Source organism: Aeromonas sp. S41-2, from assembly GCF_027705845.1.
GTDB lineage: Bacteria > Pseudomonadota > Gammaproteobacteria > Enterobacterales > Aeromonadaceae > Aeromonas > Aeromonas hydrophila.
Genome location: NZ_JAPDCG010000012.1, coordinates 1 through 56,252, shown reverse-complemented (window position 1 = coordinate 56,252; position 56,252 = coordinate 1). Strand labels below are relative to the sequence as shown.

The 56,252-nt window shown below is 61.4% G+C and carries 51 protein-coding genes, 4 tRNA genes and 1 riboswitch (1 of these 56 running past the window's edge); of the genes, 26 read left to right on the top strand and 29 right to left on the bottom strand.

The genetic code is table 11. The annotated features are described in order from the left end of the window. Window positions 1–322, bottom strand: partial view of an efflux RND transporter periplasmic adaptor subunit gene (locus OKC44_RS19975; protein WP_011704066.1) — the beginning only. It extends 785 nt beyond the left edge of the window; only the first 322 of its 1,107 coding nucleotides appear in the window; the start codon lies at window positions 320–322; its stop codon lies beyond the left edge, outside the window. A gap of 32 nt (window positions 323–354) precedes the next feature. Further along, window positions 355–918 carry a TetR/AcrR family transcriptional regulator gene (locus OKC44_RS19970; protein ID WP_016348886.1) on the bottom strand — a complete coding sequence of 188 codons (564 nt, stop codon included), beginning with the start codon at window positions 916–918 and terminating at the stop codon, window positions 355–357. A 260-nt stretch (window positions 919–1,178) separates the two neighbouring features. Here OKC44_RS19970 and OKC44_RS19965 point away from each other — a divergent pair. The 5 genes from OKC44_RS19965 to OKC44_RS19945 all read left to right on the top strand — a co-directional run bounded on the left by OKC44_RS19965 (window position 1,179) and on the right by OKC44_RS19945 (window position 2,330). Further along, window positions 1,179–1,255: transfer RNA gene (locus OKC44_RS19965), tRNA-Arg, on the top strand. 50 nt (window positions 1,256–1,305) lie between these two features. Then, window positions 1,306–1,381: transfer RNA gene (locus OKC44_RS19960), tRNA-His, on the top strand. A gap of 20 nt (window positions 1,382–1,401) precedes the next feature. Continuing rightward, a tRNA-Leu gene (locus tag OKC44_RS19955) sits at window positions 1,402–1,487 on the top strand. 71 nt (window positions 1,488–1,558) lie between these two features. Beyond that, window positions 1,559–1,635 (top strand) — tRNA-Pro (locus OKC44_RS19950). Window positions 1,636–1,820: 185 nt separating this feature from the next. Then, on the top strand, window positions 1,821–2,330 hold the full coding sequence (locus tag OKC44_RS19945) for an RICIN domain-containing protein (RefSeq protein ID WP_139391343.1): 510 nt from the start codon (window positions 1,821–1,823) through the stop codon (window positions 2,328–2,330). Between the two features lie 4 nt (window positions 2,331–2,334). Here OKC44_RS19945 and pyk read toward each other — a convergent pair whose 3' ends face one another. Further along, window positions 2,335–3,414, bottom strand: coding sequence for a pyruvate kinase (gene pyk, locus OKC44_RS19940; protein ID WP_254197078.1), 1,080 nt, complete (start codon window positions 3,412–3,414; stop codon window positions 2,335–2,337). Window positions 3,415–3,481: 67 nt separating this feature from the next. After that, a complete protein-coding gene (locus OKC44_RS19935) occupies window positions 3,482–4,819 on the bottom strand; it encodes an MFS transporter (protein WP_024945907.1) in 1,338 nt (445 codons plus the stop codon). 313 nt (window positions 4,820–5,132) lie between these two features. On the opposite strand from OKC44_RS19935, the gene OKC44_RS22165 reads away from it, so the two are divergent. Genes OKC44_RS22165 through OKC44_RS19915 form a run of 5 tightly spaced genes read left to right on the top strand, consistent with a single transcriptional unit; the run spans window position 5,133 to window position 10,448 of the window. Beyond that, window positions 5,133–5,456 (top strand): hypothetical protein, encoded by a 324-nt coding sequence (locus OKC44_RS22165; RefSeq protein ID WP_333563252.1) that lies wholly within the window; start codon window positions 5,133–5,135, stop codon window positions 5,454–5,456. A 21-nt stretch (window positions 5,457–5,477) separates the two neighbouring features. Continuing rightward, window positions 5,478–6,392, top strand: coding sequence for an ABC transporter substrate-binding protein (locus OKC44_RS19930; RefSeq protein WP_333563253.1), 915 nt, complete (start codon window positions 5,478–5,480; stop codon window positions 6,390–6,392). Further along, the gene (locus OKC44_RS19925) at window positions 6,389–8,821 is read left to right on the top strand and encodes an ATP-binding protein (protein ID WP_270814741.1); all 2,433 of its coding nucleotides are present in this window, start codon (window positions 6,389–6,391) and stop codon (window positions 8,819–8,821) included. The genes OKC44_RS19930 and OKC44_RS19925 overlap by 4 nt, the downstream gene beginning before the upstream one ends. Continuing rightward, window positions 8,805–10,082, top strand: coding sequence for a sigma-54-dependent transcriptional regulator (locus OKC44_RS19920; protein ID WP_270814740.1), 1,278 nt, complete (start codon window positions 8,805–8,807; stop codon window positions 10,080–10,082). The genes OKC44_RS19925 and OKC44_RS19920 overlap by 17 nt, the downstream gene beginning before the upstream one ends. Window positions 10,083–10,133: 51 nt before the next feature. Next, a complete protein-coding gene (locus OKC44_RS19915) occupies window positions 10,134–10,448 on the top strand; it encodes a hypothetical protein (RefSeq protein WP_270814738.1) in 315 nt (104 codons plus the stop codon). 47 nt (window positions 10,449–10,495) lie between these two features. Here the strand turns inward: OKC44_RS19915 and OKC44_RS19910 are convergent, their stop codons facing one another. The 7 genes from OKC44_RS19910 to OKC44_RS19880 form a co-directional block, all read right to left on the bottom strand. Beyond that, window positions 10,496–11,308: a Cof-type HAD-IIB family hydrolase gene (locus tag OKC44_RS19910; protein ID WP_029305093.1), complete on the bottom strand. Its 813-nt coding sequence runs from the start codon at window positions 11,306–11,308 to the stop codon at window positions 10,496–10,498. A 93-nt stretch (window positions 11,309–11,401) separates the two neighbouring features. Further along, complete coding sequence (locus OKC44_RS19905; protein ID WP_270814737.1) at window positions 11,402–12,442, bottom strand: alpha/beta fold hydrolase; 1,041 nt, start codon at window positions 12,440–12,442, stop codon at window positions 11,402–11,404. Then, a complete protein-coding gene (gene trmH / locus OKC44_RS19900; protein ID WP_270814736.1) occupies window positions 12,432–13,175 on the bottom strand; it encodes a tRNA (guanosine(18)-2'-O)-methyltransferase TrmH in 744 nt (247 codons plus the stop codon). The genes OKC44_RS19905 and trmH overlap by 11 nt, the downstream gene beginning before the upstream one ends. A 223-nt stretch (window positions 13,176–13,398) precedes the next feature. Continuing rightward, on the bottom strand, window positions 13,399–15,516 hold the full coding sequence (gene spoT / locus OKC44_RS19895; RefSeq protein ID WP_011704079.1) for a bifunctional GTP diphosphokinase/guanosine-3',5'-bis pyrophosphate 3'-pyrophosphohydrolase: 2,118 nt from the start codon (window positions 15,514–15,516) through the stop codon (window positions 13,399–13,401). A 137-nt stretch (window positions 15,517–15,653) separates the two neighbouring features. Next, window positions 15,654–15,929: a DNA-directed RNA polymerase subunit omega gene (rpoZ, locus tag OKC44_RS19890; RefSeq protein WP_005307060.1), complete on the bottom strand. Its 276-nt coding sequence runs from the start codon at window positions 15,927–15,929 to the stop codon at window positions 15,654–15,656. A 79-nt stretch (window positions 15,930–16,008) separates the two neighbouring features. After that, complete coding sequence (gmk, locus tag OKC44_RS19885) at window positions 16,009–16,635, bottom strand: guanylate kinase (protein ID WP_270814734.1); 627 nt, start codon at window positions 16,633–16,635, stop codon at window positions 16,009–16,011. A gap of 271 nt (window positions 16,636–16,906) precedes the next feature. Beyond that, on the bottom strand, window positions 16,907–17,989 hold the full coding sequence (locus OKC44_RS19880) for a glycosyltransferase family 9 protein (protein WP_270814732.1): 1,083 nt from the start codon (window positions 17,987–17,989) through the stop codon (window positions 16,907–16,909). A gap of 164 nt (window positions 17,990–18,153) precedes the next feature. Here OKC44_RS19880 and OKC44_RS19875 point away from each other — a divergent pair, with 164 nt between their 5' ends. Both OKC44_RS19875 and OKC44_RS19870 read left to right on the top strand, forming a co-directional pair. Then, the gene (locus OKC44_RS19875) at window positions 18,154–18,867 is read left to right on the top strand and encodes a 3-deoxy-D-manno-octulosonic acid kinase (RefSeq protein ID WP_011704082.1); all 714 of its coding nucleotides are present in this window, start codon (window positions 18,154–18,156) and stop codon (window positions 18,865–18,867) included. Between the two features lie 70 nt (window positions 18,868–18,937). Then, window positions 18,938–19,801: a GGDEF domain-containing protein gene (locus tag OKC44_RS19870; protein ID WP_039214097.1), complete on the top strand. Its 864-nt coding sequence runs from the start codon at window positions 18,938–18,940 to the stop codon at window positions 19,799–19,801. Between the two features lie 7 nt (window positions 19,802–19,808). Here OKC44_RS19870 and OKC44_RS19865 read toward each other — a convergent pair whose 3' ends face one another. Continuing rightward, on the bottom strand, window positions 19,809–20,663 hold the full coding sequence (locus OKC44_RS19865) for a carboxylate/amino acid/amine transporter (RefSeq protein ID WP_073352238.1): 855 nt from the start codon (window positions 20,661–20,663) through the stop codon (window positions 19,809–19,811). A gap of 43 nt (window positions 20,664–20,706) precedes the next feature. Here OKC44_RS19865 and OKC44_RS19860 point away from each other — a divergent pair, with 43 nt between their 5' ends. Beyond that, window positions 20,707–21,165, top strand: coding sequence for a DUF6314 family protein (locus tag OKC44_RS19860; RefSeq protein ID WP_270814730.1), 459 nt, complete (start codon window positions 20,707–20,709; stop codon window positions 21,163–21,165). 122 nt (window positions 21,166–21,287) lie between these two features. On the opposite strand, the gene OKC44_RS19855 is transcribed toward OKC44_RS19860, so the two are convergent. Next, window positions 21,288–21,449, bottom strand: coding sequence for a hypothetical protein (locus tag OKC44_RS19855; protein WP_016348904.1), 162 nt, complete (start codon window positions 21,447–21,449; stop codon window positions 21,288–21,290). Further along, entirely contained in the window at window positions 21,434–22,333 is a 900-nt protein-coding gene (locus tag OKC44_RS19850; RefSeq protein ID WP_016348905.1) for a DMT family transporter, read from the bottom strand. Before OKC44_RS19850 ends, OKC44_RS19855 begins: the two co-directional genes overlap by 16 nt. Before the next feature lie 91 nt (window positions 22,334–22,424). Here OKC44_RS19850 and OKC44_RS19845 point away from each other — a divergent pair, with 91 nt between their 5' ends. Continuing rightward, window positions 22,425–23,399, top strand: a complete 975-nt coding sequence (locus tag OKC44_RS19845) for a LysR family transcriptional regulator (protein WP_011704088.1) — start codon at window positions 22,425–22,427, stop codon at window positions 23,397–23,399. Here the strand turns inward: OKC44_RS19845 and trpS are convergent. Beyond that, the gene (trpS, locus tag OKC44_RS19840) at window positions 23,378–24,391 is read right to left on the bottom strand and encodes a tryptophan--tRNA ligase (RefSeq protein WP_270814727.1); all 1,014 of its coding nucleotides are present in this window, start codon (window positions 24,389–24,391) and stop codon (window positions 23,378–23,380) included. The genes OKC44_RS19845 and trpS overlap by 22 nt on opposite strands. Window positions 24,392–24,582: 191 nt before the next feature. Continuing rightward, on the bottom strand, window positions 24,583–25,017 hold the full coding sequence (locus OKC44_RS19835; protein WP_010635648.1) for a universal stress protein: 435 nt from the start codon (window positions 25,015–25,017) through the stop codon (window positions 24,583–24,585). Window positions 25,018–25,482: 465 nt separating this feature from the next. Here OKC44_RS19835 and fabV point away from each other — a divergent pair, with 465 nt between their 5' ends. Then, window positions 25,483–26,670: an enoyl-ACP reductase FabV gene (gene fabV / locus OKC44_RS19830; protein WP_270814726.1), complete on the top strand. Its 1,188-nt coding sequence runs from the start codon at window positions 25,483–25,485 to the stop codon at window positions 26,668–26,670. Between the two features lie 16 nt (window positions 26,671–26,686). Here the strand turns inward: fabV and OKC44_RS19825 are convergent, their stop codons facing one another. Then, complete coding sequence (locus OKC44_RS19825) at window positions 26,687–28,477, bottom strand: GGDEF domain-containing protein (protein WP_270814781.1); 1,791 nt, start codon at window positions 28,475–28,477, stop codon at window positions 26,687–26,689. Window positions 28,478–28,686: 209 nt separating this feature from the next. On the opposite strand from OKC44_RS19825, the gene ftnA reads away from it, so the two are divergent. Together ftnA and OKC44_RS19815 are read left to right on the top strand one after the other, a co-directional pair. Continuing rightward, window positions 28,687–29,211, top strand: coding sequence for a non-heme ferritin (gene ftnA, locus OKC44_RS19820; RefSeq protein WP_016348910.1), 525 nt, complete (start codon window positions 28,687–28,689; stop codon window positions 29,209–29,211). A 161-nt stretch (window positions 29,212–29,372) separates the two neighbouring features. Then, window positions 29,373–30,557: an NAD(P)/FAD-dependent oxidoreductase gene (locus OKC44_RS19815; RefSeq protein WP_270814779.1), complete on the top strand. Its 1,185-nt coding sequence runs from the start codon at window positions 29,373–29,375 to the stop codon at window positions 30,555–30,557. 187 nt (window positions 30,558–30,744) lie between these two features. On the opposite strand, the gene OKC44_RS19810 is transcribed toward OKC44_RS19815, so the two are convergent. Beyond that, on the bottom strand, window positions 30,745–31,965 hold the full coding sequence (locus tag OKC44_RS19810; RefSeq protein WP_270814724.1) for an MFS transporter: 1,221 nt from the start codon (window positions 31,963–31,965) through the stop codon (window positions 30,745–30,747). Window positions 31,966–32,304: 339 nt separating this feature from the next. Between OKC44_RS19810 and leuE the strand changes: the two genes are divergently transcribed. Beyond that, a complete protein-coding gene (gene leuE / locus OKC44_RS19805; RefSeq protein WP_270814722.1) occupies window positions 32,305–32,943 on the top strand; it encodes a leucine efflux protein LeuE in 639 nt (212 codons plus the stop codon). Window positions 32,944–32,986: 43 nt separating this feature from the next. Here the strand turns inward: leuE and OKC44_RS19800 are convergent, their stop codons facing one another. The 5 genes from OKC44_RS19800 to ecpA all read right to left on the bottom strand — a co-directional run bounded on the left by OKC44_RS19800 (window position 32,987) and on the right by ecpA (window position 39,127). After that, window positions 32,987–33,661, bottom strand: coding sequence for a fimbria/pilus periplasmic chaperone (locus OKC44_RS19800; protein ID WP_270814720.1), 675 nt, complete (start codon window positions 33,659–33,661; stop codon window positions 32,987–32,989). Window positions 33,662–33,675: 14 nt separating this feature from the next. Then, complete coding sequence (locus OKC44_RS19795; RefSeq protein WP_270814718.1) at window positions 33,676–35,301, bottom strand: hypothetical protein; 1,626 nt, start codon at window positions 35,299–35,301, stop codon at window positions 33,676–33,678. After that, window positions 35,301–37,748, bottom strand: coding sequence for a fimbrial biogenesis outer membrane usher protein (locus OKC44_RS19790; RefSeq protein WP_270814716.1), 2,448 nt, complete (start codon window positions 37,746–37,748; stop codon window positions 35,301–35,303). The genes OKC44_RS19795 and OKC44_RS19790 overlap by 1 nt, the downstream gene beginning before the upstream one ends. Window positions 37,749–37,829: 81 nt before the next feature. Then, window positions 37,830–38,495, bottom strand: coding sequence for a hypothetical protein (locus OKC44_RS19785; RefSeq protein WP_073352221.1), 666 nt, complete (start codon window positions 38,493–38,495; stop codon window positions 37,830–37,832). A 59-nt stretch (window positions 38,496–38,554) separates the two neighbouring features. Further along, the gene (gene ecpA, locus OKC44_RS19780) at window positions 38,555–39,127 is read right to left on the bottom strand and encodes a common pilus major fimbrillin subunit EcpA (RefSeq protein WP_049046449.1); all 573 of its coding nucleotides are present in this window, start codon (window positions 39,125–39,127) and stop codon (window positions 38,555–38,557) included. 599 nt (window positions 39,128–39,726) lie between these two features. On the opposite strand from ecpA, the gene OKC44_RS19775 reads away from it, so the two are divergent. Together OKC44_RS19775 and OKC44_RS19770 are read left to right on the top strand one after the other, a co-directional pair. After that, window positions 39,727–40,350, top strand: coding sequence for a response regulator transcription factor (locus OKC44_RS19775; RefSeq protein WP_024945884.1), 624 nt, complete (start codon window positions 39,727–39,729; stop codon window positions 40,348–40,350). 2 nt (window positions 40,351–40,352) lie between these two features. Beyond that, on the top strand, window positions 40,353–43,940 hold the full coding sequence (locus OKC44_RS19770) for an ATP-binding protein (RefSeq protein ID WP_270814714.1): 3,588 nt from the start codon (window positions 40,353–40,355) through the stop codon (window positions 43,938–43,940). Window positions 43,941–43,975: 35 nt separating this feature from the next. Here OKC44_RS19770 and OKC44_RS19765 read toward each other — a convergent pair whose 3' ends face one another. Beyond that, window positions 43,976–44,416, bottom strand: a complete 441-nt coding sequence (locus tag OKC44_RS19765; RefSeq protein WP_270814712.1) for a hypothetical protein — start codon at window positions 44,414–44,416, stop codon at window positions 43,976–43,978. A 172-nt stretch (window positions 44,417–44,588) separates the two neighbouring features. On the opposite strand from OKC44_RS19765, the gene OKC44_RS19760 reads away from it, so the two are divergent. From OKC44_RS19760 to OKC44_RS19750, 3 genes are all read left to right on the top strand, one after another. After that, window positions 44,589–46,262, top strand: coding sequence for a sensor histidine kinase (locus OKC44_RS19760; protein WP_270814710.1), 1,674 nt, complete (start codon window positions 44,589–44,591; stop codon window positions 46,260–46,262). A 46-nt stretch (window positions 46,263–46,308) separates the two neighbouring features. Beyond that, window positions 46,309–47,040, top strand: coding sequence for a LytR/AlgR family response regulator transcription factor (locus OKC44_RS19755; protein ID WP_270814708.1), 732 nt, complete (start codon window positions 46,309–46,311; stop codon window positions 47,038–47,040). A gap of 109 nt (window positions 47,041–47,149) precedes the next feature. After that, entirely contained in the window at window positions 47,150–48,340 is a 1,191-nt protein-coding gene (locus OKC44_RS19750) for an L-lactate MFS transporter (protein WP_162516428.1), read from the top strand. A 68-nt stretch (window positions 48,341–48,408) separates the two neighbouring features. On the opposite strand, the gene OKC44_RS19745 is transcribed toward OKC44_RS19750, so the two are convergent. The 4 genes from OKC44_RS19745 to OKC44_RS19730 form a co-directional block, all read right to left on the bottom strand. Further along, a complete protein-coding gene (locus OKC44_RS19745) occupies window positions 48,409–49,533 on the bottom strand; it encodes a 5-(carboxyamino)imidazole ribonucleotide synthase (protein WP_139387688.1) in 1,125 nt (374 codons plus the stop codon). Next, window positions 49,530–50,039, bottom strand: a complete 510-nt coding sequence (gene purE, locus OKC44_RS19740) for a 5-(carboxyamino)imidazole ribonucleotide mutase (protein WP_103828770.1) — start codon at window positions 50,037–50,039, stop codon at window positions 49,530–49,532. The genes OKC44_RS19745 and purE overlap by 4 nt, the downstream gene beginning before the upstream one ends. 62 nt (window positions 50,040–50,101) lie before the next feature. Further along, window positions 50,102–50,404 carry a P-II family nitrogen regulator gene (locus OKC44_RS19735; RefSeq protein ID WP_005306985.1) on the bottom strand — a complete coding sequence of 101 codons (303 nt, stop codon included), beginning with the start codon at window positions 50,402–50,404 and terminating at the stop codon, window positions 50,102–50,104. Window positions 50,405–50,408: 4 nt separating this feature from the next. Further along, window positions 50,409–51,335 carry a sodium-dependent bicarbonate transport family permease gene (locus OKC44_RS19730; protein WP_044798732.1) on the bottom strand — a complete coding sequence of 309 codons (927 nt, stop codon included), beginning with the start codon at window positions 51,333–51,335 and terminating at the stop codon, window positions 50,409–50,411. A 111-nt stretch (window positions 51,336–51,446) separates the two neighbouring features. Between OKC44_RS19730 and OKC44_RS19725 the strand changes: the two genes are divergently transcribed. The 3 genes from OKC44_RS19725 to murI all read left to right on the top strand — a co-directional run bounded on the left by OKC44_RS19725 (window position 51,447) and on the right by murI (window position 55,379). After that, the gene (locus OKC44_RS19725) at window positions 51,447–52,349 is read left to right on the top strand and encodes a LysR family transcriptional regulator (protein WP_029305069.1); all 903 of its coding nucleotides are present in this window, start codon (window positions 51,447–51,449) and stop codon (window positions 52,347–52,349) included. 35 nt (window positions 52,350–52,384) lie between these two features. Beyond that, a riboswitch (cobalamin riboswitch) is annotated at window positions 52,385–52,561 on the top strand. 52 nt (window positions 52,562–52,613) lie between these two features. After that, window positions 52,614–54,479 (top strand): TonB-dependent receptor domain-containing protein, encoded by a 1,866-nt coding sequence (locus OKC44_RS19720; protein WP_270814697.1) that lies wholly within the window; start codon window positions 52,614–52,616, stop codon window positions 54,477–54,479. 105 nt (window positions 54,480–54,584) lie between these two features. Next, window positions 54,585–55,379: a glutamate racemase gene (gene murI / locus OKC44_RS19715; RefSeq protein ID WP_065474996.1), complete on the top strand. Its 795-nt coding sequence runs from the start codon at window positions 54,585–54,587 to the stop codon at window positions 55,377–55,379. 18 nt (window positions 55,380–55,397) lie between these two features. Here the strand turns inward: murI and OKC44_RS19710 are convergent, their stop codons facing one another. After that, window positions 55,398–55,889 (bottom strand): RNA recognition motif domain-containing protein, encoded by a 492-nt coding sequence (locus tag OKC44_RS19710; protein ID WP_011704113.1) that lies wholly within the window; start codon window positions 55,887–55,889, stop codon window positions 55,398–55,400. Between the last annotated feature and the right edge of the window lie 363 nt (window positions 55,890–56,252).

Below are 56,252 nucleotides of genomic sequence, written 5' to 3'. Positions count from 1 at the left end.
TGGCCTTCTCGACGCTGGCATCCAGGCTCAGCAGCAGCTGATCCGGCTTGACGGTATCACCCGACTCGAAGGAGATGCTGTCGATGGTGCCGGATTGCTCGGTTGACAGGGTTACCCCCTGGTTGGGTTCGATGAAACCGATAGCCTCGATGGTCGGCACCCAGTCGCGGGTCTCCACCTTGTGGGTGGTGACCGGAAACTCGGGCTCCGGCATGTTGGCCATGTAGTTGGCTATCATTTTTTGCTTGAACAGGTTGAAGCCAATCACGCTGCCGAACAGGGCCAGCGCGATGAGCAACATGATGCTCATCCACTTTTTCATGAACTCTCGCTCCTGAGATATGAGTGCAATGTTTAAGGGGTCAAAATAGCTCGCCAGCAGGCCCGGATCACGGCTTCCAGCTGGTCTTGCGTCAGTTCGAATTGGTGCACCTGGCTTTGCAGCGCCATATTTGCCACGCAATCCAGGCTCAGCACCTGCAGTACCCGGACGGGCAGGTCGATAAACAGACCCTGTTCCAGACCCCGTTCGAAGAAGCGATCCAGCGGGGCCCAGGCAGCCTTGATGACCGGGTCCTGCTCCAGCTCTGCTCCCAGCGGGGATGTTTCATACTGCAATTTGCATTTGAGCGCGTTCGGTTCGTCGACAAAGATGGCGTGGATGTTGAGCCACAAACGCCGAAATTGTTCGAACGATACCTCCTCTGTCTGCACGCCTTCCATGACCAGGGGATGACACTGGAGGATGGTGTGCCGATAGAGTTGGCGGATCAGGTCATCCTTGTCGCTGAAATAGCGATAGATGGTGCCTGCCGCCACCCTGGCTTTCTTGGCCACCACGGCAATGGAGAGACCGTGGAAACCCTGTTCGCCGAGTACTTCATGAGCCGCATCGAAAATGCGTTCTTTCTTGTTCATGACGGGATGATCACAACGGCTGAATGAACGTTCATTCATTCTAGGGGGGCTTTGAGGCAAGTCAAGTTTTGCCCATCATCGGATTGCTATGTGGGGGGAGCCAAAAGTAGCGGAGCTGGGCTGGATCCAGCCTGAATGAAACAAAAACGCTTAAAAAAAGCCAGAAACGATGGAAAAACAAGCGGTTGATTCTGTGGGATAAAAAAATAGTAGACAAGGTGGGTCCCCATCATTAATATTGCGCCCCGTTCGACAGCGTAGCGCCCGTAGCTCAGCTGGATAGAGCGCTGCCCTCCGGAGGCAGAGGTCACAGGTTCGAATCCTGTCGGGCGCACCATCAAAAGTGCGCCGGTTAAGCGGGCGAGTTGAAGAACGAAAACAGCTGTGGTGGCTGTAGCTCAGTTGGTAGAGTCCCGGATTGTGATTCCGGTTGTCGTGGGTTCGAGCCCCATCAGCCACCCCATTTTACAGCTTGTCAGGTATGCGAAGGTGGCGGAATTGGTAGACGCGCTAGCTTCAGGTGTTAGTGCCCCCCGGGTGTGAGGGTTCGAGTCCCTCTCTTCGCACCATACTTGCTGTATGACGAGGATGACCGTTCATGGTCGTCTTTGTGTTTTGAAAAGAAAGCTTTTTAAAGCCTCGGTGATTAGCGCAGCCCGGTAGCGCATCTGGTTTGGGACCAGAGGGTCAAAGGTTCGAATCCTTTATCACCGACCACATTCTGAAAAACCCCGCTCAGGCGGGGTTTTTTGCTTTCTGTCGTCTGCCAGCCTGCTGATGCAGGTTTCTGTCACGTCTGTTTACATTTCTGTTGGCACTTTCTCGCTGTCGCTTCGGGTATGCTGGGACGCAGACCCACGGCAAGTGGGCGTTATTGAACACAATTCAGGCCAACATGTCATATGCACCCAAATTCTTTTCGCGTCAGTACACTGGCGCTGGTTGTCGTGGCCCTCAGCGGCTGCTCATACAAACCCAAACCCGACGAGATCCTGATGGGGGCTGCCCCCATGCAGAGTATTGCCACCTCTGCGCTGGTAACCGATGCCGGATTCTGCGTGGCTCTCAATGACCACAATCAGCTGATCACCCAGCCTTGCGACCAGACTGTTCGCCAGCAGTTCAGCTGGGATGCCGGTGCCTTGCAGCTTGACCAGCGTTGCCTGGTGGCCAAAGGGGTGAGCGAGCTGACCATGGCCGAGTGCCAGGATGAGAGCCGGCAATGGCAGTGGCAGGAAGATCGGCTGTTCAACAGCAAGGCTGACCGCTGTCTGGATGTGGCCGGCCGTCGTCACAAGCCGGGCACCCCGCTGCGGCTGGCCGACTGCTTCGGCGGGGCCAACCAGAGCTTCGCATGGCAGAACAAGGGCAGCATGTTCGACAAGCTGAACCTGAAAAACCTCATCTGGTAGGGCGTCAGGCCAACCTGGCCAGCTCCCCGTGGCTGGCCGCGAGGCCATGCCCTGCCGGTTCCATCTCCTGTTCGGCGGCCAGCGCGATGCGGGCCATGGCGGCGACCGCTTCCACCGGATAGCGGCCGGTTGCCGACTCGGCCGACAGCATCACCGCATCGCTGCCATCCATGACGGCATTGGCCACATCCATGACCTCGGCCCGGGTGGGCATGGGGCTGGCAATCATGGATTCCATCATCTGGGTAGCGGTGATGACCGGGCGGTCGAGCGCCCGGCAGCGCCGGATCAACCTCTTCTGCACGCCGGGCAGTCTGGCATCGCCAATCTCTACCCCCAGATCCCCACGCGCCACCATGATGAGGTCGGCTGCGTGAATCAGCTCATCCATGGCGGCCACTGACGCCACCACCTCCGCCCGTTCCACCTTGGCCACGATGGCCGCCCGGCTACCGCTGGCACGAATGAGGGTTCTGGCCTCTTCGAGATCGGCGGCGCTGCGCGGAAACGAGACGGCGATATAGTCGGCCTCGAGCAGGCGGGCCGTCAGGATGTCGGCCTTGTCCTTGTCGGTCAGGGCCGGAGCGCTCAGACCGCCGCCCAGCACGTTGATGCCCTTGCGGCTGGACAGGGTGCCGCCGACCAGTACCCGGGTCTCGATGCGCTCGCCGATCACCTGTTCCACGCAGAGCTGGATGCGGCCGTCATCCAGCAGCACGACGTTGCCCGTCTGCAGTTCGCCAGCCAGCGCCGGATAGTCGGTACCGACCCGCGATTGATCGCCCAGGTGGCTGTCCAGGCCGGCATCGATGGTGAAGGGATCGCCCGGTTGCAGCCGGATGCTGCCGTCGGCAAAGCTGGCGATGCGGATCTTGGGGCCCTGCAGGTCGGCGAGTATGCCTATCTCGCGGTCGAGGCGGGCGGCGCAGGCCCGGATCTTGGCCGCCAGGGCCAGGTGTTGCTCCGGACTGCCGTGGGAGAAGTTCAGCCTGAATACATTGGCTCCCGCCTGGATCAGCTGCTCCACCATAGTGGCGGATGAGCTGGCCGGGCCCAGGGTGGCGATGATTTTGGTCTTGCGCATGGGATGCTCCTGTTGCGAGGAAAATGCACAAGGGTGGCCGACGGGCCACCCTTGTGCTGAACGGGGATCAGTGGTTGACGACTTTCTTGGCGTTCCACACCGTCATGGCGAGCAGCATGGAGACCACGGAGGCACCGAGCCAGAAGTACTGGGCGCTGCTGAAGTCGTAGTGGGTGACGCCGTCGATCTCGCTGGTCTTGATCAGGGCGGCAGAAACCAGCTCCTGGATGGAGGCGGCGATGTAGGAGCAGAGGCCGATGAAGCCCTTCACGGCGCCCACTGCGGTCTTGGGCATCAGGTCGCAGGCGGTCAGACCGGCCAGGAAGACCACCAGCCCGCCGATGGCATAACCGATCAGGGCGAGGGCAACGGCATCCATCATGCGGCTCTGCGGGCCCCAGAACATCAGGCACATACCGGCCACGTTGGCCAAGCCGTAGAGCAGGGTCGGGATGTGGCGGTTGGCGTTGAACAGCTTGTCGGAGATGATCCCGGCCAGAATGGCGCCGAGGAAACCGGCGATGGGATAGGCCGACATGGCAAAGCCGGCGTCGATCAGGCTGTAGCCCTTCTGCTCCTGCAGGTAGAGCACGGCCCAGGAGCTCATGGCGTAGCGGGACATGTACATGCAGGCGCAGGCGGCGGCGATGAGCCAGACGGCGGGCTGCTTGAGCACGAACAGCTGGGCGCGGCGGATTTCGGCCGGGTCCACCTTCTTGGCAATCTCGGGTGCTTCACCAAAGGCGACGGCCGGCTCCGGCAGGGCGTAGGTCTGCGGGCGATCTTTCAGCACCAGATACATGCACAGGGCGGCGATCAGGGAGGCGATGCCGGCGCCGATGAAACCGGCCTTCCAGCCGAAGTAGCTGACGATGGTGGCGGTCAGGATCCAGGAGATGCCTTCCCCTATGTTGCGCGAGCCGCCCCAGATGGAGTAGACCGAGCCCCGCTGCTTGGGGGAGAACCACTGGAAGATGGAGACGCAGGACGGGGCGGACCCGACGGACTGGAACCAGCCGTTCAGACCCCACATCAGCACCAGAAAGAAGGTGGCGGTGTTCATGCCCATCAGGATGGTGCAGATGGACGAGAGCCCCAGCGAGACCGACATGAAGCGGCCTATGTTGGCGTAGTCGGAGAGGAAACCGTTGGAGAACTTGCCGACGGCGTAGGTGAACAGGAAGGCGGAACCGATGACCCCCAGCTCTTCCAGGGTCACCACGCCGGAGTCCAGCATGGGCTTCTTGACCACGTTGAGGCTCATGCGCACGACATAGAACATGGCGTAACCGAGTACCAGACCCAGGAAGACCTGCCACTGGTACTTGCGGTAAATGGAGCGGATTTTATCGGGCGAGGCTTCCATGACCGGCAGGTCGGCTCGCGTCTTGAAAAAGTTGAACATGGGGTTCTCCGTTTATATTTGGCAGCTTGGTTTCAGAGGGAGCTCTGATAACGGCTGCCATCATATGAAGGGAGAAATTCAGCCGGCAAAAAGCCGGATATGGGTCAACTCTGACTCAATCATGGGAAAACCATGAGTCAAAAATGACATATTTGAACTGTCCTATTGATATTCGATGAATAACAATAGCGGCATGCCGAGGCATAATGAGTCAGAACTGGCTCATCCTCGTGGAAATAAAAATAACGGCATGTGCCAAATATTAGATGTACTGCACATAATCCTGAATTAAAGCGCGAGTCGACCGATACTCATGCACCTCTTTTTCCGCCGGCTGGCCCTGTTCATGGGCTGTGTTTTGTTGCCATTCAGCACCCTTCAGGCCGCCTCGCTGACGGTGCTTACTTCCTTTTCTGAGGCGCCGGTCAAGGCGGTGATCGAGGGCTTTGCCGAACAATATCCCGGGATCCGGATCGAGGTTATTTATCGGCGCACGATTCCCTCCCTGCGTTTATTAACGGAAGCCGGTGCACCGAAAGTCGATATTATCATGTCGTCATCGCCGACTTTTTTTAACACGCTGGACAAAGCCGGTTTGCTGGCCGCTTTGCCAAATGAAACTATGCCGCCCAAATAGCTCGCTCCTCATACTCTCGGGCTGGGCAATAAAGTGGCCGTGGTCGGTTATTCCAGCAGTGGCATCATGTATAACCGCCATTATCTGGCCAAATATCAGCTGCCGCTGCCCACCACCTGGCAGCAGCTGGCGTCCCCGCTCTTCATGGGGCACGTGATGATGAGCTCGCCCTCCCAGTCCGGCACCACCCACATGATGGTAGAGAGCGTGCTGCAGCAATATGGCTGGCAGCAGGGTTGGGCCCTGCTGATGCGGCTGGGCGGCAACCTGTCGGCCATCACGGCGCGCAGCTTCGGGGTGAGCGACGGCATCAGCCGGGGTCTGGCGGGGGCCGGCCTGGTGATCGACAGCTACGCCCTCAACAGCCAGGCCCGTTTCGATCATGTCGGCTTCAACATCATGCCCGACTCGGTGATCCTGCCGACCTACCTGGGGGTGGCACGCCACAGCACCCAGCCGGCCAGCGCGGCTCTGTTCATCCAGTACCTGCTCTCCGATAGCGGCCAAGCCATCATCGCTACCCCCGGCATGGCCAAGGCCACCTTGAGCCAACCCCGGCTGGCCCGGCAGACCCGCTATGTCACCGACAAGGCGCTGCTCTATCGGCGGGCCGGTCTGCTCAAGGCCTTGTTCGAGCAGACCATCACCCAGCAGTTACCCAGGCTGAAGATGACCTGGCAGGGGATCAACGGTCTGAATACCCATGGCGAGCCCTGGCGGGTCGCGCTGCTGGAGCAGGCCGTCGCCAAGGCGAGCACGCCGCCGCTGAGCGAGCAGGAGGCGCAGGATCCGGCGTTGCTGGCGCTGTTTGACGGCCTCTATGACCGGGAGCAGGGCAATCCGCAGGCGGAGCGGGTGATGCATCAGTGGCGCCAGGCGACCGAGGCGCGCCTGCACGAGGCGCAGCGCCTGGTCGAACAGGCAGCCAGACCATGAGCCGGCTGGGGCGCATGCTGGCCATGCCGCGCACTCTGGGACGGCGGCTCATCCTCGCCTTCGTGACCATCACGGCCCTGACCGGTGCCATGGGCATGGCCGCCTATGTGATGTGGGATCGGCTGGGCCGGCAGATCCACCTCATCGTGGAGGAGAGCCTGCCCGCCATCGACGGCGCCTACCAGCTGGAGCGGGCCAGTTCCCGCCTGTTGTTGTTGCTGGCCCAGCTGCGCGATACCCGGGACCCGGTGCAGTACCAGCGCCTCTCCAACGCGGTGTCCACCACCCTGCGGGATATCCAGCGCGCCTATCTGCTGGGCACCCCGGGGGATCAGACTCCCTCGCAGCGCCAGGCGTTCGAGGAGTTGAGCGCGCTGGTGGCGGATCACGGGCGCTATCTCAAGCAGCAGATCGAACATGCCGAAACACTGCAGCAGCTGCAGAAGCGCAGCAACTGGCTGCACCAGGATCTGGTTGACGATGCCGCCCCTCTGCTGCAGGAGGTGGAGTGGCACCTGACCAGCATGGTGGCCAGCCCGGACGACATGAGTGAATTTGGCAACGTCATCAAGGAGTTCTCCGCTCTGCAGGATCTCACCTTCAAGGAGAATGAGCTGCAGTCGCTGGTGGGCGAGGTGATCGCCCAGCGCTATCAGCAGGATCTGGAGAGCGCCTTCCTGTTCATCGGCTACAAGATTGACGAGATAGACGCACTGACCTCGCGGCTGGCGGAGTACCCCTCGACCGTGAGCTATCGCCAGATCCTGCAGGACATCATCACCCTGGTGAAGCCGGACGGTCCGCTGCACCGGCTGCTGCTGGCGGATGTGCTGACCCACCAGCAGCTGACGGCCCTGCGACCGCGGCTGGACGATTCCGTATCGCGTTATCATCAGCGGGTCAGCCTGATGGTGAGTGATGCCAACCGCTCCCTCAGTGCGCTGGGGGAGGACAGCAGCCAGCTGGTGGCGACCGGCAAGCTGGTGATCCTGGTGGTGCTGGCACTCACCCTGTTGCTCAGCATCTTCGTGTTGGTGGTGTTGATCGGCCGCCGGCTGATCAAGCGGCTCGACCTGTTGGGACAGGAGCTGGACAGGGTGGCGGCAGGCCGGCTGGACGTGCCGGTCAGCACCTGCGGCCGGGACGAGATCGGCCGGCTGGGCGACAGCCTGCGCCACTTCAGCCTGCAGTTGCAGCAGATGGAGCGGGCCAATGCCCTCAATCTCATCAACAACACCCAGGCCTGCCTCATCACCTGCCATCCAGATGGCACCATAGAGTCGGTCAACCCGAGCGCGCTCACCCTGTTCCAGCAGACCGGTGTCGAACCAGGTCAGCCGTTGTGGCAGGCCTTTCCGCCAGAGGCGGGGGCGGTGCTGGCCGATCAGTTCAGGGCGGGCCAGCCGCTGCACCGGTTCGGCCACAGCGAGTGCACCCTGGCCTGTGGGCTGGGTGAGACGCCCCGCTTTTTGCACCTCAATCTGCGCCGCTTCGAGCAGGGGCGCGGGTACAGGTTCATCATCACCATCACGGATGTCACCCGCCAGGAGCTGACGGCCAGGGAGCTCAGCCTGCGGGTGGCGGAGCGGACCCGCGAGCTGACCGAGAACAACCGGCTGCTGGCGGAGGAGGTGGTGCAGCGCCAGCAGGCGGAGCGCACTCTGCTGCAGACCCAGGATGAGCTGATCCAGGCGGCCAAGATGGCGGTGGTGGGGCAGGCGATGACCAGCCTGGCCCACGAGCTGAACCAGCCGCTGTCGGCGATGATGACCTACCTCTACACCAGCCGGACGGCGCTCGCCGCCGGTCAGCTGCAGGCGCTGGACCAGGATCTGGGCAAGCTCGACAAGCTGGGGCGGCGCATGAGCCGGATCATCAATGCCCTGCGCCACTTCGCCCGCAAGTCGCCGGCCGAGGAGGTGAGGGTCCGGCTCGAGCTGGGGGTGCTGGCCGAACAGGCACTGCTGCTGCTGGAGACGCGGGCGAAGCGCGATGGCTGCATCTTCCACAACGAACTGCCGTACGGGCTCTGGCTTGAGACCGACCCCGTGCTGCTGGAGCAGGTGCTGGTGAACTTGCTGGTGAACGGACTGGATGCGGTGGCCGGGCTGGCGCGGCGTGAGATCAGGCTGCAGTTGCTGGAACGAAGCGAGGCGCGGCTGCGGCTGGCGGTGGTCGACAGCGGCGCCGGCTTCAGCGAGGCCATTCTGCCGAGGTTGTTTACCCCCTTCACCACCTCCAAGGAGGTTGGACTGGGGTTGGGGCTGACCATCTGTCGCTCCCTGCTGGCCCGTTGCGGCGGCGAAATCATGCTGGGATCGGCACTGAGCGGCGGCGCCATGGTAATCATGGAATTTGCGTTGGCCGACCCTGCCGGGTCGGTCGCCCATCAGAACGAGGAGAACGCCATCGATGCTGTTGCCCGCTAACCGTCCTGCCAACGTGCTGCTGGTGGACGATGACGAGGACGTGCTGGAATCCTATTGCCACCTGCTGCGCCTCTCCGGCTACCACCCCAGGGCGACGACTTCGCCCCACGAGGCGCTGGCGCTGCTGGCCGATCAGTGGCCAGGGGTGCTGGTCTCTGACATCTACATGCCGGCCATGAACGGCATGGACCTGCTGGCCAGCGTGCAGGCGTTGGACGCCGAGATCCCGGTCATCATGATCACCGGCCACGGGGATATCCCGCTGGCGGTGCGGGCGGTCAAGCAGGGGGCGTTCGACTTTCTGGAGAAACCGCTCAATCCGCAGGATCTGTTGGGCCTGCTGGAGCGGGCCTGCCGACAGCGCAGCGCCGTGCTGGCGCGCTGCAGCGAGATCCAGGCGACGGTGGATGACGAGCTGATCGGCACCAGTCCGCAGATAGTGGCGCTTCGCAGCCAGCTCAACCAGCTGGCACAGACCGACAAGGACTTGTTGCTGGAGGGACCGGCCGGCTCGGGTCGTCACACCCTGGCCCGGCTGCTGCACCGGATCAGCGCGCGCCGGGAGCAAGCCTTCCAACTGCACGACTGTGTCTCGGCCCCCAGCCTGGCGGAAGTGCAGGCCAGCCTGGCACAGGCGGGGCAGGGTACCCTGGTGCTGCAATCCCCGGCCCGCCTGAGTGCCGACTGCCAGCGCTGGCTCGGCAACCACCTGCTGGATCAGGAGCGCAAGGGGAGCAAGTCGCTGCGTACCATAGGGTTGTTTGACGAGTCGCCGGAGGCGCTGGTGGAGCGCCAGCAACTGATGCCGGAGCTCTACTATTTCCTCTCCCAGGTGCGGCTCAAGCTGCCCCGGCTGGTGGAGCGCAGCTGTGACATCATCCCCCTGTTCCGGGCCTTTCTGCGACAGGGCTGCAAGCGCATCGGCCGGCCGGTGCCGGCGGTGGATCGCGCCTATCTGGAGACGCTCAAGCGGCATCAGTGGCCCGGCAACCTGCGCGAGCTGCGCAACGTGGCCGAGCTCTATGCGGTGGGCATCGTCAAGCTGGCCGGCGCGGAGCAGGTCATCCCCCTGGCCAGCGGCAAGGAGCCGCTGGACGACCTGGTGGAGGAGTTCGAGCGGCGGGTGATCGAGGATACCCTGTTCCTCTTTTCCGGCCGGGTGACCGATGCCGCCCAGTACCTTGGCATTCCGCGCAAGAAGCTCTATCTGCGCATGAAGAAGCACCAGCTCGACAAGGATCGGTTTAAGCCGGCCACCTGAGCCCGGCCGCCGGTCGAGTCGTTCAGACGGTTATCCGCATAGGAGCACACCATGAGATGCCCGCACTGCATGAGTGAAGGGGTAGCACGGATCGAGGATGAACGGGTGAAGCGAGCCTGCGCCCTGGGTTTGGGGGCCGCGGGCGGCTATGCCTGCGCCGCCACGCTCGCCAGAATGGGGGTTGCAACGGGCTCGGCGCTGGGCGGTGTCGGCACTGTTGTCGGTGCCCTGGCGGGAGCGTTGGGTGGTGCCGTATTGGGTGGATTGATAGGTGGAGGGCTGGGCTGGTGGCTGGGGCGTACTCTGGATCGACGCCTGTCCCGCCACTATCGCTGCGGGGTCTGCGGCCATCGTTTCAGCCGCTGAATGGGGTTGTGCGCCATGAGCCGCAGAGCTGCTCATGGCGCCTTGTCTCAGGCGACGTTGACGCCCTGCAGGGCGAACAACTGCTCCAGATAGACGGCGACGCCGTCCTCGTCGGAGCTCAGGGTCTGTTCGTGGTTGGCCAGCGCCAGCTTGAGCCGGTCGTGGGCATTGCCCATCACCACGCCGCGGCCGACCATGCTCAGCATCTCGAAGTCGTTCATGCCGTCGCCAAAGGCCACCGCCTGGGACATCTCCAGCCCATGCTGCTCCAGCACGGCGCGCACGGCATTGCCCTTGTGGACCCCTGCGTGCATCACCTCGAGGCAGTCCGGCAGGGAGAAGGTGACGTTGAGCCGATCACCATAACGCTGGTTCAGCTCTGCCTCGATCTGCAGCAGCTTCTCGTGCTCGCCGATGTAAAACACCTTGTTGACCTTGTCCAGCGGGTGGCTGGCGAGATCGGTCAGGCGATAGCTGAAGCCGGATTCATGATGGAACTGCAGCAGCCAGGGCATCTCCTCTTCCACCAGCCACTCGTCGCCGTAGTAGAGATTGATGTGGATGGAGGGGTCGCGCTCCAGCGCGATCAGCTCGGCCGCCACGCTGTCCGGCAGGGCCTGGTTGAAGATCAGCTGATCCTGCTTGTCGTGCACCACGGCGCCATTGGAGGTGATGAGATAGATGTCGAGCCCGAGCGTGTCGCGGATGCTGCGCACATCCACATGGTGACGGCCGGTGGCCACCACGAACTTGATCCCCTGATCCACCAGACGGTGCAGGGTATCGCGGGTGCGGGGGGAGATCTGGTGCTGCCCGTTGAGCAGGGTGCCATCGAGATCGGATACAACGACCTTATACATCATCACCTCGGGGTTACGAATGAAAGCGGGAGCAGTGTACAGCAACCGCTCCCGCGACCCCATTTATTTAGGGATACAAAAAATAACCAGCCGCTAGTAGCGTGCGAAGAAGGCCAGAGTCGCGTTGAGCGCGGCCTGGCGCTGGGGATCGGCCTCCATGAACAGCTCGTGCCAGGCCCCTTCTATGCGCAGCGGTTTGCCTCCCTCGCAGCGAGCGAGCGCGCAGAAGGCATCCTGCGCGGCGTTGTCCACCACGCCGTCGTCACCGGCCTGCAGCACCAGCAGCGGCGTCTTGATGACGCCGGCCTCGGCCACGGCGGCGTCCGCCCCCGTCAGCCCCTGATAGATCCAGTGGGCGGTGGCACCCCCCAACTTGATCTGCGGGCGCTGCTCATAGAGCTCGCGGAAGGCTTGATAGCGGGCTTCGCTGTGGCTCAGACCATTGTCGGCAAAGTCGTGGCTCTCGTACGGGCCCTGACCCGGGCCGTAGGGAGGCTCGCCCAGCCAGCCGCCGACCGTGCCGATGGTGGCTGCCAGCCCCTTGGCCAGCCACTTGGGCAGGCCGCCGAGATTGATGCCCATCATGGGGGAGGAGAGCACGGCCGCCTCGATATCATCGGGCCAGCGTTCCAGATAGCGGGCGGAGATGGCGCCGCCCATGGAGTGGGCCAGCAGGAACAGCTTGGCGGGCTGATCCTGGGCGATCACCTCGTCATGAAACTGCTTGAGATCGAGCACATAATCGTCGAACTGGTCGACATATCCCTTCTCCTGGTCGGCCAGCAGCCGATCGGACAAGCCCTGGCCGCGGTGGTCGATGAGGTAGAGGCTGTAGCCTTGGCGCCACAGATCCCAGGCCAGCTCCTGATACTTGAGGTAGCTTTCGACCCGGCCGTTGACGATGAGGATGGCGCGATCGACCTTGGCCTGGCGCAGGGCGGCATAGCGGAGGGTGACCCCGTCCTTGCCCTTGAAGGCGCTCTCAACGGCGTGCTGGCGCCAGAAGTCGGGCAGGGTCTGCTGATGAAGGGTGGCGGCGTCGGCTTCCGGCGTCAGCTGATAGGGATTGTTCACGGCGAGGGCTCCGGCAGAAAACAGGGTCAGGGCCAGCAGGGGCAGGTGGTTAAGCTTCATCAGTGTACTCTTCCGAAGGATCATCCGATTGCTGGGCGGCCCAGCCCTTGCGGGTCAGCTGCATCTGCTGCCACCACTGCTCGTCCGCCAGGATTTCGCCAGCCGGGCCGAGCTGGGGATAGGGCATCTCTTTCTCTTTGCAGAGCTGGGCATAGATGGGGTAGCCCCCCTCGAACAGTATGCTGTTCTGCTCCTCCAGGTCGAGCGGGCAGCCGCGCTGGTAGCAGCCGGCCAGTTCGCGCTGGCGCTGGGCCTCATAGAGGATGGCGGCGGCGGCCACCGAGACGTTGAGGGACTGCACCATGCCCACCATGGGGATGACGATATGGTGATCGGCCAGGGCCAGCGCCTCTTCGCCGATGCCGTGCTTCTCCTGACCCACCAGGATGGCGGTGGGCTTGGTGTAGTCGATGGTGCGAAAATCCACCGAGCTGTCGGAGAGGTGGGTCGCCAGGATCTGCATGCCGGAGGCTTTCAGCTCGGCCACCGCACTGCCGATGTCCGGGTGCAGCTTCACGTCCACCCAGTTCTGGCTGCCGCGGGCGGTACCCTTGCGCTTGTGGATCCAGGTTTTGGGCCAGACCGCGTGCACCCGATGGATGCCGATGGCATCGGCGGTGCGCACGATGGCGGCCAGGTTGTGCGGCTTGTGGACCTCTTCCATGCAGACGGTCAGATCGAGCTGGCGCTGGGCCAGCATGTCGGTGATGCGCTTGAAGCGTTCAGGAGTCATGTCGGTTTCTATGTCGTGAGGTGTGTGCACGCATCGCTTGCATGCACAGGATCAAATCGGGCTGGCGCGGGCCAGCCTGTCGTAAATTCGTTTGACGCGTTCCGCGGTCATGTCAGCTCTGCCGGCGCCGGATTTGTCCACGCGCCAAGTTGAACGGGTGTGCCTGCGGCGGTGGGCCGAGCTTGTCTCTGGAAAAGCAGCAGGCGGCTTACGCCGCCTGTGGTCAGTTTTTCTGTCGGCTCACCTTGAGCACGTTCGGCATCACCCGGATCTTGCGCATGATGTTGGCAAGGTGGATCCGGCTCTTGGTGGTGATGAGCAGGGTGACCAGATAGACCCGGCCATCCTTCTCCTCGGTGCTGATGGCGTGAATGTTGGCGCCGGTGGCGGCAATCACGTTGGCCAGCTCCGCCAAGGCGCCCTGGTGGTTGACGATCTCGATGCTGATGCCGGTGCGGAACTCCTGTTCCTGCTCCTTGTCCACTTCCCACTGTACCGGCAGGTACTTGTCCGGCTCCTTGCTGTAGCCCTTGATGTTGCGGCAGGCTTCCTGGTGGATCACCAGGCCCTTGCCCGGGCTGATGTGGGCGATGATGGCGTCCCCCGGGATCGGGCGGCAGCAGTTGGCGAAGGTGACCAGCATGCCGTCGGCCCCCTTGATCGGCATCTTCTTGCTGCTGGACTTGGGTTGCTCTTCCGGTGGCAGTTCATCCCCCAGCATGCGGCGCGCCACCATCACACTCATGGCGTTGCCAAGGCCCACGTCAGCCAGCAGGCCCTGCAGGTTTTCATGCTTGGTGTCGGCCAGCACCTGCTTGATGCGCGGTTCCGGGATGTCTTCGATGTTCTTGGCGCCGAGCGCATGGTTGAGCAGGCGGCGACCCAGCACCACCGACTCTTCGGTGCGCAGGTTCTTGAGGAACTGGCGGATCTTGGAGCGGGCCTTGGTGGTCACCACGAAGTTGAGCCAGGCCGCGTTGGGGCGAGCCCCCGGCGCCGTGATGATCTCCACCGTCTGGCCCGAGTGCAGCGGGCTGCTCAGCGGATAGGGGTGGCGATCGACCCGCGAGCCGACGCAGGCGTGGCCGATGTCGGTGTGTACCGTGTAGGCGAAGTCCACCGGGGTAGCCCCGGCGGGCAGCTCCATGATGCGGCCTTCGGGGGTGAACACATAGATCTCGTCGGGGAAGAGGTCGGTCTTGACCCCCTCGATGAATTCAAAGGAGCTGCCGGCACTTTGCTGCAGCTCGAGCAGGCTCTGCATCCAGCGCTGGGCGCGGATCTGGGCGGTGGTACCCGAGCTGTCGCCATCCTGCTTGTAGGCCCAGTGGGCGGCGACGCCCTTGTCGGCCATCTGATCCATGAATTCGGTGCGGATCTGCACCTCCACCGGCACCCCGTGCGGCCCCACCAGGGAGGTGTGCAGCGACTGGTAGCCGTTGGTCTTGGGAATGGCGATGTAATCCTTGAAGCGGCCGGGGCGGGGCTTGTAGAGACTGTGCATCTGGCCCAGCACCCGATAACAGGTATCTATGTCCTTCACCCTCACACGAAAGGCGTAGATATCCATTACCTCATGAAATTGCAGCTCTTTTTTCTCCATCTTGTTGTAGATGGAGAACAGGTTCTTCTCGCGGCCGCTAACCTGGGATTCAATGCCTGCCTCGCGCAGCCGGCCCTCAATCTCGCTCTGGATGGAGTCGATGATTTCGCGGCGATTGCCGCGGGCGCGGCGCACCGATTCGCGCAACACACGCGAGCGCATGGGGTAGAGCGCCTCGAAGCCCAGCTCTTCCAGCTCGTTCTTCATGGTGTGAATACCGAGGCGGTTGGCGATGGGGGCGAAGATTTCGAGGGTTTCCCGGGCGATGCGGCGGCGTTTGTCCGGTCGCAGGGAGCCCAGGGTGCGCATGTTGTGGGTGCGGTCGGCCAGCTTGATCAGGATGACCCGGATATCCTGGGTCATGGCCATCACCATCTTGCGGAAGTTCTCGGCCTGGGCCTCCTTGCGATCGCGAAACTTCAGCTTGTCGAGCTTGGAGACGCCCGCTACCAGCTCGGCGACGGCATCGCCAAACAGTTCGGCCAGATCGGCCTTGGTGACAGGGGTGTCTTCGATGACGTCGTGCAGCACGGCGGCCATCAGGGTTTCATGATCGAGGCGCATGTCGCCGAGAATGCGGGCAACGGCAACCGGGTGGGTGATATAGGGCTCGCCGCTGGAACGCATCTGTCCCTGGTGAGCATCACGGGCCACCACATAGGCTTGCCTGAGCTTCTCCACCTGCTCGGGTGGCAGGTAGGAACTGGCTATTTCTTTAAGATTTTCAAATAAATACAAGACAGTCCCCGCAGCGGTGAAACGGCAATCCGTGGATATAGAGGGTATAGTCCTGAGTTTGCGAGGTTTTCGAGCGGTTGTAAATGGGGGAGAACAGTCGGCACCCGGGCGGGCGCCGACTATAAGAAATAACTGACTTAACCGCGGCCTTCGGCGATGGCAGCAACGGCAGCCAGCTCGGCGGCTTCCTGCTCTTGCTGCTCGTAACGGTCCTGGGTGTCCATCACCTGGTTGTTCACCAGACCCAGTTCGATCTCGCGCAGGGCGATTACGGTCGGCTTGTCGTTCTCTTCATCAACCAGGGGATCTTTGCCTTGAACCGCGATTTGGCGGGCGCGGCGGGCGGCGACCAGCACCAGGTCAAAACGGTTACCTACCTGTTTTACAGCATCTTCTACAGTAACGCGTGCCATGCAGGACTCCAGTGTTTGGGCTTTCTCGGTTTAAAAAAGCGGTGTTTAAAAATGACGCAAAAGTTTACTTGTTTTTGGCCTATTCTGCCAGTAGCTGTTGCAGCAAGTTTTGTTGGGCCTGCTGCTGCTGGCGCAATTCCAGCCGTTGGCACTCGATGACAGCCCTCAGCTGGAACAGTGCCTGCTCAAAGTCTTCGTTGATGATGACATAGTCATACTCGTCATAGTGCACCATTTCGGCAATGGCTTTCTCCATCCGGCCCTTGATCACCTCGGCACTGTCCTGGCCGCGGCCGATCAGGCGGCGCTCCAGCTCTTCGCGGCTGGGCGGCAGGATGAAGATGGACTTGGTCGGCATCTGCTCGCGGATCTGGCGGGCGCCCTGCCAGTCGATGTCGAGGAACACGTCGATCCCCTGCGCCAGGCAGGCTTCGATGGCCGCGCGGGAGGTGCCGTAGTAGTTGCCGAACACCTCGGCCCACTCCAGAAAGTCGCCGCGCTCGATCAACTCCTTGAACTCTTCCACCTGCACGAAGTGGTAGTGCACCCCGTTCTCTTCCCCAGGGCGCATGGCGCGGGTGGTGTGGGAAACCGACAGCTGCATCTTGCCTGCGCTGTTGTGCTGGGTCAGCAAGGCGTTGAGCAGGCTGGATTTACCCGCTCCGCTCGGGGAGGAGATGATATAGAGAGTGCCTTGTTGCGCCATGTCTGTACCTTTAAGCGAGACCGTGTTTTGGTTGTAGCAGAGGCCGCCGTCTTGTGCCCGAAAGGGAGACAGCCAAATCCGAAACGCGGAAAATTCTTGGATTAAGAGGGATGTAAAGGCGGCGAATTTTAACAGAAGGTGGCGGATAAAAAAACGGCCGGAATCATATTCCAGCCGATCAAAGTATTCGTAGCTTGCTGCGGGAGCGTCACCCACATCAGCCGCCATTCTGCCTGCCGCCGTGCGGGGGGGCCAGCAGATTATCCCTGCTTCACTGCTCGGAAATTCCGAGTTGCTGCCCGGCGGGCAACTGGCGATCGGCGCAGAGCCGGTCGAAGGCGGCGATGACCCGCTCGCGGGTTATCTTGCTCATGGCGTCCGGATCCTTGAGGCGGGTGCGCCAGCCGAGTTCGGCCAGCGGTTTACCGGTCTCCTGCTCGACCAGCTCCTGATAGACGCTGACCGCGTAGTCACGGCACAGATAGGGGCCGGTCCGATCCGGGTTGTGGTGGGCATAGAGACCGAGCACCGGGGTGCCCACCAGGGTGGCCATGTGGGTGGGGCCGGTATCGGGGGCCAGCACCAGGCTGGCCTCCTTGATCAGCGCCAGCAACTGCTTGAGGTTGGTCTGCCCCACCAGATCCACCGGCTTGCTGTGGCTCAGCCGCGCAATGTCGGCGGCCAGTTCCCGCTCCAGTTTGGCCGGCCCGCCACACAGATAGACCTGAAAACCCTTGTCTGCGGCGTGATCCGCCAGCGCGGCATAGCCGGCGGCAGTCCAGTTCTTGAATGCCTTGCTGGCGGCGGCGCAGATGAGCAGGGTCGGCTTGCCGTCAATCTTCTCTTTCGCCCAGGCCTGGTGCTCGGCGCTGATGGGTAGTTGCCAGTCCGGGGTCAGATCCTGGATGCCGAGCTCTTTGGCGAAGGCGAGAAAGCCGTCCAGCACGTGGGGTGAGGCGGGAGATGGCACCTTGTGGTTGGTGAACAGCCACTGGCCGTCGCTGGCCCGTTCCCGATCAAACCCGAGCTTGACCTTGGCCCGGATGCCGAGGGTGGCGATGCTGGCTCGCATGGCCGCCTGCAGGTGCAGCAGGGCATCGAATTGGCGCCCCTTGAGGGTCTGCCAAAGCTCGCGATAGCCGTGCCAGCCCTTGCTCTTGTCGAAGGCGATGACTTCGACCCCGGGCAGATCGGCAAAAAGCGTCGCTTCAATCTTGCCGGTGATCCAGGTGATGCGGGTCGTCGGCCAGGCCCGCTGGATGACGCGCACCAGCGCCAGCGCGTGGCAGCAGTCGCCGATGGCGGAGAGCCGCAGGATGCAGATGGAGGAGGGCGGCGTTTGGAACAGCGGCATGATGTGGCGCAATGGTGGCAAAATGGATGGATGGCATTATGCAAACTCCCCCGTGGATTGTAAAATTGCGCACGACCGGCAGCCGGTGCCCCTGACAGGACCTGTGTTGCCGTTGCCTGCCCTTGCCTTGTGTAGCCATGACTGACCGACCGGAATCGCCAAAAATGCAAATTCAGACCGAACACAACCAGATCTGCTGGTACGCCGAAGGGGCGTTTCGCGACCCTTCTCCCGAGCTGTTTGATCCGGCCTGGTGGCAGACACATCGCCAGGTGGTGGGGTCTTCCATCGGCCGCGGAGTGACCTGGTTCGTCAAGGATGAATCCCGCCATCTGGTGCTGCGTCACTACTATCGCGGTGGCATGGTGGGCAAGGTGGTGCGGGATCGCTTCTGGTTCGAAGGGGTCGAGTCGAGCCGGGCCATGGCCGAATACACGCTGCTGGCCAAGTTGAGCGCCCAGGGGTTGCCGGTGCCGCGCCCGTTTGCCGCCCGGATGGCCAAGCAGGGCCCCTTCTATCGGGCCGACATCCTGATCGAGCGCATTCGCGGCGCCAAGGATCTGGTGGCCCTGCTCAAGCAGGGGCCGATCGCCGGCGAAGTGTGGCACAAGGTGGGCCAGACGGTGCGCCGGTTGCACGACGCCGGGGTCTATCACGCCGATCTCAACAGCCACAACCTGTTGCTCGACAAGGAGGGCAAGGTGTGGGTGATCGACTTCGACAAGGGGGCCATCCGCTCCCCCGGCAACTGGCAGCAGGCCAACCTGGAACGGCTACTGCGCTCCTTCAACAAGGAGTCCCAGTTGCATACCAGTTTTCACTTCGTACCGGAGAACTGGCAGGCCCTGATGAACGGCTATCAAGGAAAAGCGAGCTGACCCTGTTGCTCGGCGCGAGAGCCAATGTTACTTATTGAGAAGGTCTTCAGATTCGGTGTCGAGGCGCTCGATGGACATGCTCAAGGCTCCCCTCAGGGAGGCAATTACCCGATTTGATCTGGCGCTGATGGCGGATGCCATCGCCTTGCTGGAGGCAGGGCTCTGGAGCTGGAGCCCGCAGCAGGGCGTGCAGCGGGATCTCTCCTGTCTGCGGCTGCTGGGATTGAACGAAGCCGGTCTGGACGATCTTGGCTGGCTGGAGCGGGTGCACCCCGACGACGTGGGGAGCCTGCAGGAGGCGCTGACCGCCTGCCAGAGCGGGCGAGTGGCCCAGATCCGGCTCGAATACCGCATCCTGCATCACGACGGCCACTATGTCCGGCTGGAAGAGCGAGCCAGGCGCGATGTTCACGGCCAGGTGCTGGGGGTGGTGCGTCTGCTCGACTCACAGACACTGTTGGTGGAAGAGCGGCACGGCACCGATCCCCTCACCGGGCTGGAGAGCCGCAGCCACTTTGAGCTGTTGCTCGATGAGCGGCTGGCCAGCGAGAGCGGCAGCTTCAGCCTGCTGCAATTCAGCGTCGACCACAGGGCCAAGATCCAGCAGCTGTTCGGCGAGGTGGCCTGCGATGCCATGCTGGCCAAGCTGGCCCGCATCGTGCGTCACGAGCTGCGGCGGGAAGACCCCTTCGCCCGCTGGGACGAAGACGGCTTCATCCTGATGCTCTCCCAGACCGATCGGCTGAGCGGCCTCGAGATTGCCGAGCGGCTGCGGCTCGAGATCGCCGATGCCAGCCTGCTGCCGCAGCGACCGGTGACCGTCAGCATCGGCCTGGTGCAGAGCCAGGCCGGCGAGCAGATCGATCATCTGCTCGCCCGGCTGGCTACCTGCCACGGTCAGGCCAGACGGGAGCACAACACCGTCGTTGGCTGATTTTTAGTCAGCGCTCACTTACCCCATGACGCTGGCATACCCAGAGGGAGGCCAGCATCAGCAGGCCGCCCAGGGTGAGCCTGAGCAGGTCGGTATCCTTGCCCCACAGCAGCAGATTGACCAGCAGACCCGCCGGGATCAGGGCGTTGTTCATGATGGCCAGCACACCGCTGCTGACCTGGGTCGCCCCCTTGTTCCACAGGAAGTAACCGAGCCCGGAAGCGCCTATCCCCAGCCACAACAGAATGCCCCACTGCAGGGTACTGGTGGGGTATTGCGGCGTGCCCAGCAGCCACCAGGCGGGCAGGGCCACAACCAGGGCGCCCAGATAGAAGCAACCGAACACGGCGAGCTGGGGGGGCTGTTCCTTCTCCCGTGCCAGCAATACCTTGTAGCCGACCTGGCCGATGGCGAAGCAAATGTTGGCACCCTGCACCACCAGGAAGCCCAGCACGTAGCTTTCGGTCAGCCCGTCGAAGCGGATGACGGCCGCCCCCAGCACCGCCAGCAGGGCTCCCCACAGATAGGTGGGCTTGAAGCGCCGCTCCAGCAGGTCATGGATCAGGGTGACGTAGATGGGGGTGAAGATGGTGAACACCAGCACTTCCGGCACCGTCAGCAGCAGGAAGGAGTGGTAATAGAACAGATACATGATGCCGAGCTGGGTAGCGCCGAGGGCCATCAGCTTGGCCACCAGGTCGGGGCGCAACCAGCGGCGTCTGAGAAAGGGCAGAAACACCAGGCTGGCGAGCACGATGCGGGTCAGTACCGAGAAGTAGGCATCCACCTGACCGGCGAGGTAGACCCCGATCAGGCTGAAGGAGAATGACCAGAGCAGGGTAACCCCTATCAAGTAGTTCATGTGGTTGATTTGTCGTCAGTTGTCAATTTTGAAGGGGGCTATGATGGCCGAGATGGAAGCCTTGATCCAGCGTTTATGGCGCCAGTTGCCACAGATCGGAGCATTTGCCTTTACCGCGAGCAACGGGGCAGGCTCCGCCACCGACTGGTGCGGCAGCGGCGAGGGGGAGGTGACGGTGACCGATCATCAGGGGGGTTGGCTGTTTGCCGAGCAGGGCCGCTACACCACGCCCCATGGCCGGGTGCTGACCATGCACAACCGTTTCTGGTGGCAGCGTGGCGAGCGGGGGATCCGGCTCTCACATCTGCGCTACGAGCAGCCGGTGGTGCTGTTCGAGCTGCTCCCTCAGGCGGATGGTCGCTGGCTCACCGCCGAGCCCCACCTGTGCGGCCAGGATCACTACAGCGCCGAGCTGACGCCGACCGGGGACGGCTTTCTGCTCGGCTGGCAGATCACCGGCCCGCGCAAGAACGAGCGGCTCGGTTATCGCTATCGGGTGTGACGGGCGGCAGGCATAAAAAAACCGGCGCAGAGCGCCGGTAGAAGGGACAAATCGGAGGTTTTTTGAAAAACGGTCCCAAAAACAGGAGAGATACACTCTCGTCACACATTCAGAGACGGATGTCAGGCACTCAGCGCATAGCTCAGCATGGCTTGCAGCTTGCTGTCGAAGAACCAGGGCAGCAGCACCATCAATAGCCCGAGCAGACCCATCAGCCGCTGGCGATACTGCCAGCCGGCGATCACTACCAGGCCGCCGCAGAGCGTGGTCAGGATGCCTGACATAGGGCAGCCTCCCGCTGGACGCGGCGCTGCTGAGCCCACTGGTTGAGGGCGACCGAGCCCAGGATCAGGGCCAGTGCCACGCCGGTGGTGGACTGGATCTGTTCGCCGAGGAACAGGGCACCCAGCATGACGCCGAACAGCGGCACCAGGTAGTTGCTGAAGGAGGCGAAGGTCGGGCCCGCCTTCTGGATCAGCGCCATGTAGAGGAAGTAGACCAGACCGGTACAGAACACCCCGAGCACCGCGACGGCGCCGATGGCATGCTGGCTCGGCATGGTGAGCGCGCTCAGATCGGTGACGAACGGCGCGGCCAGCAGCAGCTGGATGGCCGAAGAGATCAGGATGTTGCGGGCCACGACCACCGGGTGGTCCTTGGCGAAGCGCTTGATCATCAGCAGGCCGATGGCGAAGCAGCTGGCACCGAACAGGATGGCCATGGCGCCGAGCAGGCCGGCATTCATGCCGCTGGCCAGTTTCGGCCAGAACAGCACCAGCACGCCGACGAAGCCGATGACCACGGAGACGAGACCGCCCTTGGTGATTTTTTCACCGGAAACCAACAAGGGTGCCATCAGGATGGTGACAAACGGGATACAACCCATTACCACGGCGGCGATGGCGCTATCCACATACTGTTGACCCCAGGCCACCATGATGAAGGGCAGGGTGGCATCGAGCAGGGCGATCAGCATATAGGTACGCCACGGGGTGTGTTCGCTCTTGAGACGCATGAACAGGCAGAGCAGACCTAGGGTCAGGCTGCCACACAAGGCGCGACCCGCTGCCACCATGATGGGGGGCAATTCGGTCACGGCCTGATGCATGAAAATGAACTGGGAGCCCCACAACAGGCCAATCGCCAGCAACAACAGATAGCTACGCATTTTAATCTCCGATGTAATTCGCCTGCGCATTCTATGCAATCTGCTACTATGCCAAAAATGAATTGTCGTCATTCAACCATGGCCAATATCGATGGAACTGCCCCTTTCCCGCCTCGACCTCAACCTGCTCACCGTGTTCGACATGCTGATGCAGGAGCGCAACGTCACCCGTGCCGCCGAGCGGCTGCACCTCTCCCAGTCCACCGTCAGCCATGCGCTGGGGCGGCTGCGAACGGCGCTGGATGACCCCCTGTTCGTGATGAGCCGGCGCGAGATGATGCCGACCGAGCGCGCCAAGGCGCTGGCCGGCCCGGTGCGTCAGGCGCTGGCCATGCTGGAGCAGGGGTTGCGGCAGGCCAAGGGGTTCGACCCCGCCAGTGCGCGGCGGATCTTTCGTATCGCCACTCCGGGCTCGGTGGAACACGGTCTGGTGCCGGCGCTGGTGGAGCGGCTGCACCGGCATGCCCCGCACTGCCGGCTGGAGGTGTGCGAGCTGGCGGACAGCGACTACGAGCGGGAGCTGGAGAAGGGGGAGCTGGATCTGGTGATCGGCTTCGCCGATGCCAACCACCTCTCGCCCCGGCTGTGGCGCGAGCCCTGGTTCAACAACCCGCTGGTCTGTCTGTCGCCCCTTGGCAGCGAACTGCCGGACGTGCTGGGGCCGGACGATCTGGTCAGCCGGCCCCACATCCACACCTCCAGCTGGGGCCACAGTCAGGCCATGGTGGATCTCTGGCTGGCCCGCTTCGGGGTGGAGCGTGAACTGGGTGTCCGATTACCTAGCTTTATGGCGGTGCCGCCGCTGATGGCCACCGGTCGCTATCTGGTGGTGGTGCCCGAGATGATCGGGCGCCACTTCTGCCGCTACTACCCGCTGCGGCTGCACCAGCTGGACCCCGACATCCCCATCGTCTATCTGATGGCGGGCCACCCGCTCACCGCCCATGACGAGGCGATCGGCTGGTTCAAGGGGTTGTTGCACCGGCTGGCGTTCGAGCGCTACGGCGCGGATGCGCTCGGCAGCCCGGCGCAGCGCGGGGCGGATCAGTTCAATCCGGCGAAGTAGTCGAGCCCCATCGCCCCCTTCACCTCGGCCAGCACCTCGTCGGTCAGGGCGCGCGCCTGCTCGGTGCCCTGCTGCAACAGGCGCAGCAGCTGGCGCTTGTCGGCGATGGCCGCCTCGCGCCGTTCCCGCATCGGGGCGAGCAGGGTCTGCAGGCAGTCGTTCAGCACCTGCTTGCAGCGCATGTCCCCCAGCCCGCCGCGCTGGTAGTGGGCCTTCATCTCGGCCACCAGTGCCTTGTCGGGGTGGAAGGCATCGAGATAGGCGAACACAGTGTTGCCCTCCACCTGACCCGGATCGCTCACCTTGAGGTGGTTGGGGTCGGTGTACATGGCGAACACCGTCTGCTTGATCGCCTCCGCCGACATGCCGAGCTCTATGGTGTTGCCGAGGGACTTGGACATCTTGGCCTTGCCGTCGATGCCGGGCAGGCGGCCGGTGTCGCTCAGGATGGGCTGGCACTCGGTCAGCACCTCTTTGCCAACCAGGGTGTTGAAGCGGCGCACTATCTCGTTGGTCTGCTCCAGCATCGGCAGCTGATCTTCACCCACCGGCACATGGGTGGCACGAAAGGCGGAGATGTCAGCGGCCTGGCTGACCGGGTAGATCAGGAAGCCGGCCGGCAGGCTGCGCTCGAACCCTTTTTGCTGGATCTCTGCCTTAACGGTGGGGTTGCGCTCCAGCCGGGCGACGCTGACCAGGTTGAGGTAATAGGTCGTCAGCTCGGCGAGGGCGGGCAGGGCGCTCTGCAGGCAAAAGGTGGTCTTGGCCGGGTCGAGGCCGGCGGCCAGGTAGTCGGCCATCACCTCCAGCACGTGGTCGGTCACCTTGGCCGGGTTGTGGCCGTTGTCGGTCAGCGCCTGCAGATCGGCGATCATCACGAACTGGCGGTAATGGTGCTGGGCTTCGACGCGCTGGCGCAGCGAGCCGACATAGTGGCCGATGTGCAGTTTGCCGGTGGGACGGTCGCCGGTCAGGATAACGGGGTTGTGCATGTCACTCTCTCCAGTTGGGTGAGCCGGGAGGCGACAAAGGGATGAAAACAATGACCGCCTCTCGGCGGTCACGGTGTTTTCTTTGGGAAATTTTACATAGAAAAGCAGTGCCGCCTGTTTAAGAGCAGCACCAGTAGTAGTTGTGATTGAATGAGGTCATATTCATGGCAAATGAAACTACGCCTGTTTGATCACTTCTGCAAGGGGACGACCAGCAGATCACAGGGCACGGTATTCATCAGCTGGCGCGCGCTCGAAGTGAGCAGGCTCCAGAAGCTCTGGCGATGGCCGCACACCAGCAGATCGATCTGGTAATCCCTGACCGCCTGGTTGACCCGCTCGCTCAAATCACCGCAGATCACCAGCTTCTTCTCGATGGGGTAGTCCACCGAGGCCAGGAAGGCTTCCAGCTTCTCTTTCGCTTCGGCGATCACCTGATCCTGCACGTTGTCGATGTCGATATCGATCATCTCGGTGTAGAGATCCTTGAGGTCCACATCGACATGGATCACCGACAGCTTGGCGCCGTTGGAGCGGGCCCGGTCGACCGCCTTCTCGATCACCTTGCGGTTGTCTTCCGACAGGTCGATCGCGGCCAGTATGTGTTTGTAATAGGTTCCATTCATGGGAGTTCTCCTCACTGATCCTGAGTCCACTATACCAATGTCTGCTGAAACTAAAATGGTGTCCCCGGCACAGTTTTGGGATTTAAATGAGTTTCTTATGGAGCTTCTCGCCGACGACAACCAATAAACTGGCTATAAATCGAACAGGAGTTTGAAGCCGATCACACCCGCCGGCTTGCCCGTGGCCGGTGACAGGCATAGGATGTGCCCGTGCTTCGCAATGAACACAAAACAACAAAAAGCATCTGAATACCGCTTTGGGGAGCCTCGCGCTCCCTTTTGTTTTTCTGCCGCCTTCTCGCCGATATTCCGCCCGACATCAAGGTAATCCCGTCTCGCTTGGTTATGCTGTAGCCAGTTCCATTGGCAGACCGTCGCCGGCCATTGAACACCGGATCCCGGTTGGATACGGGTCGGTCTGCACTGTCATTTTGCGTATCGTATTGATTCCTTGGAGACTCCTTGATGATCATTCACCCACAGATCCAGGGCTGCGTCGCCCGCAACTGTCATCCCATCGGCTGCCGTGCCGCCGTGCTGCAGCAGATCGAGCGGATCCGGGCGGCGGGCCCGTTCGACGGGCCGAAACGGGTGCTGGTGCTGGGCGCCTCGTCCGGCTTCGGGCTGGCGTCGCGCATCGCCCTGACCTTCGGGGCCGGGGCAGACACCGTCGGTGTGTCGTTCGAACGGGGCCCCTCCGACAAGGGACCGGGCAGCGCCGGCTGGTACAACAACATCTGGTTTCGCAAGGGGGCGGAGCAGGCCGGCCGCATCGCCATCAATCTGATCGGGGATGCCTTCTCCACCGGGATGCGTCAGCAGGCCATCGACACCATCCGCCAGCAGCTGGGGCAGGTGGATCTGGTGATCTACTCGCTGGCGAGCGGCATCCGGGTGTTGCCTGACGGCACGCAGGTGCGCTCCGTGCTCAAGACCACCGGCCAGCCATTCAGCGGCTGGGGGCTGGATCTGGAACAGGACACCCTGGTGCAGCAGTCGCTGGATCCGGCCACCCCGGAGGAGATCCGCGATACCGTCAGCGTGATGGGGGGCGAGGACTGGCAGTTCTGGTTGCAGGCGCTGCAGCAGGCGGATTGCCTCGCGCCCGGCGCGCAGACCGTGGCCTACTCCTATATCGGCCCCGAATCGACCTACCCCCTCTATCGGGACGGTACCATCGGTTATGCCAAGGAGCATCTGCACGCCACCGCCGAGACCATCAACCTGCAGCTGGCGGAGCTTGGCGGCCATGCCTGGGTGTCGGTCTGCAAGGCGCTGGTGACCAAGGCGAGCGCCTATATTCCGGTGCTGCCGGTTTATCTGGGCCTGCTGATGGGGGTGATGAAGGAGCGCGGCGTGCACGAAGGCTGCATCGAGCAGATGCAGCGGCTGTTTGCCACCAAGATGTACGGCCCGCAAGGGGTGGTGGCCGACGGCAACCGGCTGATCCGGATGGATGACCACGAACTGGACCCGGCCATTCAGGCCGCCGTCTCGGCGCTCTGGTCCAAGGTGACGCCGGACAACTTCCACGCGCTGGGGGACTTTGCCGGGTTGCGCCAGGATTTCATGCAGCTCAACGGCTTCGAGCTGCCGGGCGTCGACTACGGCGCGCCGGTGGATCTGGCCTCGCTCAGCGAATTGCTGCCCTGAGCCTGGGGGCCGAGGGTCAGGCCACGCTGCTGGCCAGCGCCTCCGGCTGTTCCGGGTTGCTCGGCTCTGCGGCCAGAATGGTCTGGTTGCGGCCCTGGCGCTTGGCCTGATACATGGCCATGTCGGCCCGATGGATGAGCTGGCCCAACCCGTCATCGGCGGCCGAGCGGCCGGCTACCCCGATGCTGATGGTCATGCGGGGTTTGTCGATCTGGCCGATGCGCTGGCGTAGCTGCTCTGCCAGATACCAGCAATCCGCCGCCGGCAGCGGCACCGCTACCAGAAACTCCTCGCCGCCCCAGCGCCCGACCAGTTGCAGGTCGGGCGCCCAGGATCTCAGCTCCCGCGCCAGCCGCTGAATGGCCCTGTCTCCCGCCTGATGGCCGTGACGGTCGTTGATCTGCTTGAAGTGATCGATGTCGATGATCAGCAGGGTGAGCGGGCCCTCTTGCTGCCACTGGGTGGCCAGCCGTTCCAGCAGGGCGCGGCGATTGGGCAGCTCGGTCAGCTGATCGAAGGTGGCCAGCTTGTAGAGGTGGCGCGAGCTGCGGTGCAGCCGGTGGGTGGTGACGCCCAGCAGTAGCAGGGCACTGGCCAGCAGACCGACCAGCGCCAGCTGGTAGTGGCGGGCACTCTGCTGATGCAGCAGCTGCTGGCGCTTGTTCTCGTTCTCCTGTTGCAGCACCCGGTTGCTGGCCTCGCTGCGGGCCAGATCCATCTCGGCCTGGAAGGCGGCGGCATGCTGGCTCAGGGTCTGGTTGAAGTGCTGCTTGTAGTCGTTCACGTATTCATTGAGCGCCTGGTAGGCCTCGGGATAGCGCCCCTGATCCGCCAGCAGGCTGGCCTGCAAGGCCTTGCTGCCGGCACCGGCAGGCCCCTGGCTGGTCAGCAGTTGCAGCGCCAGCTGCTTCTCGCCGCTGCCCTGCAGTGCCCTGGCCCGGGTCTCCAGCAGACGCACCCCGGCTTCCGGGTAGCCCAGTTGCTGATAGAGCGCCTGCGCCTCGTCCAGGGCGCGCAGGGCGCCGGCCCAGTCGCGCTCGGCATTGAGCGCCATGGCCTGATAGCCGAGGATGATGGCACGGTAGTCCGGCGCCAGCGCCGGGTTGGCCAGCAGATTGTCCAGCAGCCGTCTGGCCTGGGCGGGGCGATCGGTATCGATATAGAGCCGTGCCATGTTGGCCCGGATGATGGTCTGGCTGTTGGGCTCGTCCAGCTGCACCATGCGCTGCAGCGCCTCCAGGTAATAGCTTTCGGCCTCCCGCGCCAGATTGAGGTCGGCATAGAGGTTGCCGAGAGTCATCAGCAGGCGGGCGCACTGCAGGCTGGCGATGGTGGAGTTCGGTATCGTCTGCTTGAGGCGAAAGGCGGTCTTGAGCTCGGCGATCGCCGAACTGAGCTGCTGGGTGCGATAGAGCGCGAGCCCGTTCAGGGCGTGCCACTCGGAGGTCTGCTGCGGATGGCCGGCGACGGCGGGTTTGAGCTGCTCCAGCAGGGTGAGCGCCTGATCCGGCGCTTCGGTATCCAGGGTGAGGGCAATCTGCTGCAAGCGGAAGTCGAGCAGGCGCAGGGTCTCCTGCTGGGCACTGGCCAGCCCGCGGGCACGGGCGTTGTCGAGCAGGGCTTGCGGATAGCGCCCCAGCGCGGCCTGGGCCAGGGCTCTGGCGTAAAACTGCTCCATGTCCTGCTGCGGGTTGGCGTCAAGGCGTTGCAGATAGCCGACGGGATCGCGCGCCGCCTGTAGTTCAGCCTCTTTCAGCAAGGAGGGAGTGGCCTGCAGCTGGGTCATCCAGAGCAGCGCCAGTGCCATTATGAATCTCATTGAATCCTTTCCCCGACCACTGGCGCCATCATAATGGCTGAATTCACCTACACCATGTTTCTTTGCTTCTCTATAACCGTATGGGGGATAGGATGAGGCGAAAAGCTGTCACAACTGAGAGCTCGGGCAGCGGTATCTGGTTGCTTCATAACGAAACTGTGGCGACAATCGTGACCAAATCACAGTGGAGAATCATCATGTTGGCCAAAGCCATGATCGAGAAGTTGAACGAGCAGATTAATCTTGAATTCTATTCCTCCAACCTCTACCTGCAGATGAGCGCCTGGTGCGAGGACAAGGGCTTCGAGGGGGCGGCCAACTTCCTGCGCCAGCACGCCGTCGAGGAGCGTCAGCACATGGAGCGCCTGTTCACCTATGTGAGCGAGACCGGTGCCATGCCGCTGCTGGGTGCCATCGATGCCCCTCCCCACGAGTTCAAGTCGCTGGGTGACATCTTCCGCACCACCCTCGAGCACGAATACCACATCACCAAGTGCATCAACGGCCTGGCCCACGTGGCGTTCACCACCCAGGACTACTCCACCTTCAACTTCCTGCAGTGGTACGTGGCCGAGCAGCATGAAGAGGAGAAGCTGTTCAAGAGCATCGTCGACCGCCTGTCGCTGGTGGGTGAAGACGGCAAGGGTCTCTACTTCATCGACAAGGAGCTGGCCGAGCTGGCCAAGGGCGCCCCTGCCAGCATCATGGATGGCAATGCCTGATAGTCGTGGACACTTAGTGTTCAGCCAGTACAATGACGGCCCCTCTTAACGAGGGGCCGTTTTCTATTGCGGCAGCCATGAAACCGCAGTGCTGGTTGCTGCCGGATACAATGACGGTCTTCGTATAAAAGGGCCGTTTTTCTTTTGATGAGTGAGTGATGATGAAGCAGTTTGATGTGGTGGTGATCGGCGCCGGGGCGGCCGGATTGATGTGTGCGGCCCAGGCCGGTTATCGGGGCCGCTCCGTGCTGGTGCTCGACAACGCCAAGAAGCCGGGCCGCAAGATCCTCATCAGCGGCGGCGGCCGCTGCAACTTCACCAACCATCAGGCCGGCCCCCACGCCTTTCTCTCGGCCAACCCCCACTTCTGCAAGTCGGCGCTGGCGCGCTACACCCAGCAGGATTTCATCGATCTGGTGGACCGGCACGGCCTGAGCTATCACGAGAAGACCCTGGGCCAGCTGTTCTGTGACGAGAGCGCCAAGGAGATCGTCGACATCCTGCTGACCGAGTGCGACTGGGCCGGCGTGGCCCTGCAGTTCCAGACCGAGATCCTCACCGTCAGCAAGAGTGACGAGGGTTTCGTGCTGACCACCAGTCAGGGTGAGGTCAGCTGCCACTCGCTGGTGGTGGCCACCGGCGGCCTCTCCATGCCGAAACTCGGCGCCACCCCGTACGGTTTCAAGCTGGCGGAACAGTTCGGCCTCACCGTGCTGCCGACCCGCGCCGGGCTGGTGCCCTTCACCCTGCATCAGGCCGAGAAAGAGGCCTTCGCCGACCTGGCCGGGGTCAGCCTGCCAGTAGCGGTGACCGCCGAGGATGGCACCTGTTTCAAGGAGGCCATGCTGTTCACCCATCGCGGCCTCTCCGGCCCGGCCATCCTGCAGATATCTTCCTTCTGGCTGGCGGGGGAGAAGATCCACATCAACCTGCTGCCGGAGCTCGACATTGCCGCCACCCTCAGGGAGTGGGCCCAGGCCCATCCGGCGCAGGAGCTGAAAACCGTGCTGGGGCGCGAGCTGCCCAAGCGCTTCGTCGACAAGCTGGTGGAGCTGGGCCAGCTGGTCAGCAAGCCGATGCGCCAGTACAACGAGCGGGAGCTGGAGGCAGTGGCCACTCTGCTGGGGGATTGGCAGATCCTGCCCAACGGCACCGAGGGTTATCGCACCGCCGAAGTGACCCTGGGGGGGGTGGATACCAACGAGCTCTCCTCCAAGACCATGGAGGCGCGCAAGGTGGCCGGTCTCTACTTCATCGGCGAAGTGGTGGACGTGACCGGCTGGCTCGGTGGCTACAACTTCCAGTGGGCCTGGTCCTCCGGTTGGGTTGCCGGCCAGTACTGCTGATAGAGGCTGCTTCTATATCGTCGATGAGCGCGATAGCGGCCTTTGGGGGACAACTTCCAGTGGGTCTGTAGTCCCGGCGGCTGGGGTGGCTGGCCAGTACTGCTGACCTATCCTTGCCCTCATCCACTTCAGACGCGGCCACTCAGGCCGCGTTTTTTATGGGTGGTATCCCTCGCGGGGTGGCCCGCTATCCCTTTCTAAGGGTTGGCAAGAACGCAGTCAGCAAGCCGATGAGCGGCAGGTAGGCGCAGACCTGGTACACGGTTTCGATGCTGGTGGCATCGGCCAGCTGGCCCAGCAGGGCCGCCCCTATACCCCCCATGCCGAAGGCGAAGCCGAAGAACAGGCCTGAGATGGTGCCGACCTTGCCGGGGACCAGCTCCTGGGCGTAGACCAGGATGGCGGAGAAGGCCGAGGCTAGGATCAGGCCGATGATGACCGAGAGCACCGAGGTCCAGAGCAGGTCGACATGGGGCAGCAGCAGGGTGAAGGGGGCGACGCCGAGGATGGAGATCCAGATCACCCGCTTGCGGCCGATGCGGTCACCGATCGGCCCGCCGAGCACGGTACCCGCCGCGACGGCAAACAGGAAGGCGAACAGATAGAGCTGGGCGCTGTCCAGCGACAGGCTGAACTTGTCCATCAGGTAGAAGGTGTAATAGCTGCTCAGGCTGGCCATGTAGAAGAATTTGGAGAACATCAGCAGGCCGAGGATGGCCAGCGACCAGCCGATCTGGCGACGGCTCAGACCGTGACCGAGGTGCGCCTTCATCCGTTTATGGAAGTTGGCGGCGTGGTGGCTGGACCAGCGTCCGACCAGGCTGAGCACGATGACGCCGACCAGGGCGAACAGCGAGAACCAGGCCGCGCTGCCCTGGCCTTGCGGCACTATGATCAGCGCGGCGAGCAGCGGGCCTATGGCCGACCCCAGGTTACCGCCAATCTGGAACAGCGATTGGGCCAGTCCAGGCTGACTGCCGGCCGCCATGCGGGCGACCCGGGAAGATTCCGGGTGGAACACCGACGAGCCGATGCCGATCAGCATGGCCGACAGCAGCACGGCGCCAAAGCTGGCCGCCTGCGACAACGACAGCAAGCCGATCATCGTAAAGCCCATGCCGAACGGCAATGAATAGGGCATGGGCCGGCGGTCGGTGTAGAGGCCGATCAGCGGCTGCAACAAGGAACCCGTGAACTGGTAGGTGAGGGTGATGAGGCCGATCTGGGCGAACGACAGGTTGAGGCCGAGCTTGAGCAGCGGATAGATAGCCAGCAGCACCGATTGCATCATGTCGTTCAACAGGTGCGAGAAGCTGATGGCGGCGATCACCGGATAGGTGGTGCGATTCAAGGCATCGTGCGCGGTAGCGGCGGCGAGTGGCTGATCGGTACTGAGGCTCTTTTCCATGAGGGCGGGTTCTGTGAGTCTGGGTATGGCTTAACATGCCTGATCCCGACGCGTCTGGACACCACAAAGTGGGGCAAGAAGAGGGCTGTGAGAGAATGGGGCGAATGATCACGGCTCGGCACTTGTGCTCGGCGGGCGGCGGATTAGTATAGAAACCTCGTCGTCGCATACCCGCCATGGAGGGAGCATGTTCGAAAGCCTGGGAGTCATCAACGTCTGGACCTGTTTGAGCGGGCTGTTTTCCAGGTCCAGAGGGGCGCGCCATGTTTGAGAGCCTGGGAGTCATCAATGTCTGGACCTGCCTGAGCGGGTTGTTTTCCAACTCCAGAGGGGGGCGCCATGTTTGAGAGTCTGGGTGTCATCAATGTCTGGACTTATCTGGTCGGGCTCTTCTTCATCATCATAGCGCCGGGGCCCAACTCGATTTATGTGCTGCGCACCGGGGCGAGCCGCGGCGTCGGTCCGGGCTACCAGGCGGCCCTCGGGGTCTTCGTCGGCGACGCCATCCTGATCTTCTGCGCCTATCTGGGCATCGCCTCCCTCATTCGCACCACCCCGCTGCTGTTTACCCTGGTGCGCTACCTGGGGGCCCTCTATCTGCTCTATCTCGGGGTGAAGATCCTGCACGCCAACTTCATCGCCAGGCGGGAAGGGCAGTCGTCCGTGGTCGAGCACGGCGAGCGCTACTTCTCCAAGGCGCTTACCTTAAGCCTCACCAACCCCAAGGCGATCCTGTTCTACGTCTCCTTCTTCGTGCAGTTTGTCGACTTCAACTATGCCCACACCTGGGTCTCCTACCTGGTGCTGGCGAGCATGCTGGAGGCCATGAGCTTCGTCTATCTGACCCTGTTGATCTTCGGCGGCACCCTGATGGCCCGCTTCTTTGCGCGCAAGGTACGTCTCGCCAGACTCGGCAACGGCCTCATCGGCCTGTTTTTCATGGGCTTCGCCGCCCGGCTGGCCACGTTGTCGTCTTGAGGGTCAGGGCTCTGCCCAATCCCGGTCGCCCGCTCGCGAGCGGCTAGTCAGGCCAGCACTCCTTGCCGACCCGGATGAACCGGGATTGGTAGACGATCAGCTTCTGGTTGCCTGCCTGGCTGATCTTGGGATTGCGATAGGTCTCGCTGGGCAGCAGGTATTTGCTGTCGGCCTCGCTGTCCGCCTGCAGACATCCCCGTTTCACCATGAATTCGAAGTAGGTGTTGCCGGTATTGGTGATACTGCTCCTTGCCGGGTCCAGCTGGTATTGAAAACGCACCTGGCGCGGGCGCACCACCAGGGTCGATTGCAGCGCCAGTTTCATCTCCAACGCACCACGGCGCCTGGCCTGGCCACTTTCATCAAGCTGGGCCGCCGGTGACTCGGTGAAAGTGATGCGATAGTAACGCTCCTGACCATCCGCCGGCCCCTTGTAGTAGAGCTTGACGTTCTGCATGCGCTTGGCGTGCAGGGTGAAGCGCTTGGGGGCGAACAGCAGCTCGCCAGGCACCGTCGGAACGCTTGTTCCCGTGGCCGTGGGATTGCTGATTTTTTCCATCTGCACTTCGTAGACCTTGGGCGAGCCACTGTTGTTGGTGACGGTCCGGGCGATGAACTCTTCGTTCGGTGCCATGGCAATCGTCATGGCGCCGATGTCGATGGCCATGGTCTGTGAGCTCAGCGTGCCGGCCAGCAAGAGCCATAGAATGCGATGCATGTCGTTCTTCATGGTCAGCGCCAGGTTCCTTTGATGGTAATGGTACCGCTTTGCTGTACTTCCCCTTCCCACAGGTCGTTGCCAATGGTGCGTTGCACCATGGGATCGGTCAGATCGAATTCCAGTGCCAGCTTGTAGAATCGGGTAATGCCTTTGCCGTTGACGGGATCGCTCCACTCTTGTGGTGGTTGGTTGTCTTTTATGCCCAAGGCACGGATATCTACCGAGTGTCCGCCACATTCAATGGCATGCTGGGAAGCGGCACCATGAGTCCCTGAATCAAACACCAGCCTGGTCGGGATTGGCACGGCCTGCTCGGATGATACCTTCCCGGCCGGGTAAAAAGTGCAATGTCCTTGATAAGGAGCTCCTTGGTCTTGCGAAATAGATATTTCGAGGAGATCGGCACTAACAGGGCCACTATCAGAAATATTGTAGGGAAAATTCAGAATATCTTTTCCAACGCTGCCTTCCCTGTAAGGTGTGGTTATACCATCGGATGACAGAATCGATACGCTGAAGTCCCGTGGCTTGATATGTATCTCGGTTGTGCCACTGAACTCATAGTATCCACTCTCAGGTGCATACCCATTTTTCATATTGAAGTTGATCAGGCTACGAGTAAGTTGTTCTTGCAGACCCAATCTCACCACTTGTTTGAAGAAATTGCTTGATAGAAACAGATACACAGAGGATTGCCCCCTGAGGTAGCTGATATTATGGCGATAACCCTTGTATGCCCAATTCTTGAGATCCGCACTCATTTGCAAGTCAGTGACGCCAATGGCGCTATTCAATGAGCTATTTCTGACATTGGTATACATATACGGTTCGATATAATTTTGGCTGCCATCGTCATTGAAGTTGTAATCAAGGAACCGACATAAAATGCCGTCTTGATTGCCTAGACGATAGTTTTCACAGCCTTGAGAACCAGGCAAGACATAAGGTACGCCATTGCTGTCAACAATGACTTCGCTAATCGCGTTGGTTTGTACGAAGCGCAGATGACCAGCCTTCTTGTGCTGCATGTTTCTGACGTACCAGTAGCCACTGTTCTGATTGATACAGCGCTCTCCAGCCGCCGCGTCGTATTTGAGCGTGGTCATGCACAAGTTCATTTCTCTGTTCAGAATGGCTCCAACTGGCATGGTGCGCAGATAGTCAAAAAAACTCGCGCTGAGCTTGCCGTGCCCCCATCCCGCGGATGCGCCAATGAGACCGAAAAAGCCAAGGTCATCTACCACGGCGGGTTTGTTGACCGCTTCTGCCGTGTCGGGATCACAGCGGGTATATGTCATGATGCAGCGCTGATTGACATAAGGACGACGGATCGGGCCGTTTTCCCACATGTCGACGTTCCAATTGTTAATATCGGTGTTGTATCCATTATCAACATACGCCAGGCTCACTTGCCCATTCCCTTTAAGGGAGGTCCAGGCATTTGCACCGGTCAAACGTGGATCTAATCCGTCGGTAGGTGCCACAAACAGGTTGTTGTCTTCCTGGTTTTCAATAAACAGAAAGTTTCGTAGCGGAGCATTTGGCCAGACAGTTTTGGATACTGCGGCACTGGCCTGCGAGGCCCAGCTGGTGGCAATTACCATCGCCAACAGCCATTTATATGCGGGATTCATCATCAGTACTCTCTCACCATGGCATAGGTGGGCAGCCCCTGGCAGGTAATAATGCCTACCCAGGCGGCGCCGCTGTGTTGTTCAAGATCGAGCTCGGCTTCACAGAAGTCATTCCCCTGGTGGAAAGTCAGCATGGGATTGGCTTTATCCACATCCAGCGAGAATTCACCCTCCTCGTTGGTCACCGTGGTGCCGATATGGTTGTCGATGCGGGCATTGGCCAGCAAGGAGCCGTCTTCCGCCCTGAGTATGCCGAAGACAGTCACCATCTCCTTGATGGTGCTGCTCGCATCCAGGGTGGCCACGTTGCCGGGAAACAGGGTGTAGCGCTGCTTGCCGGTATTGATGTCGTAGCTGTCCTTGCCCCGCTTGCTGTTGAGCAGTTCGATCTCGTATTCCCCGTAAGGGGGGAGGGCGAGGAAGGTCTGCTCGCCATGCAGGGGGTAATCCTGTCCGTTGACCTTGGCGAGCATCTGTCCTTCGCGATCGATCCCGGTATTGATGATCAAGCCGGACCCCGAGGAGTTGCGGCTAGAGGCGACCAGAGCGTCCTCCGTCGTGACCAGGGCTCCGCGCGCAATCAGGTTGCCATTCATGTCGCCACCATGGCCGCGGCCCAGCGTCATGGTGCCGCCGATGACCCTGTTCTCGAACCCCAGTGTGCCGGAGAGCGCCATATTGTGTTCATCACTGCCGTGCATCATGCGCGAGGCATTGAACGAGGCCAGATTGATGACGCCGTCCATGCGTTTCTGGTAGTTGAGGTTGGCCGTGGTCTGGCCCTGCTCGTTGCTGCTCATGCCAAAGCTGAACAGGTTGTCGAACGGGATCGAGTAATCCAGCGTGATGCTCTTGTTGTTGAATCCGTTGAGCGTACCGCTGTCGCTCTGCAGGCTGGCGCGCAGCGACAGGTTGCCGTATTTGCCGGCATAAAGGTGCTGGTAGTAATCGGCATAACTGCGATCGCTGTTCATCTGGCGGTCGTGCAGGGTGTTGAAGGTGAGCTGGCCGAGGCCGCTGACCCAGCCACCCAGATTGAGCGTGATGCCGGCGGAGTAGAGTTCGGCGCTGCTCACCGTCAGGGCGCTGCCGGTCTCGAGTTTCTCCTGGCTGAGCCACAGGGAGGCATTGTCATGGGCCTGCAGGGCAAGGCTGGATGCGAATCGCCACGATTGGTCGGAGGCCAGCATGGTTTGCAACTGGGCACTGACACGATCGGTTGCCTGCCAGTTTGCACGGGCTTCGCCTACCGCAGCATCCTTGAAGGCATAGGTTGTGGTGGCCAGTTCCAGGGTATCCAGCGAACGTGCCAGCGATACTCCCAGCAGCGGTGAATCACCGTTGTTCTGGGCGCCTTCCATCAGGCCTCCCCACCATTGCCATCCCCACTCCTGAGTAAAGCCCAGACTGCCGCCCAGCTTGGTGACGCGCTGGGTCGTGGTGCTGGTCAGCCGCCCATCGACATAGACTTCGACCGTGACGTTGTAGACGCCACTGGGGAACGCCGAGGTGTCGATATTCTGGTTGCCGATGGTCAGGTTCTGCAGACTGATCAGGCGATCCTCACGGTACACCCTGACCTCGCCATTGGCAGGCATGAAGACTTGTACCGGGGTGGTGGATGTGTCGGCTTTCTGTTTACGTGACTGGGCCTGGTTGCCATACGATGCCCCATAAATGCGGCCAGTACTCAGACCGGTCACCACCCCCAGCGTCTGCAGATCCCAGGTCGAGACCATGCCGGCCGCGATGCGGCGATCGTCAAGATCCCGCTCGTACATGGCACGATAGATGTCACCGCTCTGTTCTGGCTCCCCAAGGTTGTAGAGGGAAGCGTCCAGTGCCATGTGATGGGCGCCCATCCCGACGGTACTGTCCAGTTGCAGGAAGTTGGAGTCGCTGTGACCGTTTTGCGGATTGCTGTTGAAGGAGTAGCCCAGATTGTAGCGATGCACCCCGGTCAGAGTGTCAACGGTCGGGGTCAAGGTCACCCGGTTGTCCGGCTGCCTGACCTGGCCGAATGCATCGCGTGAAACCCGGATCGTCAGCAGCATGGCCACCAGGTCAAGCTGCATGCTGGCGTTGGCATCTATCTGCAAGCTGCCCTCGGCAGAAAACGTGCGCTTCTCTTCGCTGGCGAGCATGGCGGTCAGCTGGTCGTTGAGCAGACCTTGCTGCTGGCCAGCACCAAAATCGATGTGCAGCAGATACAGCTTGCCGTCCTGCAGCAGCAGGGTGGCATTGCCGATCGGGTTATCGGTCAGGGTGTCGAGCCGGTTTTTTTCATCCGTGTACTGCAGACGAACGGGAACAGCCAGCCCTTCTGCCAGAGCCTGGGCAAAACTGGCCGGAATGATGACGTTGGCGATCTTGAGTGGCGCCGCGCTGTTGGCCGAGGCGGAGACCACCATCAGCAATGAGAGCGACAACAAGCAGGTTTTCTTCAACATATCACGCACCATGGTTTCAGATTTCGGCAAAACAACACCGCCACTCGACCGGGTGGTGAAGGCAGTACCAGCACAAACGGGTTATTTGACGACGACGAATTCCTGACCCAGCCAGAGGCCAAGATGACTTTGCGGATCCTGCATATCGACTTTCTTGAAGCGGCGCTGCTTGCCGGGCAGGTCGTAGTAGGTCTCTTTGCACTGTGCCTGTGCCTTGCGGTCCAGACAGGGGCCGTAGGCCACGGTGCGGTAAGAGGCATTCCCCTGATTGCTCAACATTCCGTTTTGCAGGTTGTAGGCGAAGTGCTGCTGGCGTGGCGCGACCACCAGAATGGTGCCTATCTGGGCAGAGGTGGTGGCAACCGCCTGGCGGCGATTGTTGCTCTGGTCGTCCATCGACAGGGCGGTGTCCAGCCAGCGGATGCGGTAGTAGCGCTCCTTGCCATCCTGCGGTCCCTTGTAAAAGAAACGCACGTTGTTCTTGGCATGGGCGGGCAGCATCAGTCGGCTGGGCGAGAGCATCAGCTCGCCGGCCACTTCCATCGGGATCTCCTGGCCACCCTCTTCGGGTGAAGAGATGCGGCTGATGGAGATGGTGACCAGCCTGGCTTGAGCACTGCCATTCTCGATCTCCTTGGCTACATCCTGACTGCCCGCATCGATGAAGGTGGTGACGGAACCAACGTTGATGGCCTGGCTGACCCCGGGAATAAACAGCATCCATGCCATCAGCATTTTCAGGTTCATGGGAACTCCTGTGATTGCAAAGGGCCCCGCAGGGCCCCGAATACTATGCGTCGAGGTAATTAGGACCAGTTGGCAACGAACTCGACGTTGACTTCCCCACTCCACAGGCCATCCGGCAGGGTCTCGAAAGCCGCGTCTGTGCCGTTGACGGTCGCGCTCTCGATGTTGAAGGTGAACGAGCCCTGGGCGGTGCTGCGCTGGGTGTCATCCTTGAAGGCGCTGGCCAGCGGAGAGAGGTTGCCGCCCGTGATGCCGGCTGCGGTATCGATCAGCGTGGTATAGGCGGTGGTGCTGACGGGAGCTCCTTGCCACAGCACGCCGACGTCGACGGTGGAGCCGCCGCTCAGGTGGTTCAGGGTGCCGCTCAGCTTCTTGGCCTTCAGCGTGAAGTCGGTGGCGCTGGCATCACCCTTGATGGCAACGTCGAACAGGCCGTTCACGGTGTTGAAACCCTTGATCCCTTCCGCGTATTGGAAAGAGAGGCTGTCGAGCGGCGTGACAACCAGCGCCGACTCGGTGTCCTTTTTGGCGGTTGCCTTCCAGGTGGCAACGGATTTTGCTTCTACAGCGGCTTGAGCGGCGGCAGCGAAGCCCAGTCCTGCAACAGTCAGCGCAATCAGAGTCTTTTTCATCTTGATATTTCCTACACATTTCCTGATGGGGGCAATTGCCACCCGTTTGATTTCACGCACCCAGGGTGCATTCCCTTTCCACCTTGCCGGACGGGTTTGTCCAGGCAACCTTGCCGATCGCCGAAGGATAATCTTTCGTCAATCAGCTCATCTTTTCGCCGGCAAAGATACTGGACGGACCTGCCCGGATCGATTGAATGCTGTGTAGGAAAAGTCCTAAAAGATGGTTGTTGTCTGCAACTTAAAATAAGCCTTGTCCATTCTCTTATCAGGGTTTTTTGTTTTTCTTATGATTTTGATTTTTAAGAGTTTTGGTGCTTTTCTTATCTAGATGGCGTGTCCCTCTGACGGGGGAGGATGGGAGGGGTTGCCGTGCGGGAATGAGCACAAGAAAAAATAGAGATTCAAAAGAATATATAGTTCTGTAAGTATTTGATGAGCATAAATAAAAATATCAGATAAAAATGAATGAGGTACCAAGAGAGGAGTCGTTACTTGAACTACGTAACATATCATTAATATTCAAGCGCCATATGGTACACGTGCTGACTTTGTAGTTAATATACGTTGAATCAAATGGAGTAATGACAGGAAAGTATATGGCAAAAATATTGGTAGTAGATGATCATCCCGCCATCAGAATGGCTGTAAATATCCTGCTGCAGCAGGATGATCATCATATTGTTGCCGAAGTTGATAATGGTGTTGATGCAGTTTCGATGGCGCGAAAATATCAGCCTGATATGGTCGTTCTGGATATCGGGATTCCCAGGCTGGACGGCATTGAGGTGATCAAAAGACTGAAAGAGATGGATGCTGATATCAAGGTGGTAATATTGTCGGCACAAGCCACCCATCATATTATGGTGCGTTGCCTGCAAGCCGGTGCCAACGGTTTCATATCCAAGCTGGATGATCTTTCCTTGCTGAAAACTGTGCTGGTAAAGATAGGGAAAGGTCAGCTTTATTTCCCTCGCGATGTGATTGCCGGCGCCAAGAATGCCCATGAAGTCGATCGGAAAGATCTCTTGTCGGCACTCTCGGATAGAGAGATGAGCGTCTTGTTGCAGATATGCCAGGGGCACACCAATAAGCAGATTGCAGAGAGCATGCTGCTCAGCGAGAAGACGGTCAGCACCTACAAGAGTCGGCTGATGCAAAAGCTCAATGTCACCACCATGGTTGATCTGATCAGCTTGGCCAAGCGTCAAGAGCTGCTGTGACCATGAGGCATTGGTTTGCGGCTCTGCTGGTCTGTTGCTGCGCTTCATGGGTTTCGGCTCATGAGCTGGCGGCGCCCTTTCTGCATGTCTATGCGCGCAATGACAGCGAGTACCTTGAGAAGCAGACCCTGCCGCTGCATGCGGAAGATTGGCTGTGGTTGAGAAATCGTGGCCGGCTGGTGCTCGGGGTACCCATGCCCGACAATCCGCCGATGGACATCACCCTGCGTGCCAATGCTTACGAAGGCGTCACCGCCGACATTGTCGGCATGCTGAGTCATCTGTTGCGTGTCGAGATCGTCGTAAAGAATCTGCCGTCTCGCGCCGCGGCCATTGCTGCGCTCAAGCGGGGAGAGGTCGATCTGCTGAGCACCTCCAATGCCTATGAAGAAGAGCAGCAATTATTGTTGACCGATAAATATATGCCGGATGATCCGGCCATATATAAAAATATACACGTAAAGGAGCGTGATATAAGAACGGTGGCCGTCCCGGAGTATTATCTGCCGGCGCTGGATGTGATGCGCTACCTGCCCAAGGTTCAGATAAAAATGTATTCCTCTCGTTATAGCGCACTTTCTGCGGTTGCATATGGCCAGGTCGATGCCGTCATGCTGGACATGATTTCCGGGAACTTCATCGTCAATAAATTTTATCAAGACAGCATTCAATTACTGAAGCCGCTTTATATAGATACCCATGGTTTTTCATTTTCGCTGGAAAGGAAAAATCAGCGGCTTAAAAAAATCATCAATATTGCGCTGGATGAAATTCTGGAAGGCAAACGGGAGGAAATTGCCAAACGCTGGAATGGCGGCGGTCTCTCTATCGGGGCCAGCAAGGTCGAGCTGACCAGCGAGCAGTGGGCCTGGCTGGGTCAGCAGAAAAAAATCCGGATGGCCGTCAACAGCGGGGTGCCGCCGCTGAGTTTTCTCGACATCAATGACACCTTGCACGGGGTGGTGGCCGATTTGCTGCAGGTGTTGCGAGCGAAGCTGGGGGTGGAAATAGAGGTGGTGCCAGTCAAGACGCCAGGGCAGATGTTGCAGTTGCTGGATGGTGGGCAGGTGGACATCGCCGTGTTGAGCCCATCGGAGGAGCGCCGCAGTCGTTACCTGTTCAGCCGTGCCTTTGTGCTCGACCCGCTGGCCTATGTGGTGGGGGTCCGCCATGAGGCGACGGCACCGGAGACGCTGCTCAAGACCGGCACGGTCGCCATCATCAAGGACTTCATCTCCGAGCAGGCGATAGAGGACGAGTATGGCAAGCTGACCACCAGAAAGTTCGAACGGATCGAAGATGCGCTGCGCTGCGTGGCGACCGAGACCTGCGACGTGACCGTGTTGCCGTTGCGGGTCGCCAAGTACTACATCAACAGCAAGTTTCCGGACAGTCTGCTCATCACGGGCGAGTTGTTCGACTCCATCCCGATCGGGGCGGCGTTTGCCGTTTCGCCCAAGCAGCATATGTTGCGCGACATTCTGGATCGGGTGATTGCCATCATTCCGCCGGATGAGCTGGAAGGACTCTCCAATCGCTGGCGCGTCAGTACCCAGCAGGAGGCCATCACCTGGCAGGAGCTGGTACGGGAATTTGGCGGCATCATTGCCTTGATCATGCTGCTGACCATCTGGATCGGCCTATGGGGCCTCTCTTTGCACAAACAGGTGCGCCAGCGCCGGGCAGCCGAGATGGCTTTGAGTGCCCAGCTCAAGTTCATCGAAGATCTGGTGGATGGCACACCCCACCCCATCTACGCCAGAGATCGGGAGGATCGATTGGTGCTCTGCAACAGCACTTATGCCAGCTTTTTTGGTGAGGAGAAGAGCCGTCTGCTGGGCTCGACCATGGCGGAGGATGTGCAACGCTGGCCTTTTCTGGCTCCCTTGTTCGAGGATTTGAGCACCGCGCGTACGGTACGCTGTGCCAGGCAGGGGGATCATCGCCTCTCCATGGCGACGGGGTCCGTGGCCGTTTATCACTGGGTACAGCCCTACTATGACCTGGAGGGAAATGTTCAGGGCGGAATCGGTGGCTGGATCGACGTGAGCGAGCGGCTGCGGCTGCTCGAAGAGCTGGCTCTGGCCAGCCAGGATGCCCAGGAGGCCAATCGTGCCAAGTCGACCTTTCTGGCCACCATGAGCCACGAGATCCGCACGCCCATGAATGCCATCATTGGTTTGCTGGAACTGACCCTGCGCCGCGATCGACTGCATAAGGAGGACAAGACTTCACTCTCCATCGCCCATGGTTCGGCCAGGGATCTGCTGAGTCTGATTGGCGATATTCTGGACATATCCAAGATCGAGTCCGGCCGGCTTGAACTGAGGCCGGAACCCCATGAAATCACGGCGCTGACGGCCTCGGTGGTCACCGTATTCACTGCGCTGGCCAGACAAAAGAACCTGCAACTGGACCTCGCCGCCGGTGAGCCCCGCTGGGTACAGATCGATGGCATCTGCTACAAGCAGATCCTCTCCAATCTCATCAGCAATGCCATCAAGTACACCGAGCAGGGATCGGTGCGGGTCGAGTTGCAATCAAAAACCAGCGACGGCTGGTGTACCTTGCAACTGGTGATCCAGGATACGGGCATAGGGATTGCGCCTGTGGAGCAAGCCAGGCTGTTTCAGCCTTTTGGTCAGGCCAGGCAGCCCGAGCACATCCAGCGCTCCGGTACCGGTCTCGGACTGATGATCTCTCGCTCGCTGTGCGAGTCGATGGGAGGTTCGCTGCTGCTGGAGAGCGAGCCCGGCCACGGCACGTGCATCAGCATCGAGATGAAATTGCCGCTGGCGAGCGCCGTCGAATCAGTCACGCCCGTGGCATTGGGCACGATGACAGGGCATCACAGGCGACTGCGGGTCATGATAGTGGACGATCACCCCACCAACCGGCTGCTGGTCAGCCAGCAACTGGCATACCTCGGGCATGATGCCACGGCGGCCGAGTCGGGGCGCGAGGCGCTGGCACTGTTTGCCAACACAGCCTTTGACGTGATGATCACCGACTTCAACATGCCTGGCATGAGCGGCTTTGAACTGACCCGCCAGTATCGTGCTCTGGAGCTGAGCCGGGGGACGCATCGTTGCCTCATCCTGGGGTTGACGGCGGATGCCCGCCAGGAGCAGGTGAGCGAGGGGCTGACTGCCGGCATGGACGACTGCCTGTTCAAGCCGGTAGGGCTGGAAGAGCTGGAGCGCTGCCTGTGTCGCCACATGCAGCATGAGGAGCAGCGGGAAATCGAGCGCTGTGTGCAGGAGATCAAGCAGTGTCTCGGACCATTGACCGGCAATCAGCCTGCGTTGATGCTGCCCTTGTTGCATGAGTTTGTGCGGGCCAGCGACGATGATCTGCTGGGCCTGCAGCAAGCCGCAGAGGGTGGTGAACTGGCCCGTTTTCTCGACTATGTGCACCGTCTGAAGGGCGGGGCCAGGATCATGGGGGCGATGAAATTGGTTGCCGTGTGCAGCGAGACAGAATCTGCCGGGCTTGGGCCGCAGGGATTGCCGAGGGCATTGCAGCCGTTGCAGCATGCCTACGGGATTGTCAGACAGGCCATCATGGAAATGCAGGCCGAACCGGAATGAAAATGAAGGCATGCGGGGCATGCCTTCATGGATGGTCAACCGTGCCAATAGACCAGCAGTTCATAGGCCGCTTCGCCGGTCTGGTCCGGTTTGGCGGCCGGAGCCAGATAGCTGAGAAAGTAGCGGGTGGCCTGGGTCAGAGGCAGGGCATGGTGTTGTGGCAGTGGCTGGCCGTTGAGCGCCAGCTTGAAGTCGGTGCCGGCCTGTTCGGGCAAACTGGCATACAGGGTGCGGGCCTGCAATTGATAGGTGGTGTTGAAGTCCGGATTGCTGAGGTTGATGGCCTCGGTCTGGATCGGGCTGGATGTGGAAACGGAATTGACCGGTTGCTGGCCTGGGTGGGTGAGCGAGATTTCCATCCCGGTGCTCTTGCTGGCGGTGGCAGGCCAATTGAGCTGATAGGTTTGCGTGCCGGCCTGAGCCGCCATCGCGCAGCAACCAGCCAGTAGTGCCACCAGAACTCCTTTCTGAGACATATGATTATCTCCTGGATATCGAGGTTACCCCGCTGCCGGGGGTCACTCATCTATCGACCCGCCCGCGGCGAAGCTTAATCTGTCCCCCACTATTCGGAATGAGCTGACACGGGATACGGGGTATGATCCCGCGCCTTGTCCTCCCTTTAGTCATAGATATGGAATCCCTGCTTTGCTCGAAAATCAGATGATGTTGTTGGCGGTGTTCGAACGGGCGGCGCTGATGCTGATGACCCTGTTCTTCCTGACCCGTACCCGGCCGTTCCAGCGGCTGTTCCAGAAGCGGGACCACACCCCGGCCGAGCTGGTGCTGGTGGCGGCCATCTTCTGCCTGTTTGCGGTGTTCAGCACCTATACCGGCATTCCGGTGGAGGGGGCCCTCATCAACGTGCGGATCATCGCCATCATCTCCGGCGGCATCCTGTTCGGCCCCTGGGTCGGCATTCCGGCCGGGGTCATCTCCGGTCTGCACCGCTATCTCATCGACATGGATGGCCACACCTCGATCCCGTGCCTCATCGCCAGCATCATCGCCGGCCTGCTCGCCACCTGGCTGCACCTGCGCTGTCGCAAGTCGCGGCTCTGGCTGTACGGCATTCTGGCGGGGATGTTGTGTGAAGGGCTCACCATGCTGCTCATCTGGCTGCTGACCGAGCCCCATGCGGTGGGCGTCGAGATCGTCAGCCACATCGCCTACCCGATGATCGCCGGGGCACTCTGTATCGGCCTGATCATCAAGCTGGTGCAGGATCTGGATGACGAGAAGGAGCTGATCGCCGCCAAGCAGGCCAAGCTGGCACTGGACATCGCCAACAAGACGCTGCCCTTCTTCCAGAACATCGATCGCCACTCCCTGAGCCAGGTCTGCGGCATCATTCGCAGCGAGATCAGCGCCGATGCGGTGGCCATCACCGATACCCGCGATGTGCTGGCCTATGTGGGGGTGGGCAAGGATTACTACGAGCTGGACGAGCACCACGCCATCAGCGGCATGACCCAGCAGGCGGTGCTGCTGGACCAGATCATCATCAACAACGATCTGCGCCAATATCACCTCTCCGATTTCCACTCGGTCATCATTATTCCGCTGCGAGAAAACGGCTCGGTGAGCGGCACCCTCAAGATCTACTACCGCCGCACCCACAGCATCACCAGCTCGCTGAGGGAGATGGTGGTGGGCCTCTCCCAACTCATCTCCACCCAGATGGAGGTGTCGCGTATCGAGCAGCTCAAGGAGATGACCCGCAAGGCGGAGTTCACCGCGCTGCAGAGCAAGATCAACCCGCACTTCCTGTTCAACGCCCTCAATGCCATCTCGTCGCTGATCCGCATTCGGCCTCAGCAGGCGCGCCAGCTGATCGCCAATCTGGCGGACTACCTGCGCTACAACCTCAACAAAGGGGACACCCTCATCGACATCCAGGAGGAGCTGCAGCAGGTGCGCGACTACGTGGCCATCGAGCAGGCCCGCTTCGGTGACAAGCTGGAGGTGGTATTCGAGGTGGACGACGTGCACATCCAGGTGCCGAGCCTGTTGTTGCAGCCGCTGGTGGAAAACGCCATCCTGCACGGCATCCAGCCCCGCAGCGCGCCGGGTCGGGTCACCATCGAGGTGAAGCAGCTGGCGGGCGGCATCCGGGTGGCGGTGCGCGATACCGGTTACGGCATCAGCCAGGCCGTGATCGACGGGGTCGCCGCCGGTCGGGTGGAGAGCCGCAGCATCGGCCTGATGAACGTGCATCAACGGGTCAAGCTGCTCTATGGCGATGGCTTGCACCTCAAGCGGCTGGAGCCGGGTACCGAAGTGAGTTTCTATCTGCCGGATCAGGAGTCGATGCAATGCTGAGTGCCATCATGATTGAAGATAAGTGTGTACTGCGAGAGGCGTTGTCATGCTGAAAGCCATCATAGTGGAAGACGAATATCTGGCTCGCGAGGAGCTGGCCTACCTGGTGGGGCAGCACAGCAGCATCGAGATAGTGGCGAGCTTCGAGGATGGGCTGGATGCGTTCAAATACCTGCAGGATCACGAGGTGGACGTGGTCTTTCTCGACATCCAGATCCCCTCCATCGACGGCCTGCTGCTGGCCAAGAACCTGCACAAGTCGAGCCATCCGCCCCACATCGTGTTCGTTACCGCCTACAAGGAGTTTGCGGTGGAGGCGTTCGAGCTGGAGGCGTTCGACTATATCCTCAAGCCCTACAACGAGCCGCGTCTCATCAGCCTGCTGCAAAAGCTGGAGCTGGCGGGCAAGTCGCAGGCGGGGCAGGGGAGCGAGCCGGGTACGCCGCACAATCGCACCGTCAATCTGGTGAAGGGGGAGCGCATCATCGTCACCCCCTGCGAGCAGATCTACTATGCGGAAGCCGACGAGAAGCTCACCTATGTCTACACCCGTGATGATCGCTATGTGATGACCATGACCCTCAGCGAGTTTGTCAGCCGGCTGCCCGCCGAGGGGTTCTTCCGTTGCCACCGCTCCTACTGCGTCAACATCAACAAGATCCGCGAGATAGTGCCCTGGTTCAACAGCACCTATCTCATCCGGCTCCATGACCTGCCGTTCGAGGTGCCGGTCAGCCGCAGCAACATCAAGGCGTTCCGTCAGCTGATGCGGCTCTGATTGTCATTCATTCCCGCCGATCTGCATTTCATGCCTTAATCGGTCGGCGGGAGTGGCGTCTTGCCTATAGTGGCCCCAGTTTCCTTAAGGCCATTGACCGAGACGCATCATGACCAAAGAGATGAATCGCACCCGCTACCTCACCCTGTTGGGGACCATCATCACCCAGTTCGCGCTGGGATCCGTTTACACCTGGAGCCTGTTCAACGCTCAGCTCTCCGACAAGCTGGACGAGCCGGTCAGCCAGGTCGCCTTCGCCTTCGGCCTGCTCAGCCTCTCCCTGGCGGTGGCGTCCTCCCTGGCGGGCAAGCTGCAGGAGCGGTTCGGGGTGCGCAACGTTACCCTGGGTGCCGGCGTGCTGCTCGGCATCGGCTTCTTCCTCACCGCCCACGCCAGCAACCTGGCGATGCTCTACCTCTGCGCCGGCATCCTGGTCGGTTTTGCCGACGGTACTGGCTACCTGATGACCCTCTCCAACTGCGTGAAGTGGTTCCCGGAGCGCAAGGGGCTGATTTCCGCCTGCTCCATCGGTGCCTACGGCCTCGGCAGCCTGGGCTTCAAGTACATCAACCTGCTATTGCTCTCCAGCAACGGCCTTGAGACCACCTTCCAGCTGTGGGGGCTGATCGCCATGTCCATGGTGTTGGTGGGTGGCATGCTGATGAAGGATGCGCCCAAGCAGGCCGCCACCATGCAGCAGAGCGAGAGTCGCGACTTCACCCTGGCCGAGGCGATGCGCAAGCCGCAGTACTGGATGCTGGCGTTGATGTTCCTCACCGCCTGCATGAGCGGTCTCTACGTCATCGGCGTGGCCAAGGACATCGGCGAGAACATGGTGGGCCTGCCGGCCGTGGTCGCCGCCAACGCCGTCGCCATCATCGCCATGGCCAACCTGGGCGGCCGGCTGGTGCTGGGCATCCTCTCCGACAAGATGTCCCGCATCCGGGTCATCACCATCGCCCAGCTGATTACCCTGGCCGGGATGGCGCTGCTGCTGTTCGTGCCGCTCAACGCCAACCTGTTCTTCGTGGCGGTGGCCTGCGTGGCGTTCAGCTTCGGCGGCACCATCACCGTCTACCCCTCGCTGGTGAGCGACTTCTTCGGTCTCAACAACCTGACCAAGAACTACGGCGTCATCTATCTGGGCTTTGGTCTGGGCAGCATCATCGGCTCCATCGTGGCCTCCCTGTTCGGTGGCTTCATGGCGACCTTCAACCTGATCCTGGTGTTGCTGGTGGTGGCGCTGGTGCTCTCCCTCACCATCCGCCTGCCGGCGCCGGTATCGGTCGAGCGGGCCTGATCGCCCGCCTGCTGCTGCAAGCAATGAAAAGACCCGGGCCAAGGCCCGGGTCTTTTTTTGTGCGCGGCTCAGCGTGGCGGCAGCCCCAACAGCTGGCGCACCCGGTGGCAGGTCTCTTCCACCGTCGGCCAGTCGGCGGCGGTGATGGTGACATGGCCCATCTTGCGGCCGGGACGGGGTTCCCCCTTGCCGTATAGGTGCAGATGCACGCCGGGCAGTGCCAGCAGGGCGGCCCAGTCTGGCGTGCCGGCCTGCCAGAGATCCCCCAGCAGGTTGAGCAGCATGGCGGGGCGCACGGCGATCCGGGCTGGCAGCGGCAGATTGCACAGGGCGCGCACCTGCAGCTCGAACTGGCTGCACTCGGCGTTGTCGAGGCTGGGGTGGCCCGAGTTGTGGGGGCGTGGCGCCAGCTCGTTGACCAGCAGTTTCCCTGCCACCAGGAAGAACTCCACCGTCAGCACGCCGACGTAGTCGAGGGCGGCGATCAGCTGTTCGGCGATACGTCTGGCGTCGGCTTCCAGCGCCGGCACCTTGGCCGGGGAGCGGGTCTGATCCAGAATGCCGCCGCTGTGCCAGTTCTGCACCAGCGGCAAGGCACCGATGGCACCGCTCGGGCTGCGGGCCAGGGTCAGGGAAAACTCACCCTCCAGCGCCAGCCGCTGTTCCAGCACGCAGGGTACGCCGCTGGCGGCCAGTGCTGCCGGCAGCTGGTCGGCGGCCTGAATGGTCCACTGGCCTTTGCCGTCGTACCCCTCGCGGGCGGTCTTGAGGATGGCGGGGAAGAGAGAGGCGGGCAGCACCGGCAGCGGCTCGCCCGGCTGCAGGGTCTGGTTGGGGGCGACCGGGATGCCGGCTCTGCTCAAGAAGGCCTTCTCTTCGCGGCGATCCTGACAGATGCGCACGGCACCGGCGGCTGGGCGTACCGGCTGGTACTGCTCCAGCAGGGCCAGGGCGGTGGCCGGCACGTTCTCGAACTCGCAGGTGACGGCGGCGCAGCGGCTGGCCAGATCGTGCAGGGCGGTCGGGTCGTCATAGGCGGCAACAATATGGTGATCGGCAGCGGCGCCGGCGATGCTGGCGGGGTCTGGGTCCAGCACCACCACCTTGTAGCCGAGGCGGTGGGCGGCCATCACGAAGTAGCGGCCGAGCTGGCCGCCCCCCAGCATGCCGAGGGTTGCGGGTGGCAGTATCATGCCGGGTCCTCCAGCGTGAGGGCCAGCACCCGGTCGCGCTCGGTGGTACGAAAGCCGTCGAGCTGCTGCTGGTAGCGGGGGGCATCGCCGTCTTGCGCGACGGAGAGCAGGGAGACCGCGAACAGGCCGGCGTTGGCGGCGCCCGCCTCGCCGATGGCGAAGGTGGCGACCGGCACCCCCTTGGGCATCTGCACGATGGAGAGCAGGGAGTCCATCCCCTTGAGCTGGCGAGTCGGGATGGGTACACCCAGCACAGGAATGGTGGTCTTGGCGGCCACCATGCCTGGCAGATGGGCGGCGCCGCCAGCCCCGGCGATGATGGCGCGCAAGCCACGCTCACGGGCGCTGGCGGCATATTCGAACAGCAGATCCGGAGTGCGGTGGGCCGAGACCACGCGTGCCTCGTAGGGGACGCCATGCTCCTTGAGGATGCGGGCGGCGGCCTGCATCACGGGCCAGTCGGAGTCGGATCCCATTACCAGGCCGATCAGGGGAGGGGTATTCATGGCTATGACTCCTTGCAGTCAAACGTTTGTCTCTGGTTGGCAAAAAGAGCCGGCAAGCCGGCTCAGAATTTTTCGGGTCGCACGATTTCGACCGGTTGCAAAAAGGCGACCATGGCATAGTCGGGGTAGTAGCGACTCTGCAGGTGGGCGAGCAGGCGTTCCGCCTGTTCGCGGCTGCAGATCGCCTCCAGCCGGATGTTGCCGCTCTCGCTCCAGCTGGCATTGCGCTCACCGTGGTCGCCGCGCCCTCTGGCATCGGTGATGGTGTAGCCGCGCAGCCCCTCGCGGGTGAGGGTGCGTAGCAGGGTGGGTTCCAGGTTCGCTTCCGTGATGACGGTGAGCAGGGTGCGGATCTCGGTCTGCATGTGGCTACTCCGTGAAGTGGCGGGCCCAGCTGTGGTAGAGCGGGATCCCCAGCATGATGTTGAACGGGAAGGTGACCCCCAGTACGGCGCTGAGCGACAGGCCAGGATTGGCCTGGGGCACGGCGATGCGCATGGTGGCCGGCACGGCGATATAGGAGGCGCTGGCTGCCAGGGTGGCCAGCAGGGTCAGGCCACCGAGGGAGAGCCCCATCAGCTGGCCGATCATCAGGCCCAGGCCGGCCGAGGCGAGCGGCATCAGCAGGGCGAAGCCGAGCAGGAACAGGCCGTGGCGGCGCAGGTCCTGACACTGGCGGGCGACGATGAGGCCCATCTCCAGCAGGAACAGCGCCAGTGCCCCCTTGAACAGGTCGACAAACAGGGGTTTGAGCGGAGCGATCCCGTCGGGACCGGCCAGATAGCCGATGGCCATGCCGCCCAGCAGCAGGGTGACTCCCTTGCCGAGGAAGGTTTCATGGGCCAGCCGGCGCCAGCGGGTTTGCCGGCTTATCCCCTGGGCCAGCACGATGCCGACCAGGATGGCGGGGATCTCCATCACCGCCAGGAAGATGGAGAGCTGGGATTCGAAGCTGATGCCGCGCTCGGTGAGCCAGTTCACCCCGACCGCAAAGGTCGCCACGCTGACCGAGCCGTAGTGGGCGGCGGTGGCGGCGGCATCGACCCGGTTCATCTTGAGGCGCAGCACGGCAAACCCGGCCAGGGTCTGCAGCATGCCGAGCAGGATCACCAGTGCCAGTTGCGGTAATAACGGTTGCAGTGATTGCTGCGCCAGGCCGACGCCGCCCTTGAGACCGATGGCCAGCAACAGAAAGAGAGAGAGAGTATCGTAGAGCGCGTGCGGCAGCTTGAGCTCGGAGCGCACCAGACCAGCCAGCAGGCCAAACAGGAAAAAGAGTACAACAACATCCAGCATGGGAGTTCGCAGGAGGCAATTCACAGGGTGGTTGCATGCTAGAGTGCAAGATGTTTCGATAAAATCAGATTTTGATTGATGATTGTTCGGTAGAAACTGATAAGGGGCCCGATGCTCAACTACAAACAGCTCTATTACTTCTGGCACGTGGCGCGCAGCGGGAGTGTGACGCGGGCTGCCGAGCAGTTGCACCTCACGCCGCAGACCGTCAGCGGTCAGGTGGCCGAGCTGGAGCTCTCGCTCGGGGTGGCGCTGTTCAACCGGGTGGGGCGGCGGCTTGCCCTGACCGCCGCCGGTCGCCAGGCGCTCGAACAGGCCGGCGCCATCTTCTCGCTCGGCGCCGATCTCGAGCATACCCTGCGCCATGCCAGCCAGGAGCTGACCATGCAGGTGGGGATCGCCGACTCCGTCCCCCGTACTCTGGCGTTCGAGCTGCTGGCGCCCGCCATGGCGCTGGCCACCCCGCTGCGGCTGGTGTGCCATGAAGAACGGGCGGAGCAGCTGTTCAGCGAGCTGGCCAGCCACAAGCTGGACATGGTGCTGATCGATCGCCCGCTCCCCCCCGACAGCGGGGTGCGCGGCTACAACCACGAGCTGGGACGCAGCCCGCTGGCGCTGTTTGCCAGCCCCGAGCTGGCCGCCAGGGCGCGGCAGGGTTTTCCTGCTGCCCTCGAAGGGTTGCCGCTGCTGATCCCGGGTGAGAAGTCGGCGACCCATGACAGCCTGCTGGCCTGGTATCGGCAGCAGGGCATTCATCCCCATCTGGTCGGCCAGTTCGACGATTCGACCCTGATGAAGTCGTTCGGCAAGGCGGGGATGGGGATCTTTCCGGCGCCGCTGGCCATGGCCGACGAGATAGCGCGACTCTATGGTGTCGAACGGATTGCAACCCTGACCGAGGTGACGCTCTCCTACTATCTGGTGTCGGCCGGTCGTCACCTCTCCCATCCCGGGGTACAGGCGGTGATGGAGGGGGCGAAGCAGCGGTTGGCCGCACTGGGTGGCAAGAAATAGAAATCTGGATGGCTATACATCCACCTCCGCTCTGCCTATAATCCCTGCGCTTTGGCGCATCATGCTTAATAGGGAATCCGGTGAAAATCCGGAGCTGGCGCGCAGCGGTAAGGGGGAACGAAGCGACATCAGGGCACTGCCACAGGTGGGAAGCCGTCGCCGTAGGCTATCAGCCCCCCAGCCCGAAGACCTGCCAAAGTTCGTATTTCGGGCCGAGAGAAACCGGCCACGAAGTAGATGCTTACGCGAACTTAAGGATCTCTCATGTCCAAGAAATTATTGGCGGCTGCCCTGTTGCCAACGGCGGCCTTTGCCCAACAACTGACCATCCCCGTCAACCCTACCATGGTGGTGACTGCCACCCGTGTCGCCCAACCTGCCTCCAGTGTGCTGGCTCCCGTCAATGTGGTGACCCGTGACGAGATCGACCGTCTGCAAGCCCAGACAGTGACCGATGTGGTCAAGACCCTGCCCGGTGTGGAAGTGGTGAGCAATGGCGGCCGTGGCCAGCTGAGCTCGCTGCGGGTGCGCGGCGGCACTTCTTCCCAGACCCTGGTGCTGGTGGACGGGGTGCGTAGCGCCTCTCTGACCGCCGGGATGACGGAGCTGAACAACCTGCCGCTCAACCAGGTGGAGCGCATCGAATATATCCGCGGTGCGCGCGCCACTATCTATGGTTCGGATGCCATCGGCGGGGTGATCAACATCATCACCCGTCCCGATCCCGCGACCAACAAGCACAAATTCAATGTCGGTGCCGGCTCCCACAAACAGCGCCAGGCCGCCTTCAGCAGCGCCAGCCAGATCGGTGAGGCTGGCCAGCTCAAGGTTGCCGGGGGCTTTGATGACGAGACCGGCTACAACGTTCACCCCATCGCAGGGGTGAACGATGGCGACAAGCACGGTCACCGGGGCTATAACGCCATGCTGGACTATCAGCATGCGCTGACCGGCAACTGGGATCTGTTCGGCACGACCCGCTGGTTCCGCAACATTGCCCAGTACGACAGATCGTCCGCCGCTTCTGCCTGGGGCCCGGCCTACCATCAGCGCAACGAAACCTGGACCGAGAATCAGAGCTACCAGCTGGGGTCCCGTTATCACGATGAGCGTTACCTGAGCGAACTGCGCGGTGCCTTCTCCAAACAGGATGCCTACGACTACCCGGACAGCAGCGGCCGCGATCAGGCCACTGACCGGCTCTATAGCCGTCAGTACACTCTGAACTGGATCAACAGCGTCAAGCTGGACGAAAGCTGGACCCTGGGCGGTGGCGCTGACTGGCAGCGCGACATGCTGGACGATAGCTCCCGCTCCTCCGGCTCCACCTTCCCGAGCGACGCCGATAAGCGTGACAACACCGGGCTCTATGCCCTGGCTCAGTTTGACAACCAGACTTGGCAGGCTGAGCTGAGCGGCCGCAGTGACGACAACAAGCAGTTCGGTCGCCACAACACCTGGCAGACCGGGGCTGGTTGGCGCTTCGTGGAGGATTATCGCCTCAGTGCCCGTTACGGAACCGGCTTCCGCGCTCCCTCCTTTAATGACCTCTACTACCCGGGTCTCGGCAACCCCGACTTGAAGCCGGAAGAGTCGAAGAGCCGCGAGCTGATGCTCGATGGCCAGACTGCAGGCGTCGAGTGGCGTGTGACCGGGTATCGCAACGACTTCGAGCAGATGATCCAGTGGGCACCTGACAGCTTGGGTATGTGGACGCCGCAGAACGTGGGCAAGGCACGGATCGAAGGTGTCGAGCTGGAAGGGGAGTTCAATACCGGCTGGTTGAGCCACCGGGTTTCTGCCGAGTACAAGGATCCCAAGGACAAGGTGACCGACAAGCAGTTGCAGCTGATCTCTCGCAAGGGCGCCAAGTGGGTGACTCAGGCACAGTGGCAGCAGTTTGACGGCTCCCTGAGCTGGATCTATCAGGGCGAGCGCTATGGCGACGCGGCCAACACGACCCCGCTGGGTGGCTATAGCGTCTGGAACCTGGCTGTAGGTTATCAGGTCGCGCCTTCCTGGAAGGTCTCCGGCAAGATCAACAACCTGCTGGACAAGGAGTACCAGACTGCGGTGGGTTACCCGGCCGACGAGCGTGCCTATTACGTGACGGTCGACTACTCACTCTGATCCAGACCGTGATTGTATAAATGAGGGGCCCCGCCATTGGTGGGGCCTTTTCTATTGGCGGTCGGCGGGAGTATGATCGCCGACTTGCACCAAAGGGGAACTCAAGTGGCCAATATTCTCGTGTTCGACTCCGGTATGGGTGGGTTGACCATCTACCGCGAGATCCGCCGCGCATTGCCGGCACACAACTACTTCTATTGTTTTGATAATGCCAACTTCCCCTATGGTGAGCTGAGCGAGGCCGCCCTCACCGAAGCCTGCACCAGGCTGGTCAGCCACATGGTGGTCGAGCATGATATCGATCTGGTGGTGATTGCCTGCAACACGGCCAGCACCATCGCTCTGCCGTCCCTGCGTGCGGCCATGACTGTACCGGTCGTCGGTGTGGTACCCGCCATCAAGCCTGCGGCCGCGCTTACCCGTAGTGGTTGCATCGGCTTGCTGGCAACCCCGGGTACCGTCAGCCGTGAATATACCCACGAGCTCATCGCCCAGTTTGCGCCGGGCAAGCGGGTCTTGCTCAAGGGGGCGACCGAGCTGGTCGTCGAGGCCGAGCACAAGCTGGCGGGTCTGCCGGTCAATATGGCGCTATTGCGGGAAGTACTGGCGGACTGGCTGGAAGGGGAAGAGCATCCGGATACTCTGGTGCTGGGCTGTACCCATTTCCCCTTGCTGGATGAAGAAATACGGCAGTTGATGCCTGCGTGCCAGCTGGTGGATTCCGGCAGTGCGGTCGCCAAGCGGGTGGCTCATCTGCTGGCCGGTTTGGTCACGACACCGACACGGCTGGAAGATGTCGGGGGTAAGGCCTATTGCACCCGGTTGGATGCCCAGACCCAGAAACTGACAGCCCCCTTGCAAGCTTGGGGGCTGTCATCACTCGAAGAGGTCAGGTTCTAACGGATTGCCTGCTAGTGGTCAGGCATCCACTTCACTACCTTCTCGCTCATCTTTGTCCCGCTTGTCATTGGCTTCACGTACTTTAAGGGTACGCTGTTGATACTCCTTGTCGTTAAGTGCGGCGATCGCCTTGGCGGCATCGGCAGCGGGCATCTCCACGAAACCGAATCCTCTGCGCTTGCCGGTGGCCTTGTCCTTCATCAGACGGACCGAGATCACCTGGCCCTGCTCGGCAAACAATTCGCGCACGGCTATCTCATTGGCACGGTATGGCAGATTGCCTACATATAAGGTGCAGGTCTCCTGACTGGAGGCTAGCTCAGCCACACCAGCCGGTGCACGGTTCAGGAACAGCGGTACCACGAAACCGCCGATGGCCAAGCCCACAGCAAAAATCACTTCGGCTTTCAAAGAAAATTGCAGGGCCTGGGCAACCAGATAACCAACCAGCGCCAACACCAGAGCAAGGATGGCCGCCTGCACATAAACGGGAAACTTGGATAAATTCATCTTTAAAGACCTTTTGTAAATGAAAGCAAAAAAGGTGCAACACTCTATTCACCTCCATGGTAACCAGCTTTCCAGCCGGGCGCTACCATGGACCACTTGGGACATATTATCCGTTCCAGTATGGCATCCCTTGAGAGGGGAAGATCCATCTAAATGATGATAAAACCGGTCTGAAATCATCGGTTTGTGGATAACATTGTATATATACACTGAGTAAGCTGTTTCTAATTGGATAATTTGAAGTTTCCGTGACTTTCTTCAAAAAAAGCCTTGTCATCGCGGCGCGGCTCCCTATAATGCGCCCCTACCAGCACGGCGGAACACGCCAACCTGATGAGCCAGCTTCCTTGCGAAGTGGGCGCC

Bases quoted from the DNA above. Each gene is read 5' to 3' on its own strand.
- OKC44_RS19970 (WP_016348886.1), bottom strand. From the start codon at position 918: ATGAACAAGAAAGAACGCATTTTCGATGCGGCTCATGAAGTACTCGGC.
- trpS (WP_270814727.1), bottom strand. From the start codon at position 24,391: ATGCACAACCCCGTTATCCTGACCGGCGACCGTCCCACCGGCAAACTG.
- leuE (WP_270814722.1), top strand. From the start codon at position 32,305: ATGTTTGAGAGTCTGGGTGTCATCAATGTCTGGACTTATCTGGTCGGG.
- fabV (WP_270814726.1), top strand. From the start codon at position 25,483: ATGATCATTCACCCACAGATCCAGGGCTGCGTCGCCCGCAACTGTCAT.
- OKC44_RS19925 (WP_270814741.1), top strand. From the start codon at position 6,389: ATGAGCCGGCTGGGGCGCATGCTGGCCATGCCGCGCACTCTGGGACGG.
- OKC44_RS19945 (WP_139391343.1), top strand. From the start codon at position 1,821: ATGCACCCAAATTCTTTTCGCGTCAGTACACTGGCGCTGGTTGTCGTG.
- OKC44_RS19835 (WP_010635648.1), bottom strand. From the start codon at position 25,017: ATGAATGGAACCTATTACAAACACATACTGGCCGCGATCGACCTGTCG.
- OKC44_RS19775 (WP_024945884.1), top strand. From the start codon at position 39,727: ATGGCAAAAATATTGGTAGTAGATGATCATCCCGCCATCAGAATGGCT.
- OKC44_RS19850 (WP_016348905.1), bottom strand. From the start codon at position 22,333: ATGCGTAGCTATCTGTTGTTGCTGGCGATTGGCCTGTTGTGGGGCTCC.
- OKC44_RS19810 (WP_270814724.1), bottom strand. From the start codon at position 31,965: ATGGAAAAGAGCCTCAGTACCGATCAGCCACTCGCCGCCGCTACCGCG.
- purE (WP_103828770.1), bottom strand. From the start codon at position 50,039: ATGAATACCCCTCCCCTGATCGGCCTGGTAATGGGATCCGACTCCGAC.
- OKC44_RS19875 (WP_011704082.1), top strand. From the start codon at position 18,154: ATGCAAATTCAGACCGAACACAACCAGATCTGCTGGTACGCCGAAGGG.
- OKC44_RS19860 (WP_270814730.1), top strand. From the start codon at position 20,707: ATGGCCGAGATGGAAGCCTTGATCCAGCGTTTATGGCGCCAGTTGCCA.
- rpoZ (WP_005307060.1), bottom strand. From the start codon at position 15,929: ATGGCACGCGTTACTGTAGAAGATGCTGTAAAACAGGTAGGTAACCGT.
- OKC44_RS19825 (WP_270814781.1), bottom strand. From the start codon at position 28,477: ATGGCACTGGCGCTGCTCTGGATGACCCAGCTGCAGGCCACTCCCTCC.
- OKC44_RS19905 (WP_270814737.1), bottom strand. From the start codon at position 12,442: ATGAAGCTTAACCACCTGCCCCTGCTGGCCCTGACCCTGTTTTCTGCC.
- OKC44_RS19770 (WP_270814714.1), top strand. From the start codon at position 40,353: ATGAGGCATTGGTTTGCGGCTCTGCTGGTCTGTTGCTGCGCTTCATGG.
- OKC44_RS19725 (WP_029305069.1), top strand. From the start codon at position 51,447: ATGCTCAACTACAAACAGCTCTATTACTTCTGGCACGTGGCGCGCAGC.
- OKC44_RS19795 (WP_270814718.1), bottom strand. From the start codon at position 35,301: ATGATGAATCCCGCATATAAATGGCTGTTGGCGATGGTAATTGCCACC.
- OKC44_RS19730 (WP_044798732.1), bottom strand. From the start codon at position 51,335: ATGCTGGATGTTGTTGTACTCTTTTTCCTGTTTGGCCTGCTGGCTGGT.
- OKC44_RS19750 (WP_162516428.1), top strand. From the start codon at position 47,150: ATGACCAAAGAGATGAATCGCACCCGCTACCTCACCCTGTTGGGGACC.
- trmH (WP_270814736.1), bottom strand. From the start codon at position 13,175: ATGACTCCTGAACGCTTCAAGCGCATCACCGACATGCTGGCCCAGCGC.
- OKC44_RS19845 (WP_011704088.1), top strand. From the start codon at position 22,425: ATGGAACTGCCCCTTTCCCGCCTCGACCTCAACCTGCTCACCGTGTTC.
- OKC44_RS22165 (WP_333563252.1), top strand. From the start codon at position 5,133: ATGCACCTCTTTTTCCGCCGGCTGGCCCTGTTCATGGGCTGTGTTTTG.
- OKC44_RS19755 (WP_270814708.1), top strand. From the start codon at position 46,309: ATGCTGAAAGCCATCATAGTGGAAGACGAATATCTGGCTCGCGAGGAG.
- OKC44_RS19720 (WP_270814697.1), top strand. From the start codon at position 52,614: ATGTCCAAGAAATTATTGGCGGCTGCCCTGTTGCCAACGGCGGCCTTT.
- OKC44_RS19815 (WP_270814779.1), top strand. From the start codon at position 29,373: ATGAAGCAGTTTGATGTGGTGGTGATCGGCGCCGGGGCGGCCGGATTG.
- OKC44_RS19915 (WP_270814738.1), top strand. From the start codon at position 10,134: ATGAGATGCCCGCACTGCATGAGTGAAGGGGTAGCACGGATCGAGGAT.
- OKC44_RS19855 (WP_016348904.1), bottom strand. From the start codon at position 21,449: ATGTCAGGCATCCTGACCACGCTCTGCGGCGGCCTGGTAGTGATCGCC.
- OKC44_RS19870 (WP_039214097.1), top strand. From the start codon at position 18,938: ATGGACATGCTCAAGGCTCCCCTCAGGGAGGCAATTACCCGATTTGAT.
- OKC44_RS19745 (WP_139387688.1), bottom strand. From the start codon at position 49,533: ATGATACTGCCACCCGCAACCCTCGGCATGCTGGGGGGCGGCCAGCTC.
- OKC44_RS19800 (WP_270814720.1), bottom strand. From the start codon at position 33,661: ATGCATCGCATTCTATGGCTCTTGCTGGCCGGCACGCTGAGCTCACAG.
- ftnA (WP_016348910.1), top strand. From the start codon at position 28,687: ATGTTGGCCAAAGCCATGATCGAGAAGTTGAACGAGCAGATTAATCTT.
- OKC44_RS19865 (WP_073352238.1), bottom strand. From the start codon at position 20,663: ATGAACTACTTGATAGGGGTTACCCTGCTCTGGTCATTCTCCTTCAGC.
- OKC44_RS19910 (WP_029305093.1), bottom strand. From the start codon at position 11,308: ATGTATAAGGTCGTTGTATCCGATCTCGATGGCACCCTGCTCAACGGG.
- OKC44_RS19735 (WP_005306985.1), bottom strand. From the start codon at position 50,404: ATGCAGACCGAGATCCGCACCCTGCTCACCGTCATCACGGAAGCGAAC.
- pyk (WP_254197078.1), bottom strand. From the start codon at position 3,414: ATGCGCAAGACCAAAATCATCGCCACCCTGGGCCCGGCCAGCTCATCC.
- OKC44_RS19785 (WP_073352221.1), bottom strand. From the start codon at position 38,495: ATGAACCTGAAAATGCTGATGGCATGGATGCTGTTTATTCCCGGGGTC.
- gmk (WP_270814734.1), bottom strand. From the start codon at position 16,635: ATGGCGCAACAAGGCACTCTCTATATCATCTCCTCCCCGAGCGGAGCG.
- OKC44_RS19880 (WP_270814732.1), bottom strand. From the start codon at position 17,989: ATGCCGCTGTTCCAAACGCCGCCCTCCTCCATCTGCATCCTGCGGCTC.
- OKC44_RS19935 (WP_024945907.1), bottom strand. From the start codon at position 4,819: ATGTTCAACTTTTTCAAGACGCGAGCCGACCTGCCGGTCATGGAAGCC.
- ecpA (WP_049046449.1), bottom strand. From the start codon at position 39,127: ATGAAAAAGACTCTGATTGCGCTGACTGTTGCAGGACTGGGCTTCGCT.
- OKC44_RS19790 (WP_270814716.1), bottom strand. From the start codon at position 37,748: ATGTTGAAGAAAACCTGCTTGTTGTCGCTCTCATTGCTGATGGTGGTC.
- OKC44_RS19920 (WP_270814740.1), top strand. From the start codon at position 8,805: ATGCTGTTGCCCGCTAACCGTCCTGCCAACGTGCTGCTGGTGGACGAT.
- OKC44_RS19765 (WP_270814712.1), bottom strand. From the start codon at position 44,416: ATGTCTCAGAAAGGAGTTCTGGTGGCACTACTGGCTGGTTGCTGCGCG.
- OKC44_RS19710 (WP_011704113.1), bottom strand. From the start codon at position 55,889: ATGAATTTATCCAAGTTTCCCGTTTATGTGCAGGCGGCCATCCTTGCT.